Raw genomic sequence first — 56,202 nt, 5'->3', positions numbered from 1 at the left:
GCCTCCATCATGTCGGAGGCGCTGTGCAGGGTCTCCTCCACGTCCGGGTGGTCGTGGACAGCCCCCATGGCCTCCTTGAAGTACTCACCCGGGGTCAGCCCCGCCGCGGCGCACCGCGCGATGTAGTGGCCCTGCACGGTGCCGAATCCGTAGACGAACTGGAAGACCGCGGCGATGGCCCCGGCCTGCTTCTCCACCGGCAGGCCGGTCTGGCGCACCACTTCCTGCACGGTCAGGGCGAACTTGAGCCAGTTCGGGCCGATGTTGAGGTAGTTGCCGACGAGCGGTGACACCCAGGCGTGCCGGACCAGCAACCCCCGGTACTCCTCGGCCAGTTCGCGCAGCGTCTCGCGCCACCGGTCGGGCGTGACCGAACCCTGGTCCGGCATGACCATCTCCCCGGCGGCCGCGTCCAGGGCCAGTTCGAGGAGGTCGTCCTTGGTGTCGACGTACCAGTACACGGACATCGCCGTGACGTTCAGGTCCGCCGCGAGGCGGCGCATGGAGAACTTGGCGAGGCCCTCCTCGTCCAGGAGGCGGACCGTGGCCTCGGTGATGCGGTCCCGGTCGAGGCCCGACGGCTGATCACTCCTGCGGCCCGCGCCGTTCCGGGGGGCTCTGCCCTCCAGCCAGACGCTGGTCCGCGCGGGGCGCTTCGCGCTGTCGGCTGCCTTCGCCATGGCGCACCTTCCTGGTCCTGAGTTCTTGTACTGGTACTGGTGGTCCCGGGGTGGGCGACAGACCGGAATCGGCCAGTCCGTCGCCCACCCGTCGATGCTATGCAGACACTGCGGCCTGGTCCGCCTTGGCAGAGTCTGCCCTCTCCGCGCGCTTCAGCAACGCGGCCGCCAGCAAGCCTCCGAGGAGCACGGCGACCGCGCCCACCAGCTGACTGGTCTCCAGGCCCGAGGAGAACGCGTCGGCGATTTTCGTACGTTCGCCGTCCGACTCCGCGGCCGCGAGCGCGGCGGGCAGCGACACCGCGGAGACGGTGACGAGTGAGGCGAAGCGTGAGTTCAGGACAGCACCGAGCACGGCCACGCCGAGACCGTTGCCGAACTCCGCGAGCGTGCCGTTGACGCCCGCGCCCACGCCCGCCTTCTCCGGCGGGATCGCACTCATGATCGCGTTGGCCATGGCGGGCATGGCGAGTGCGATGCCCGCGCCCATCACGACGAGCCCTGTCAGCATCCCGGTGTAGTTGTCGCCGCCGAACAGGGCGATCCCGGCGAGCCCCCCGGAGAGCAGGGTCATGCCGATGGCGATCGTCGCGGGAGTGCTCGTCCGCTTCAGGAGGCGGGCGCCGAGGCCGGTGAGGTTGAGGACGACGACGGTGACCGCCATCGGCGCCGTGCGCAGGCCCGCCTCCAACGGCTCGTACCCGAGGACGAACTGGAGGTGCTGGGTCAGCAGGAACAGCGAGCCGCCCATGCCGAAGGCGACCAGGATGGCGCCCGCGACGGCGCCGATGAAGCGCTGGTTGCGGAAGAAGTGCATGTCCAGCATCGGGTACGGGATGCGCAGCTCCCACCAGACGAAGACGCCGAGTACGGCCACGCCCACCGCGGCCGCGGCGAGCACCTGCGTCGACGTCCAGCCGTGCTCGGGCCCGGAGATGATCGCGTACACGACCGAGGCCATGCCGATGGTGGAGAGCAGCGCGCCGAGCAGATCGGGGCGGTCGCCCTGCGGGTTCTTGGACTCGGGGACCAGCTTGATGACGGCGGCGAGCGCGAGGAGTACGACGGGGATGTTGATCAGGAAGATCGCGCCCCACCAGAAGTGGTTGAGCATGACCCCGCCCATCAGCGGGCCGAGCGCGAAGCCGAGGGAGTTGACGGTCGACCAGAGGCCGATCGCCTTCATCCGCTCCGTGTCGTCGAAGATCTGCACGACCACCGCGAGCGTGGTGGTGATCAGGAGCGCGCCGCCGATGCCCATTCCGGCCCGCGCGGCGATGAGCTGCGCGGAGGACTGGGCGAGGCCCGCGACCAGCGAACCGATGCCGAAGAGGGCGAGACCCGCGGTGAGCATCTTCTTGCGGCCGTAGCGGTCGGACGCGCTGCCCGCGGTGAGCAGGAGGCCGGACTGGACGAGCGAGTAGGCGTTGATCATCCACTGGATGTCGGCCGTGGACGCGTCCAGTTCCTTGGTGAGGGAGGGGATGGCGACGTTCAGGACGGTGTTGTCCAGGAGGACGGTGAGCTGGGCGAGGCAGATGACGCCGAGGATCAGCCAGCGCTGGGGGTGCCCTTGTGAGGCTATGGGGGACTCGGCGGTCGTCGGTGCCGTCATGCCCTCTCCTTCTGCTTATACGGTGTATGGGTTGTCAGCGGTGTACACCGTAAGGCATCTCTCGTACGGCGTACAAGAGGGTTTTCCGGCGGGTACGACGGCGGGGCATGACGACGAGGTACGACGGCGGGGCACGACGACGAGGTACGACGGCGGGGCACGACGACGAGGCATGACGACGGGGCCGGCCGCAGGTAGCGGCCGGCCCCGATGTGCGCGAACTGTCAGCTCTTCGGCTGGGTCGGGTCTTCGGCTGAATCAGCTCTTCTGCTGGGTCAGGTCTTCGGCTGGGTCAGGTCGTAGAAGGTCGCGCTGCCGACCGTGACCTTCTTGTACGTGTCCTCCACCCAGGAGGTGATCTTGGAGGAGGTGCCGCTGTCGCCGCCCATGCCGCCTCCCATGCCGCCGCCCGAGATGAAGTAGTGGATCTTCCCGTCCTCGACGTACTGCTTGAACTGCGCGAGGGTCGGTGACGGGTCGCTGCCGTTGAAGCCGCCGATGGCCATCACCGGGTCGCCGGTGGAGAGCTGATAGCTCGCCGCGTTCTGCGAACCGATGGCCGCCGCCGCCCAGGTGTAGTCCTCGGCGTTCGCCTCCAGGAGCTTCTTCGCCTTGGTGCTGACCTGGGCGCCGTCGAGGAGGCCGCCCATGCCGCCGCCTCCGCCCATGCCGCCGCGCTCGCCGGTACCGCCACCGGGGAAGCCGCCCTGCTGCTTGCCCTGCTGGCCCTGCTTGCCCTGCTGGCCCTGGGAGTTACCGCCCTGCTTGCCGTTCTGGCCGGGGGGCTGGCCCATGCCGCCGCCGTTCTGGCCGCCTGTCGGGGGCTGCATGGCATTGTTGCCCTGCTTGCCGTTCTGGCCCTGCTGGCCGTTCTGGCCCTGCTGGCCGTTCTGGCCGTTCTGACCCTGCTGGCCGGGCGGCTGCATCCCGCCGCCACCGCCAGGACCGCCGCCACCGGGGCCGCCGCCCATCCGCCCCGCCGAAGCGGGACCCGCGGTCACGATCGACCCGGTGTGCGCGCTGTTCACCGTGGAGAGGGTGTACGCGACCGGCCCCGCCAAGGACGCGGCGAAGCTCAGCCCCACCGCCACGAGGGCGATTCGACGCCCGAGCCGGGCCGCGAGCAGCAGGCCGAGCGCGCCCACGAGGCCGCCGACGAGCACCGCCCAGCGCAGCCACGGCAGATAGTCCGGGGTCCGGCCGAGCAGGACGTACCCCCACCAGGCCGTGCCCGCGACACTCACGCCGAGCAGCGCGCCCGCCCACCACTTGGCGCGCTCCTCCCACAGGACCGTGGCGCCCATGCCGATCAGCGCCGCGATGTAGGGGGCGAGGGCGATCGTGTAGTACTGGTGGAAGATTCCCGCCATGAAGCTGAAGACGGCCGCCGTCATCAGGAGCGCGCTGCCCCACGCCACGAACGCCGAGCGCGCGGTGTCGGTCCTGCGGGCCTTCCAGGTCAGGACGATGCCGCCGACGAGCAGGATCAGCGCGGCCGGGATCAGCCAGGAGATCTGGCTGCCGACCTCGGAGCTGAACATCCGCCCGAGGCCGGTCTCGCCCCACTGGCCGCCACCGCCACCGCCGCCACCGGGGCCGCCGCCCCCGCCGACGCTGCCGGTCTCCTCGCCGTTGATGCGGCCGAGGCCGTTGTAGCCGAAGGTCAGTTCAAGGAAGGAGTTGTTCTGCGATCCGCCGATGTACGGGCGCGAGGAAGCGGGCCAGAGTTCGACGACGGCCACCCACCAGCCACCGGCCACGATCATCGCGAGCCCGGAGAGGGCGAGCTGACCGAAGCGCTTGCGCAGCCGCACGGGTGCGCACACCGCGTACAGGACCGCGAGCGGGGGCAGGATCAGGAACGCCTGCAACGTCTTGGCCAGGAAGGCGACGCCGACCGCGACACCCGCCCACACCAGCCACTTGGTGCGGCCGTTCTCCAGGGCGCGCAGGACGCAGTACACGGTGACGGTCATCAGGAGCGCGAGGATCGCGTCCGGGTTGTTGAACCGGAACATCAGCGCGGCGACGGGCGTGAGCGCGAGCACGGCGCCCGCGATGAGTCCGGCCGCCGGGCTGAAGCGGCGGCGCACGGCGGCGTACAGCACACCGACCGTCGCGACCCCCATCAGGACCTGCGGGGCGAGCACCGCCCAGGAGTTGAGCCCGAAGAGGCGCACGGAGAGCGCCATCGGCCAGAGCGCGGCCGGGGGCTTGTCGACGGTGATCGCGTTGCCCGCGTCCAGCGAGCCGAAGAACATCGCCTTCCAGCTCTGGCTGCCCGCCTGGACGGCCGCGGAGTAGAAGGAGTTGGCGTAGCCGGACGCGCTGAGGTTCCAGAGGTAGAGGACCGCGGTCGCGAGCAGCAGCCCCAGGAAGGCGGGGCGCGCCCAGCGCGGGTCGTCGGCGCGTCCGCGCCACACACGGGCGAGGAACCCGCCCGCTCCCGCGCGCCGGTGTGCGGCGCCTTCGTGGGGCGGTGCCGCCGGTGGCGGGGGTGCCGGTTGGGCCGAGTGATCGGGGTGGGTGGTCGTCATCGCGCGGTCCTCGGGTCGTGGGTGCCCGCGGCTGCGGTGACGCGGAGGTGCTGGTCGTCGTGGCGGAGCTGCTGGTCGTCGTGGGGGAGCTGCTCGTACCGGATCGTGGGAGCCGCCGCGGCCGCGGAAGTCGACACGGCGTCGCGGCGCTCCGGGAACACCCAGGCCCGCAGGAGCAGGAACCGCAGCACCGTCGCCGCGAGGTTGGCGGCTATAAGGACCGCCAGTTCCGTGCCGTGGGACGCGTTGCCCGACGCCGCGCCGAGAGCGGCGAGCGAGCCGCTGGTCAGGGCGAGGCCGATGGCGAAGACCACGAGGCCCTGTGCCTGGTGGCGCATCGCGCGGTCGCGGCCCCGCACCCCGAAGGTGAGGCGGCGGTTGGCTGCGGTGTTGGCGACCGCCGACACGAGCAGGGCGAGCGCGTTGGCCACCTGCGAGCCCGAGAACGTACGGAAGCCGGAGTACAGAAGCAGATAGAAGAGCGTGGAGAGCGCGCCGACCACGCAGAAGCCGACCAGCTGGCGGGCCAGGCCGCCCGGGACTCCGGCCAGCTGGCGGTCGCGCGGGTCGTCCCCGAAGGGGCGCGCGAGGCGGTCGAGCGGGAGCGCGCCGACCGTGAGGGCGCGCCCGACCCGCCACACTCCCTTGAGGTCGTCGGTGGCCGTCTTGACCAGGTGGACCGTGGAGTTCGGGTCGTCGACCCAGTCGACCGGCACCTCGTGGATGCGCAGGCCCGCGCGCTCGGCGAGCACCAGCATCTCCGTGTCGAAGAACCATCCCGTGTCCTCGACCAGCGGGAGCAGCACCCCCGCCACGTCGCCCCTGATCGCCTTGAACCCGCACTGGGCGTCGGAGAAGCGCGCGTGCAGGGAGCTGCGCAGGATGAGGTTGTAGCCGCGCGAGATGAACTCACGCTTGGGGCCGCGCACCACGCGCGAGCTGCGCGCGAGCCGGGAGCCGATCGCCAGGTCCGAGTGCCCGGAGATCAGCGGCGCCACCAGCGGGAGCAGCGCGTTGAGGTCGGTGGACAGGTCCACGTCCATGTAGGCGAGGACGGGGGCGTCCGAGGCGGACCACACGGCGCGCAGGGCCCGCCCGCGCCCCTTCTGCTCAAGGCGCGTGTACCGGACCTCTTCGCTCGACGCCGCGAGCCGCGCCGCCACCTCGGGGGTGCGGTCCGTGGACGCGTTGTCCGCGATGGTGATGCGGAAGGGATAGGGGAAGGTGCGTACGAGATGGTCGTGCAGGCGCCGCACACACGGCTGAAGGTCCTTCTCCTCGTTGTAGACGGGGATCACGATGTCCAGGACGGGCACATCGCGCCATCCGGCGGGGAGGTGGGCCCGCGCCGGCAGAGGGACCGAGCAAGCGCCGCCCGGAGAAGAGTCGGTTTGCATGACACCGACATTCGCCAAGTGGTCTGTCAGGCCTGTGTGGTGAGCCTGTGGCCCGCCTGTGAGTCCCATCCGGGGCCGCTGACCTGGCCCGATGACTGGCCCCACAGCTGGTCCGACATCTGGTCCGATACGGCGGGCAGCGTCACCGTGAACACCGTCCGTCCTGGCGCGCTCTCCACCGTCACGCCGCCTCCGTGCGCCTCCACGATCGCCTGTACGAGGGCGAGGCCGAGCCCCGTGGACCCGGCGTTGCGGGAGCGCGAGGCGTCGCCGCGGGCGAACCGTTCGAAGACGTGGGGGAGGAGGGCGGGGGCGATGCCGGGGCCGTTGTCCTCGACCTCCAGGCACACGCCGGGTCCGGCCCGCCGCACGCGTGCGGTGACCTTCGTGCCCGGTGGCGTGTGCGTACGCGCGTTGGCGAGGAGGTTGACGACGACCTGGTGGAGGCGGGCCGGGTCGGCGAGGACGAGCGCGGGCTCGTCCGGCAGTTCCAGGGCCCAGTAGTGCTCGGGGCCCGCGGCCCGCGCGTCGCTCACGGTGTCGACGACCAGCGGTGAGAGATCAGTGCTCTGATACGAGAGCGGCAGTCGGGCGCCGGGACCATTACCGCCGGTACTGCCGACGCTGCTGGTACTGCCGGTACTGCCGACGCTGCCGGTTCCGCCGTCACGCCCCTCGTCGAGGCGCGCGAGCAGCAGCAGGTCCTCCACGAGGCCCGTCATCCGCTGCGCCTCGGACTCGATCCGGCCGAGCGCGTGCCGCGTGTCGGGTCCGGTCGACTCCCGTCCCCTGCGCGTCAGTTCGGCATAGCCGCGGATCGAGGCCAGTGGCGTACGCAGCTCATGGCTGGCGTCCGCGACGAACTGCCGTACCCGCGTCTCGCTCTCCTGGCGCGCGTGCAGCGCGGAGTGCACATGGTCGAGCATCCGGTTGAGCGCCGCGCCGACCTGTCCGACCTCCGTGTTCGGCTCCGTGTCGGGGACGCGCTCGTACAGCGTCACCTCGCCGCTGTGCAGCGGGAGTTCGGAGACCCGGGTCGCGGTCGCCGCGACCCGGCGCAGCGGGCGCAGTGCGACGCCGACCATGACGGCACCGGTGAGCGAGGCGGCGACCAGGCCCGCGGCCGTGACGCTGACCTCGACGATGATCAGCGTTTCGAGAGTGTTCTGCACCTTGGCCGTGGGGATGCCGACGAGGAAGTCGCCGGTGGGGCCATCCGCGTACTGCACGCGGTACCCGCCCAATCCGGGAATATCGACGTTGTGCGGGCGCCCGTCGCGGGACACGGAGGCGAGTGCGGCGGACTGCGCCGCGTCGAGCTGGTCGGTCTGCGGCTCGAAGGTTCCGCTGTCCGGCTCGTGGCTGACCAGCGCCTCACCGACCGAGCCGTCGTCCTCGACGACGGCTCCGATGGTGCCGATCTCCTGAGGCCCCTTGGAGACGAACCGCAGCGGATCGCCCTGATCCACGGAAGGCACGTCATGACCGTCGGCCCCCGGCTTGGGCATCGGCCCTTTCAAACGCATCGCGACCGTGTCGAGCGAGCCGTCCAGCTGGTCATACAGGTGCGAGCGCAGCGCGATGGTCGTCACCGTGCCGATCACCGCGCAGACGACGGCGATCAGCGCCACAGCCGAGACGACGAGCCGCGTCCGCAGCGACCGCGGCTGCCGTCTCCGCTTCATGAGGCGGCTGCCGCCTCGGTCGATGCCGCGGGCTTGATCAGGTACCCGGCACCGCGCCGAGTGTGGATCATCGGCTCACGACCGGCGTCGAGCTTCCTGCGCAGATACGAGATGTAGAGCTCGACGACGTTGGCCTGGCCCCCGAAGTCGTAGTTCCACACGCGGTCCAGGATCTGCGCCTTGCTGAGCACGCGCCGCGGATTGCGCATCAGGTACCGAAGGAGCTCGAACTCGGTGGCGGTGAGGTGGATGGAGTCCCCGCCCCGCGTGACCTCGTGGCTGTCCTCGTCGAGGGTGAGGTCCCCGACGGCGAGGACGGATTCGCTGCGCCGGTCGGAGGCCCCGGCCCGGCGGATGAGCCCGCGAAGGCGCGCGACGACCTCCTCCAGGCTGAACGGCTTGGTGACGTAGTCGTCGCCCCCGGCGGTGAGACCGGCGATGCGGTCCTCGACGGCGTCCTTGGCCGTCAGGAACAGCACGGGCACGTCGGGCAGCTCGCGCCGCAGCCGTCCGAGCACGGCGAGGCCGTCCATGTCGGGCAGCATCATGTCGAGCACCACGGCGTCGGGCCTGAAGGCACGTGCGGTGCGCACCGCACCGGCGCCGTCCCCCGCACTGCGGATCTGCCAGCCCTCGTACCGCAGGGCCATGGAGAGCAGCTCGGTCAGCGACACCTCGTCGTCGACGACGAGCACGCGAACGGGGCTCCCGTCCGCCCTGAGCAGTTCGGTACGCCCCTGGGGCGAGGTCGTAGTCATGTCAGACAGAGTGCGCGGCGGCCCTGAGAGAGCTCTTGCCAGAACCTGTGAATTCCCTGAGAAAGGGTCCGGGCCGATTTTCTAGGCCTCGCCGTCCCGCAGCCCGAAGAGCCGGGCCGCGTTCCCGTAACAGACCGCGCGCAGCCAGTCGTCCCCCAGGCCGAGCCGCTCAAGGGCGTGCAACTGATGGACGTACGCGTGCGGAATATTGGGGAAGTCCGACCCGAGGAGGATCCGGTCCCCCAGATCGACGAGGCGCGGCAGCGCCGCGCGCGGGAACGGCGAGAACCCCTCGGAGAAGTCGGTGAACGTCAGGGTCGTGTCCAGCCTGACCTCGCCGTACCGCTCGGCGAGGTCGAGGAAGTCGACGTACTCCGGCATCCCCATGTGCGCCACGACGAGCCGCAGCCGGGGGTGGCGCGCGAGCAGCCGCCCGATCGGCTCCGGCCCGGTGTGCTTGCCCGGCGCGGGCCCCGACCCGCAGTGCGTCACGACCGGGACACCGGCGTCGGCGAGCAGCCCCCAGACGGGGTCGAGTGCCACGTCATTGGGGTCGTAGGCCCCCACCTGCACATGGGACTTGAAGATCCGGGCCCCGGCGTCGACGGCGTCCCGCACGTACGTCTCCGCTCCCGGCTCGGGAAAGAAGGTCGCGGTGTGCAGGCAGTCGGGCGTCCGGCGGGCGAAGTCGACGGCCCAGCCGTTGAGCCACTCCGCCATACCGGCCTTGTGCGGGTAGATCATCGAGGTGAAGGACCGCACCCCGAACTCCCGCAGGATCGCCAGCCGTTGCTCTTCCTCATGCCGGTAGGCGATGGGCCACTTCACGCCGGTCAGCGGCCCGGCGGAATCGAAGTAGTCCCACACCTTGGACAGGACGCGCTCGGGCATGAAGTGCGTATGTACGTCGATGAGTCCGGGAAGGCCGAGCCGCTCCCAGAAATCGCGTACGGCCCTTCCTTCGCCGTCATCCCCGCTCAAGACCGTGCCTCGCCTCCGCTGCATGGCCCCGCTCGAAGCTGTAGCTCCGCTCCACCTTGGCGACATGGACGGCGTACTTCTCGTACCACTCGTCGCGCCCACGCTTCTGCGCCGTGCGGTGCTCGGCGTCGCCGCGCCACTGCTTGATCGCGTCCTCGTCCCGGAAGTACCCGACGGTGATGCCGAGCCCGCCGGGCGTCCGTGCGGACTCGATGCCCAGGAAGCCGGGGACTGCGGTGACGAGCTCTTCCAAACGGTCGGAGGTCTCGCCATAACCGCCGTCGGGGCCGTCAGGGCCGTCAGGGCCGTCTTCGGCCTCGGTTCTCAGCGAGGTGAACACGACGGCGTAGTAGGGCAGTTCGAAGGGCTGGACAGGCGCAACGGGTTGATCACTCATGTCCTGAGAATCGGCCACGCCCACCCGCCTGTCCACCCTCTCCGCGCCTTCATTGCCGTACGGGCAGACAGGCTTGACCAGCCGGTCAGCTCCAGCCGGTCAGCTGGGGCGGCACGAGACTCAGAAGAGACCGCCCTGAACCACGGGAACCTCCCGTACGGGAACAGTCGTACGCGCCTCTCCCCAAGCCCCTTCCCTGGCCTCTCCCTGAGCCCCTTCCCGAGCCACTCCCCGCGCCCCTTCCCGAGCGACTCCCCTCACCCCTCCCCGCACCCCTCCCCGAACCCCTTCAAGCCGCCACCCCCGCAACAGCCGACTGTCGAGGACGACAAGCCGCCCACCGTCGTCGAGATACAGATCGGGCCCGGCCACGGCGACGAGATCCCCCAGCACCACCCCACCGTCGACGAGTTCGGTGACGGCGAACCCACCGACGCCCGCGAGACGCTCCACCCCGAACACCGCGCCGTGGTCCACCACAGCGTGCTTCCCCAGGGGCATCCGTTCGAGCGACTCGGGCCACCCGTCGAGCGCGAGGGCGAAGCCATGCATCCGCTCCAGCTCGCGCCGCCGCTCGTCCGCCCCCGGCAAGGTGGCCCTGACGGCCCGCTTCCTGGCGTACGAGATCCGGTCCGGCACCCCGAGAGCGACCCGAAGCAGCTCCTCGGCCCGCCGCGCGGCCATCAAGGGCCCGCGCCCGAGCCAGCCGAAGGCAACGGCCCCCTGTTCGAGCAGCCGCGCCGACCCCCGCTCCTCACGGGTGATCCCGACCTTCACCATCCCGACGCCGAACCACGCGAGATAGACGCGGTAGGTCCGCGGATCGTCGGCGATGGTGTCGGCGGCCACCGAGTGCGCCCGGTCGAGCCGCGCACACTCGGCACACCGGGCCTGTGTCCCCCGCCCCGGCACGACAGCGGCGGTCGGGCAGGGGTTCCCCCGCGCCCCCACGCACCGCCGCAGCCCGAGAGCCCGGAACCCCACCCACCGCCCCACGACCAGCGGACTGACGTCCCCCCGCTCCCACACGAGCCCGGGCCGCTCCGGATCCGCCCAGCTCAACCCCGCACTGCGCCACTCCATGGGGACAGTCTTACGCCGTATCCGAGCAACTGTCTCAACAGCTCACGTGCCGACCGGGCGCGGCGTGCAGCACGCGTACGAAGTCCCGGTAGAGCCCGACCCGGTGCTTCACCTGCTCGGGCTTGCCTCCGTCGCACTCGGGCCCGTTGAGACTGCGGATGGTCTCGCCGAACCCCTTCTTCTCCACCATGGCCTCGTGCCCGGTCAGGGTGCCCATCCCGGTCTGGGTGTTCCAGTACCAAAGGGCGGTCATCCAGGCCACCTTCGGATCGCGCTCCACAAGACCCGGATCATTGAGCAGGTCGATCCCCAGCGCGTCCCCGGCCGCCTTGTAGTTGAAGTTCCAGCTCAGCATGATCGCGCCACGCCCGTAGTACGCGGACTCGCCCGCCGGACACCCGTAGGGCCGGGTCTTGTCGCAGAAGATCGGATACGTCGACTCGTCCTGAGCCACGACGTAGAACAACCCCCCGGTCTCATGACTGACGTTGGCCAGGAAGGCGGCGGCTTCCTGGCGCCGCACCGCCTTGCCGCCCGTCCGCGCGAACTCGGGGTAGGCACGGGTGGCCTCGACGAGACCGGCGTACGTGAAGAAGGAGTCCCGCTCGGGGAACATCCGCTCGAACTGGGCCTCACTGACGACAAACCGCGTCTTGCCCCGCCCCTCGGCGGCAGCGGTACCGGACCCCGCGACGGCACCGGCCCCGCTCGCTCCGGAGCTCACTCCCGGGCTCGCCCCCGAGCTCATCCCCGAACTCACCCCCGAGCTCACCCCCGAACTCGCCCCCGAACTCACCCCGGAGAGCACCGCAAGCCCGACCAGAACAGCAAGAGCTCGTCTTCTCCACACCGCGTCATCACTCTCCTCGGACATCACCCATCCCCGGCGGGATTGGTCCGGACCAGTCCGAACCATTGTGCCGTGCATGTCAATAAGGGAACCTCGACAAGAGCCCTCGCGCACAGCGGGAGTTAGGATCGCGGCCATGGCTCTGACCATGAACGACGTGGACCGGTTCGAGGCTTCAAGGCCCCGCCTGGAGGCCATCGCCTACCGCCTCCTCGGCTCCGCGAGCGACGCCGAGGACGCCGTACAGGACACGTTCCTGCGCTGGCAGGCCGCCGACGTCGACCGCGTCAAGGTCCCCGAGGCCTGGCTGACGAAGGTCCTCACCAACCTCTGCCTCAACCAGCTCACCTCGGCGCGCGCCCGGCGCGAGACCTATGTGGGCCAGTGGCTGCCCGAACCACTGCTCGCCGGGGACCCGATGCTCGGCCCCGCCGACACCGCGGAGCAGCGCGAATCGCTCTCGTACGCGGTCCTCACCCTCATGGAGCGCCTCTCACCGGACGAGCGGGTGGTGTACGTGCTGCGGGAGGCCTTCGGCTACCCGCACCGGGAGATCGCGGAGATCCTCGACATCACCGAGTCCGCGGGCCAGCAGATCTTCCACCGCGCCAAGAAGCACGTGGCGGAGGGCAGGACGCGCACCGAGATCGACGGGGCGGCCGCCCGGCGGATCGTCGAGGAGTTCCTCGCGGCCGCCACCAGCGGCCGGACCGAGCCGCTCGTACGGCTGCTCACCGAGGACGCCGTCGCGATCGGCGACGGCGGCGGGAAGATCCCGGCCCGCGCCAAGGCGTTCGAGGGCGCCGTCGCGGTCGCCAAGTTCATGCGGGGCCTGTTCAAGCCGAGCGGGGCCAAGCGCGCCTACGTCGGCGGCTCGCCAGAGGTCCACCTCACGGCCGCCAACGGCGCCCCCGCACTCGTGGCGGTCCTCGACGGCCGGGTCGTCGGCGTCATGTGCCTGGAGATCACAGCCGAGGGCATCACCGCGTTCCGCAACCAGGTGAACCCCGACAAGCTGGCCCGCGCGAGCCGGCAGTGGGCGGCAACGGACCACGGTGAGCCCTTGCTCGACGCGGCGTTCTGACCTCGATACCCCCTACGTCCCCCACATCCCCTCCATCTCCTCCATCCCCGGATCTACGGATCTACGGATCTGGCGCCGGTGTGAGGTGCTTCACATCTGGTTCCTGTCAGGAAACGGCGGGCTGCCCGGTTCAAGGGGCGAACCCGCTGAAGAGCTGATGAATGACAGGAGCCTGGAAATGCAGCACCGCATCGTCGTCATCGGAGCCGGATACACCGGAGCCATCGCCGCAGGGCGCCTTGCCAAGCGACTGCACCGCGAGGACGTAGCCATCACCCTCGTCAACGCCGAGCCCGACTTCGTCGAGCGGGTTCGGATGCACCAGCTGACCGTCGGCCAGCACCTCAAGCCCCGCCCCTTCGACGAGATGTTCGCGGGCACCGGCGTCGAACTGAGGCTCGCGAGGGTCACCGGCGTGGACGTGGACAGCAAGACGGTCACCGTCACCGCTGTCGGCCAGGGCGACGCGAACGCGGGGCCGAACGCGGAGCCGGTCGAGGAACTGGGCAAGGCGGTGGCCGAGGAACCGGGCAAGGCGGTGGCCGAGGAACTGGAGTACGACACCCTCTTCTACGCCCTCGGCAGCGGCTGGAACTCCCAAGGCGTCCCCGGCACCACCGAGCACGCCTACGAGATCGCGAGCCGCCCCGGAGCGCTCCGTCTGCGCGAGCGCCTGGCCGGCCTGGGCGCCGGAGAGACCGTGACCGTCGTCGGTGGCGGCCTCACCGGCCTGGAGGCCGCGACCGAGATCGCCGAGGCCCGCCCGGACCTCGACGTCGCCCTCGCCGCCCGCGGCGAATTCGGCGACTGGCTCTCGCCCAAGGGCCGCGGACACGCGCGGAAGGTCTTCGCCAAGCTCGGCATCACCGTGCACGAGCAGGCATCCGTCGCCGCCGTGCGGGCCGACCACGTGACCACCACGGACGGCAGGTCCATCCCGGCCGCGGTCACCGTGTGGACCACCGGCTTCGCGGTCCACCCGATCGCACAGGCCACCACCCTGGACGTCACCGACACCGGCCAGATCGTGGTCGACCGGACCATGCGCTCGGTGTCGCACCCGGACGTGTACGCCATCGGCGACGCGGCCATGGCGATGGGCCCGGGAGACAAGCCGCTGCGCATGTCGTGCGCCACGGGCACCCCCATGGCATGGCAGGCCGCCGAAGCCGTCACGGCACGCCTGACCGGCGGAAAGACCCCGAACACGCCGATGCGCTACTTCAACCAGTGCATCTCGCTCGGCCGCAAGGAGGGCCTGATCCAGTACGTCACCGCCGACGACCGCGCCGTACGGGCAGCCCTCACGGGACGACTCGCCGCCGTCTACAAGGAGTTGATCTGCAAGGGCGCGGCCTGGTCCGTGGCCAACCCGACGTTCGGGATGCCGTCCCGGCCCCGCCGTGTCGTACGGGAGCAGGCTCGGGCAGCGGCGTCGCCGGTCAAGACGTCGGCCTGACGGGGCGACCGGGGCGGGGCGGGGGCCGGGTCAGACCGGGGCGGGCCAGACCGGACCGATCCCGGCCCCGACCCTCTCCCCGGCCCCCGGCCCCGGCCCCGGGGAGAAAGACCAGCAACGCCGAGGAGAACAGCAACTACGAATCGCCAACCGTGTCCACCACGCTACCCTCTGTACATGGACGAGGCTTTCGTCTCCGGTGACGGCCACCGCGCGTGCGGCATCTGCCCTTCACGCCGCTTCCCGCTCGGTGAGTTCGATGTGGCCGAACGCCCCTCGCAGGACTTCCCGTTCGATCCGCGGGACGGCCACCGGTACACGCAGCGAGGCGTGCCCGTCTGCGTGCACCCGGAGAAGGTGGGGATACCGCCCGCGCCGTACAAGACGGACGGGGTGGCTCTACTGACAGGTGTCGCGCTGCCCGACGACGTGGCCGAACTCGACGTATACCTGCGTGATTTGGTTCACGGCGCAGCTCCCGGCGCGCTGGAGCGGCTGATCGACCTGGCGGACCGCGAGATCCGGCGGACCTTCCCGGAGGTCGACGCGACCTTGGCGCTGCGCCGTGCCTTCAACTGGCGCTCCTAGCTCGCTGTGGCGAACCCGGGAGCGAAACGGCGACCACCGTCGAAGATGCCGATCAGGCCGTACTTCGCGGTGACGACCGCCTTGCGCCTGGCGGTCTCGTCCTTGCCGAACCAGTAGCGCTCGTTCATCCGCCCCCACGCGGCCCGGTAGACCTGGTGGGTGTAGTCGCCGTGATCCCAAGCCCCGATGGCCTCACGGTCGGTGGCGTGCACGAACGTGACACCCGTGCGGCGCTGGATGCGGCAGAGCACGGTGAACTGAGCGGCGAGCGCGTGGATCATCTCGTCCACGGGGACCGCCACGGGGATCTCGGCGGCCTCTTCGTTCTGGTCGGTCATCTCGTAGACGGCCGACTTGATCGCCATGGCGCGCATGGCCTCGGGGAACAGGGGCTCGGTGTCCTTCGCGACGTCGAACCCGTCCACCAGGGCGTACCCCATGAAGCACTGCCAGTCCTCGTCGTACTTCGCGCACGCCGTGCGCAGCCGATCGAACTCGCGATCAGCCTCGACGACCGCGAGGATCTCGCGGGCTCGCCGCGCCACGACCTCCGGGACGGGCCGTACCAGCGTTGCGGACACTGCCGCACTCTCCTTCATCGTTCGGTCGGTGTATCAGTGCATCAGCGCATCGGTGGATGCGATCCACCCGCCAACCGCCATCACACAAGGGCAGTCCAGTCGGGCAGGGTCTACCGGCGTGCGCTATCGCCCCGGAGCCGCGATGATCAGGCACGGCTCGGCTCGGCGCAGCTCGCCAGGCGGGCAGCTGACCGGATCACGGCCGCTCGCCCGTACCGCGTTCACCGACCTCACGGCCCCTGGTGCTGAGCACGCCGTCGATGTCCTGCCGGGCCTGGGCCGCTCTGTGCTGGGGGCACTGGCACGGCGGGTAGGTCATGGACCCCGGCGGCAACTCGTACCCATCCAGAGCACCGCCCCTGAGCACGCCATCGCCCAGTACGTCATCTGTCAGTACGCCATCCGCGCTCTGTTCCTCGGTCGTCCGGACAAGAACTGCCCGTGCTTCGCTAGTCATCTCAGTCCCTCGGGGGATGTGTGTGGCGAGCGGTTCGCCAACCCTTCGTGTGCTCTACGCAACCGCGCGACCACGCAGAGCGGTACCGTTGAAGCAGTTTCGGGACGCGAAAGGCTCAAAAGCACGCAAGAGCGCGGAGCCACCAAGAGCCACCACCAAAAACAAACCGGACGCGGCCCGCGACCACCGCCGCCCGAGATCCGTTGGACATACGACCAGTTCGCACGGGCCGTACCCCACTCGCCCGCCCCACCACACACACGGGAGCGGACCCACCCGCCGCGCTCGATCACTCCCCTGAACTCACGGGTACCGCGAAAAGGCTGATCGCTCCGCGACGGCAAAATATGACCCTGCCCCGACGCGGGGTCCTCGACGGGGTCGGCCCCTCAACCGCCTTACCGCTCCCCGGACGCTTCTTGGGCGTTCTCCGGACGATCTCGGGAGGATGAGCTACGCAAGAGGCCCCCGGAGTTCGGCGTGGTCGAGGACCACTCGCCGAACCACTGTTCGGCGCCGAACTCCTCGAACCGTTCCACCTCGGTGAACCCCAGCTTCTCCGCGAGGCGCATCGAGCGGTCGTTGGCAGACTGGGTGCAGAGCACCACCGGCTCGCCGGGGAATGCGTCAGCAAACCAGTCGAGTGCTGCTGCGCATGCCTCGGCGGCGTACCCGCGTCCCCACGCTTCCGGCAGGAACATGTAACCGAGCTCGGCCTCCCCGGCTTCCGGACGGAGGTGCCCCAACCGCTCTGCATCGCGCCGATCGAGCGTGATCGTGCCGATCATCGCTCCATTGAGATCGATCACGAAAAGGCCAGGGCGCCGCCCGGGTATCTCAGGCACGGCCCGTTCGAGCTCATCGCGTGATCGAGGGCCACCGAGGTGAGCGCGCACCTCTGGCGATGCAAACAGTTCGATGAAGGCCTCACGGTCGCGGGCCTCGGACTCACGGAGCACGAGCCTCTCGGTACCGATCTGGGCAGGTGGCCAGGCGACGGGTCCGAGTTCAGACATGGCGGGCAACCTATCGCACGCTCGTGAGAGTGATCCGAAAGAGAAGACCTAGTCGCACTCGCGTAGGCAGCCGACAACTCTGAGCCTTCTTTCTGATGACTTCCTGCCTCTGCCCGCCCTCGCCTCAAGGCCCTGCGGATGCGTCGCACCCAGCAAGCCGGGGAGCGCACTGCCGCCGGTGACGCTTGGCAGGACAATGGTGCGTTCGGCGCTCGACCAACTGTCCGGCGCGATGGACGCCACCGGTTAGGGCGGTCGCGCGGTTGCTGTACTTCGTCGCTGCTGTACTTCGCCGCTGTACGGACACGGACGGTGTCACCCTGCTGGCAGACGTGGCGCCACCCGATGACGTCGCCGAACTCGATGGGTACCTGCGTGAGCTGGTGCACGGCGCAGCGCCTGGCGCGCTGGAGCTGCTGATCGACCAGGCAGATCGTGAGATCCAGCGGACCTTCCCAGAGGTCGACGCGACCTTGGCCCTGCGCCGTGCCTTCAACTAGCGCTCCTAGATCCCCATGGGGAATCCGGGCGCGAAGCGGCGGCCACCGTCAAGGATGCCGATCGGGCCGTACTTCGCGGTGACGACCGCCTTGCGCCTGGCGGTCTCCTCCTTGCCGAACCAGTAGCGCTCGTTCATCCGCCCCCACGCGGCCCGGTAGACCTGGTGGGTGTAGTCGCCGTGATCCCACTCGCCGATGACCTCACGGTCAGTGGCGTGCACGAACTTGATGTTCGTACGGTCCTGGATACGGCAGAGGACGGTGAACTGTGCGGCAAGCGCGTGGATCATCTCGTCTACGGGCACCGCTACGGGGATCCCGGCGGCCTCCTCGTTCTGGTGCGTCATCTCGTAGACGGCCGCCTTAATCGCCATGGCACGCATGGCCTCGGGGAACAGAGGCTCGGTGTCCTTCGCGACGTCGAACCCGTCCACCAGGGCGTACCCCATGAAGCACTGCCAGCCCTCGTCGTACTTCGCACATGCCGTGCGCAGGCGGTCGAACTCGCGGTCAGCCTCGACGATCGCGAGGATGTCGCGGGCTCGCCGCGCCACGATCTCCGGGGCGGGCCGTTCTAGCGTTGCGGACACTGCTGCACTCTCCTTCGGTGGTTGGTGCATCGGTGGACCCGTCCGGCTGCCGACCGCCGTCAGCAACGGCTGTCGGACGGGCGCTACCGCCGTACAGGCGGCAGTACTCCCCTCCCTGGCCACCGTGGGGGAGCACTTCGGGTGACCAGGGAGGAGCTCATGAGGTGGTCGGACTTGCGGCAGTCACGCCAAGCACGAATCCGATCGATGCCGAGATGGTGATGATCAGGAGGGGTCCGGCGTAGCTCGTCACGCGGGCGGCTAACCGGCTCACTGCTGCTCGCCCGCACTACGTTCATTGGCCTCATGGACCTTGGCGCTAAGCACGTCGCTGGCGTCCTCTTGGGCCTGGGCCGCTCTGTGCTGTGGGCACTGACACGGTGGGTACTTCATGGACCCAGGCGGCAGCTCGTACCCGTCCAGGGCGTCGACCTTCAGCACGCCGTTCGTGCCCTGCTCCTTGGTCATTCGGGCAAGTTCTGCCCGCGCTTCGCTTCTCATGACTCAACCCCTCGGGGGATGTCTGCGGCGAGCGTTTCGCCGATCTTTCGTGTGCTCTACGCAACCGCGCGACCACGCACGGCGGTACCGTTGCAGCAGCCTCAGGACTTGAAAGCCTTGAAAGCACGCAAGAGCGTGGGGAGTTGAGAGTCATGGCGAAGCGCGAACCGAACGCAGCGCTCGGCCACCTGCTCGCCGAGAGCCGTTGGACATACCGCCAGTTCGCTCGGGCCGTGAACCGCATAGGCACGGAAACCGGCACTCCCTTGCGCTACGACGAGTCAGCCGTGAGCCACTGGCTTGGCGGCACCGTTCCGCGTGACGCCGTGCGGGGCTGCATCCTCGAAGCCTTCTCCCGTCGGCTGGGCCGCCCGGTCACGCGTGCCGAAGCGGGTCTGCCCGTTCCCTCTGATCACTCGCCCGTGTCCACGGATACCGTGGAAGGGCTGATCGATCTGGGGAGGCAAGATATGGACCCGTCCCGCCGCAGAGTGCTCGGTGCGGGCCTGTTCTCGGTCGCCTTGACGATCCCCGGATGGCCCGACGTCATCGGACGCGCTGAGGCCGTACAGTCCGGACGCGCGTCACGCATCGGCATGAACGAAGTAGACATGGTCATAGCGATGACCGAGCGCGTCTCAGAGCTGGACGACCAGTTCGGCGGACGTCACGCACGTCCCATGGCGGCCTCGTTCATGGTCAACACCGTCGCTTCGTACCTGCGTGCCGATGCTCCCGAGGATGTCCGGCAAGCGATGCAGTCCGCTGCATCGGACCTGCTGTATCTGACTGGCTACATGGCCGTGGATGAAGGACTTCACGGGCTCGCCCAGCGCTACTACGTCAAGGCTTTGGAGCTGGCTGGGGCGGCTGAGGACCACCTGACGTACTGCACGACCTTGCGTGGCATGAGCGTGCAAGCGGTCGACCTGCACCATGGGTCCAAGGCCATGGAGCTGGCGGACGCTGCTGCCGCAGCATCTCCGAAGGCTGGGCCTCGGATGCGGGCCTTCCTTGCGGGGCAGCAAGCGCACACGGCGGCACAGACAGGCGACCGTGCGAGTGCCTTGCGGTACATCCGGGAGGCAGAGGCCGCCATGGACCGTGCCGAGTCTCGGGGGAAGGCGTTCGGTTCGTACGATCCGTCGTCGCTGAACTACCACATCAGCCAAGTGCGCTACGAACTCGGTGACGTGCCCGGAGCCGTGGAAGCCATGCAGCAGTCGGACAAGGTCCGATTCAGCGTCTACCGGCGCGCACGGGTACGGCACCGTGCCACGCTCGCTGAACGGCAGCTAGAGATCGGTCACTTGGAAGCTGCCTGCGCCACATGGCACCAGGCGCTCGACGACTACCCCATGGTCCAATCCGGGCGGGCCGACGACCGTGTGAAAGCCATGTTCGGCCTCATCCGGCCGCATCTGAAGAACGCAGCAGCCCGCGATCTCTACGACCGCGCGCGGACGATCGCACCCCCCGCATTGGTCAACTGATCCGCTTCTGCCGGGCCCAATGAATGGCGCGCTGACCCACGTGGCCGGCACTCGCGGCTTTGGCCGGTGTCCTGCCCGGATTGGGGTCGGGCATGGTCAGGGGGCCGTACGCTTCCCGGCAACTCGGGCAGCCCTCACGCCAAGTCCCCGTCTGCGCTGCCGCAGACGGGGACTCCGCCCTGTGCGTCAGTTCCTCCGGCGGCGCCCCTGCGCATAGGGACCGTGGCGATCATGTTCCCGCCATTCCTCGTCATGGGGATCGCGGTCTTCGCCACCTGCGTTGTCTCCAGGAGCCGAAATGTGTTGCCCCTTGTCGACCTTGGCCAGCAGCGAGGCAAGGGGATCAGGAGGATCGTCGCTGAAACGATCGGAGCCGCGCTCGGGCGGTGGCCCCGGCTCTGTCCCGTCGTGTCGCGATCGTGATGTACCGCTCATGAGCAGCCCCCTCCGACTCACTGAGATGCACCCGAGATCTTTCACTGGAAGGTCGCGGGTAACCCGACTTCGACCTTGCCGGTGCTGTGCAATCTTGCCGTAAGCCGACCGCCATTGGACACACTTCAGACCTCAACAACCCTCCATATCTTGTGCGTTGGCTTCGCTGGCGAGGCTGGGAATGTGTGCCGTCAACGCCGGAAGACCTCGCGGCTCCGAGTGATCGCGCAGACGCAGCACCACCACGGTTGGAAAGCGTGTTGAGCGGTGTGTGCGAAGCCTTCGGCGTCATCCGCCCTCGCTCAACTCTCGGTTGGTCGTGCGGTCCGTCGCCGTCAGCCGAGGTACGGGCGCTCGCGGTGCTCCAGAAAGTGCCGGAGCCTGAGCCGCTGGGTGTGGTGCATCGGCAAGTCCTCAAGTTCCTTCGGGCGGACGAACCGGAGTTCCGTCGACTCGTTCGAGATCGCGAGCTGTCCGCCGACTGTCCGGGCGGTGAAGCAGATATTGAATTGTCGCCGGACCTCGCCGTCCGTGTACTCGATGATGTGCTTCGGGTCGGTGTACGTACCGACCAAGCCCGTGATCTCCACGTCCAGGCCGGTCTCTTCCTTGACCTCGCGGACCGCCGTGCCGGGTAGAGAATCGGTGAGGTCCATTCCGCCCCCGGGCAGCGCCCACAGGTCGTTGTCCCGACGGCGCTGGAGCAGGATGCGCCCCTGCTCGTCAGTGACGACCGCTGCCGCCGCGACGACCATGCTGTTCGGCTTGGGTGCGTTCGGGTCGTCGTAGTACTCGGTCCGCGCCACGGTCACTCCTCCTGCCGTACTGGTTCCGCTGCCCGCGAGACCAGGACCGAGGACTCTGATGACTTCCTGCCTCTGCCCGCTCCCCGCCTCAAGGCCCTGCGGATGCGTCGCACCCAGCAAGCCGGGGAGCGCACTGCCGCCGGTGACGCTTGGCAGGACAATGGTGCGTTCGGCGCTCGACCAACTGTCCGGCGCGATGGACGCCACCGGTTAGGGCGGTCGCGCGGTTGCTGTACTTCGTCGCTGCTGTACTTCGCCGCTGTACGGACAACGCAAGAGGCCCCCGGATCATCTCCGGGGGCCTCTCATCTGTGTGCACTCGGCAGGATTCGAACCTGCAACCTTCTGATCCGTAGTCAGATGCTCTATCCGTTAAGCTACGAGTGCTTGATTCTTCTGTTGTGCTGCTCTTCCTTCCGGGGTTTTTCGCCCCGGTCGGCGTTGCGAGAACAACATTACATGACCTGCGCCGTGAGGCGAAATCCGTTTCCCCCGACCCGTCTGAGCTGGGGAAACAGCCGCAAACGGGCCTCGAGCGAGCCGTTGGCGATCCGTACTCACGACCGAAGCCCCGGTCCAGTGGACCGGGGCTTCGGGATCTTGCAGCGGAGGCGGAGGGATTTGAACCCTCGATGGGATTTAAGTCCCAAACCGCATTAGCAGTGCGGCGCCATAGACCGGACTAGGCGACGCCTCCAGCTTGCACACCTGCGCGAACGCGAGGGGTGCGTGCAGATGATGACACAGCCAGGCGGCGTGTCACCAATCGCGGATTCCAAGGTACTAGTCGGGCGGCCCGCAGAGCAAAGCGTCTTCCGCCGCCCGCAACGTCGCGGCGTCAACGGCGTTAGACGCGATAGAGCCCGTACGTGTTCGCGTACCCGGTATCCCGCACCCAGTGGAGCCCCGTCATGCTGCGCCGTCTCGTCCTCACCGCCGCCGCGGCCGCCGCCGCGCTGTCCGCCGCGCCCGCCGTCGCCCACGCCGACATGGGCCCCCTCCACCTGCCGACGCCGTTGACCAAGTCGACCCCCGACCGGCTCACGGTGGAGGTCACCGAGGCCGGGGACGGGCGGGACGGGACGTACGAGCTGGAATGTCACCCGACGGGCGGCACGCACCCGCACGCGCAGGACGCGTGCGGAAAGCTCGACCAGGGCAGGTGGGGCAGCGACACCTTCGCGCCCACGCCGGCCGACGCGAACTGCACCATGCAGTACGGCGGCCCCGCCACCGCGCACATCACCGGGACCTGGCACGGCCGGCCCGTCGACGCGACGTACAACCGCAGCAACGGATGCGAGATCTCCCGATGGGACAGGCTCGTCCCGGTGCTGCCCGAGGCCACCGCCTAGCTCCGGACCAGGTTCGAGGCGGGTCGGGAGCTGGTCCGAGGCGGGTCGGGAGCTGGTCCGGACCAGTTCTCGGCTAGCCGTTTTTGGCCACGGCCGGGGCCGCTTCTCTGCCCCGGTCGGAGCCGTCCTGCCACCACCTCGTCGTGACCAGGGGGTACGGAAGCCTCACATCTTCTGCGTGCGACCTCCCTCTCATCCGGCGTCACGCGCACAACCGCTCCCCGTAGACTCCCTCCCGTGACACGCCGCGGGCCGCGGGGCAAGATGGCCTGGACGAGTCGGCAAGCAGCAGTAACCAGGGAGGAAGCGTCGTCGTGAGCAGCAGGCCATCCCGAGGCGCTGCTCGCCTCGCAGCCATACTCGACGCGCTCCCGGACGCGCTGGTCCTCGTGAATGCCAACGGGACCGTCGTGAACGCGAACGCGATCGCGCTCGAGGCGTTCGAGACGCCGGGCACCGCCCTCGTGGGACGTGGGCTCCTCGATCTGTTGCCGGAGTTCGACTCCCGGCTCATTCCCGGATCGATGCGCAGGCCCGAATCCACCGACGAGCGCGGCCGGACCAAGCCGACGCGGATGATGGCGCGGCGCACGGACGGCAGCGAGTTCCCCGTCGAGGTCACCAGTTCGAACCTCGAGGACATCCGGGACGCGTACGACAATTACGGCTACACCGGCGACGAGCTGCTCATGCTCGTCGTACGCGACCTTTCGGGCGCCGTGGACACCGAGGCCGAACTCGCGCGCTCCCAGCGGCAGACCGAGATGATCCTGCGCGCCGCCGCGGAGGGTGTCGTCGGGACGGACACCGAGGGGCGGGTCGTTCTCGTCAACCCCGCCGCCGCACAGATACTGGGTTTCCGGGCCAGCGACCTCGGCGGGCAGGAGCTGCACCATCTGGTGCTCCACTCCCGCGCCGACGGCGAGCCCTTCCCCTACGAGGAGTCCCCGCTCGCGGACACGCTCCGCTCCGGGCGCAAGCACCGGGTACGCGGACAGGTCCTGTGGTCCAAGAGCGGTGACCGGGTCGCCGTCGACCTGACGACGGCGCCGGTGCGGGACGGGGACCAGCTCGTCGGCGCGGTCATGACGTTCACCGACCGGCGGCCCTACGACGCGCTGGCCGAGGAGCACGAGGCCGCGATCGCGCAGCACGCCGAGGAGATGCAGGCCGCGACCGACCGGCGCACGGAAGAGCTGCGGGCCGCCACCGAGCGGCACGCCGCCGAACTGGCCGCCGCCGCCGAGGAGCGTGCGGAGGAGATCGCCGCCGAGCAGGAGCGCTACGCGGCGCTCGCCGAGCGCGAGAAGGACCGGTTCGAGGAGCTGGCCGAGAGCGAGAAGGCGCGGTACGACGCTCTGGCCGCGCGGCACGAGCAGCTGCTCGCCGTGCTCGGTTCGTCCCTGCGCGGTCCGCTCGACGAGCTGCGGCGCGAGCTGTCGGCTCTCGCCGCCGATGACGCCGGGCAGTTGTGGCCCGAGGCGAATCAGGTCCTTCATCATCTTTCGGCCGGGTACGCGCGCATCACGACCCTGGTCGACAACGTCCTGGGCTTCCAGTTGCTCGACTCGGGCACGGAACAGCTCTCCCGCGTGAAGGTCATGCTCGACGCCGTCGTCGCCAGCGGTGTGGAGGGCGCGGTCGAGCTGATCGGGCCCGGACGCGCGCAGTTCGCGGTGCACGCGCCGCCGATCGAGGTCGAGGTCGACCCGGGGCGCCTTGCCACGGCTCTCGCCCACCTGGTCGCCGACGTGGCCGGCATCGACGCCACGGGCAACGCCCGCGCCGGTGTGAACCCCTCGGCCGTGCAGGCCGGTGGCTACGTGGACTCGACCGTGGTCGTCGCCGCCGCTCAGCGCGGTGAGGTCGTCCGTATCGAGGTGCGGGGGCCGTACGCCGGGGGAGACCCGGTGCACGAGCCGATCGTCCGGGGCATCGTGCGGGCGCACGGCGGCGTGCTGCAGACGCATGAGGTGCCGGGGATGAGCGGCAATGCGTACGTTCTTGAAGTACCGATCGGTACAGGGAGCGGGGCGACTGGCGGGGCGAGTGGCGGTGCGGCGGCCGGTGTGGCGTCCGCTGCTCCTGAGGTGACGGGCGAATCTGTTGGCTCTTCGGTCGTCGTGCCTGAGCAGGCTTCGCCTGCCACGGGCGGCGGGCGGCGGCGGGCCCGGCGGGCTGCTGGGCCCTCGGTGGACTCCTTCCTGGAGAGTGCGGGTGCGGATTCGGGTGCGGATTCGGGTTCGGGTTCGGGTTCGGGTTCGGGGGCAGGGTCGGATTCCCTGGGCGGTTCTTCAGGTGGGCCTTCCGGTGGGGCTTCGCCCAGCGGGACCGGGAGGCGTCGTGGGCGCCGTGCGGCTGAGGCTGCTGAGGCGCAGGCCGCCGCTGAGGTCACGGGCTCGGGCTCGGGCTCGGGTTCGGGCTCAGGCTCAGGCTCGGGTTCGGCCGATGTGCCGGTTGCTCCGGAGGCGCCCGCGCGGGGCGAGGGTTCGCAGGCTTCCAGTGGCACTGGGCGGCGTCGTGGTCGGCCCAGCGCCGCGGAGGGCTCTACGGGCTCTACGGGCTCCGTAGGTTCCTCTGTGGCCTCCATGGGTTCCGTGGGCTCCGTGGTGACCGCTGCCGAACACGCCGCCGGGTCGGCTGCTCTGGGGCAGACGGTGCCGCCGCAGGGCGTTCCGGTTCGCGCGGGGGCCGTGGCACCTGCCCCTTCCGGACAGCGGGCCCGTCGGAGCGATGAGCAGCTGGCGTTGCCGCCCGCGCTGCCTTCTGCCGCCGGTGGTTCCGGGGCCGGTAGTGGTTCCGGGACCGGTACTGCTGTGGCTGTCGCCGGTGACGCGGGCGAGGCCTCGCCCCGGCCGACGGGGCGGCGCCGCCGTGCGCTGGCCGCCGCCAAGGAGCGGGCCGCCGCCGAGGAGGCTCCCAGCGGGCGCGTCTTCGCTCTGCCGCCCGCGTCCGCGGACCAGGACGAGACGGGCCAGCAGCAACAGCACGAAGCCGCCCTGCGCCACCCCGACGACGACCACACCCCGCCGCAGCCTCACCCGGCCCAGGCACCGACGGGCCGCCGACGGTCCCACTCAGCGCCGGGGACACCGGGGGCACCGGGGGCTCCTGAGGCGCCCGCTGCTCCTGGTGCTCCTGGTGCTCCTGGTGCTCCTGGTGCTCTTGGTGCTCCTGCAGCTCCCGGTTCGGCGGGGGAGGCACAAGGGGCGCCGCCCGCCGGTGTTCCCTCGCAGGCCACCACGTACGCCGAAGGCACTCCCGCGCAGGGCGTCCACACGCCCAGCAGGGGCGTCGCACTTCCGCCCGAGCGCGGGACCGAGGCCCGGGCCGCGCAGCCGCTGCCCGCCGAGGCCGCGCCCGGCGACCCCAACTCGACGCAGGGGCGCGCGATCAGCGTGCGTACGCTCGGGCAGGGCGTGCCGTTCGGCCAGCAGATCGCCGAGCAGCAGCGTCGGCTCGGGCTGCAGCAGGGCGGCCAGGCCTCCGCCGGGGCGACACAGCCCCCGCAACCGCCACAGAATCCGCAGATCCCGCAGGCACCGCAGCCTCCGCTGCCCCCGCAGGCATCTCCGGCACAGCAGGCTCCTCAGGCCCAACAGGCCACCCAGTCCCAGCAGCCCCAGCGGCCCCAGCCTTCCGCGCCGACCCCGGATGCCCCGGAGCCCGCCGGAGGCCCGCTGCCGGAGCAGGCACCTGAGCAGGCACCGGCACAGCCCCCGGCCACAGGGCAGTCACAGTCGCAGTCCCACACCCTCGGCGGCTCCGTCAGCGGCTCCGGGCGCCGACGCAGGCTGTCCACTCCCCCGGATCCCGCGGGCGAGGACCGCCCCGAGACCGCAGCCCGCCCGCACCCCCAGGCACAAGCCCAGGCTCAAGCCCAGCCGCAGTCCCGGATCGGGTCCTCCACCGAGGGCACGGGCCGCGCGTACGCGATCGGCGCACCGGACGAGGACGCCGACGAGGGGCCGGAGCCGCTGGACGGTCCCGGCGGCGCGGTCGAGGTCTCCAACCGGCCCCAGCCGCAGCCCATGGACGACGAACTGCCACCCGAGCCGCTGGACAACCCGCGCCGCCTCCTCGTCTGGCCCGCGCCCGACGTCACCACGCAGCAGGCGCTCAGCGACCGCGGCTACCGTCCCGTGATCGTGCACTCCCGCGAGGAGGTCGACGCCCAGATCGCGGCGTTCCCCGCGGCCCTCTTCGTGGACCCGCTGACCGGTCCGATCACGCGTACGGCCCTCCAGTCTCTGCGCCAGGCCGCCGTGGCCGCCGAGGTCCCCGTGCTCGTCACGGCGGGACTCGGGCAGGCGACGCGCGAGGCGGCGTACGGCGCCGACCCCGCCGTACTCCTGAAGGCCCTCGCGCCCCGCGACAGCGAGCAGCACCCGCCCCGCGTCCTGCTCATCGAGGAGCACGAGGAGATCGCGCTCGCCCTGACCGCGACGCTCGAACGGCGTGGCATGCAGGTCGCGCGGGCCGAGAGCGACGCGGACGCGGTGACGCTCGCGGCACAGATGCGGCCGAACCTCGTGGTGATGGACCTGATGCAGGTACGTCGCCGCAGGGCAGGAATCATCGACTGGCTGCGCGCGAACGGCCAGTTGAACCGCACCCCGCTCGTCGTCTACACCGCCGCCGTCGACCAGACGGAGCTGCCGCGGCTCGCGGCGGGGGAGACGGTGCTGTTCCTCGCGGAGCGCTCGACGAGCGACGAGGTGCAGGGCCGCATCGTGGATCTGCTGGCGAAGATCGGCACGAACTGACCGGCACGGGTTTCGCGAGCGGCGCGGGAGCCTCGGCCCTGGCCGGGAGCGCCTTCACCCACTGGGGCTGAGGCGGGGTGTGCGCCATCGCGACGACGGCGTGGCTGGCTCTCGGCTGGACCACGGCGATACGCCGCTCCGGCGAGGGAGCGGCGTAACGCCCGGGCTGCACCGGCAGGTAGCGCCCGGGCTTAACCGGAAGGCAGACAGACCCCTCAGAGCTTCGTGACGTCCAGCTCCCCGTCGGCGTACTGCTTGCGCAGCACCTTCTTGTCGAACTTCCCTACGCTCGTCTTGGGCACCGCAGGCACGATCGCCCAGCGCTCGGGCAGCTGCCACTTGGCGATGGTGCCCGCGAGGAAGTCGCGCAGGGCGGCGTAGTCGATGCTCGCGTCCTCCTTCAGCACGACCGTGGCGAGCGGGCGTTCGCCCCACTTGTCGTCGGGGACGGCGACGACCGCCGCCTCCGCGACATCCGGGTGGGACATGATCGCGTTCTCCAGCTCGACGCTGGAGATCCACTCGCCGCCCGACTTGATGACGTCCTTCGCACGGTCGGTGAGCGTCAGGAATCCATCGGAGGTGATCACGCCGACGTCGCCGGTCTTCAGCCAGCCGTCCGCGCTGAACTTGTCCTCGGGCTTGAGTGCCTCGCCGTCCGCGCCGCCGTAGTAGGCGCCCGCGATCCACGGCCCGCGCACCTCCAGCTCGCCCGCCGACTCGCCGTCCCACGGCAGGTGCTCGCCACCGGGCCCGACCAGGCGGGCCTCGACCCCGGTCGGGAAACGGCCCTGGGTGAGGCGGTAGGCGAACTCGTCGTCGGTGCCGATGGACTTGGCCGGCGGACGGGCGACCGTGCCGAGCGGGGAGGTCTCCGTCATGCCCCAGGCGTGGCAGACCCGCATGCCCAGCTTGTCGAACGCCTCCATCAGCGAGGGCGGACAGGCCGAGCCGCCGATGGTGACCTGTCCGAGCGTGCTGACGTCACGCGGCTTCGCAGTGAGTTCGGCGAGCAGGCCCTGCCAGATGGTGGGGACGGCGGCCGCGTGCGTGGGCCGCTCCGACTCGATCATCTCGGCGAGGGGGGCGGGCTGCAGGAAGCGGTCCGGCATCAGCATGTTCACGCCCGCCATCAGGGTCGCGTGCGGCAGGCCCCAGGCGTTGACGTGGAACTGCGGGACGACGACGAGCGTGGTGTCCGCGTCCGTCAGGCCCATGGACTCGCTCATGTTGACCTGCATGGAGTGCAGGTAGATGGAGCGGTGCGAGTAGACGACGCCCTTGGGGTCGCCGGTGGTGCCGGAGGTGTAGCACATGGCGGCGGCCGTGCGCTCGTCAAGATCGGGCCAGTCGTAGACCGTGGGCTTGGCGGCGATCAGGTCCTCGTACTCGTGCACCTGCGCCTGGACTCCGGCCAGCGGTGAGCGGTCGCCGGGGCCCGAGATCACCAGATGTTCGACGGTCGGCAGCCGCGGAAGGAGCGGCGCGAGGAGCGGGATGAGGGAGCCGTTGACGATGATGACGCGGTCGGCCGCGTGATTCACGATCCAGGTCAACTGGTCGGCAGGCAGCCGGAGGTTGAGGGTGTGCAGGACGGCGCCCATACAGGGCACTGCGAAATAGGCCTCGACGTGTTCAGCGTTGTTCCACATAAATGTGGCAACTCGCTCGTCGCCGTCGACCCCGAGGTCATCGCGCAGTGCGTGCGCGAGCTGGGCCGAGCGTTCGCCGATCTCACGGAAGCTGCGGCGGTGCGGAGCGGCCTCGCCGGTCCATGTGGTGACCTGCGACGACCCGTGCACGGTCGTCCCGTGCCGAAGGATGCGGGTGACGGTCAGTGGTACGTCCTGCATCGTGCTCAGCACGGCGTCCTCCCGGTGGGCGCGCGGCATTCATCCGGGGCGGCTCCCGAATGACCTACCTGGCAGTAGGGCTCGCCAGATTGTTGCCGCATACCGCACGGTATGTCACTAGGGCGGGAGAAGAAAGGTCCGCGGAGCCGCGGTGCTCACGGGACAGGAAGCGCCACGATCACCGGCAAGAAGCACGGCGGTCACCGACAAGAAGCGCGGCGGTCGCTGGACAGAAGTCGAGGGGATCACCCGCGCGGAATCGCGGCGGTCGCTGGACAGGAGTCGCGGCGATCACCCGCGCGGAATCGCGGCATCACCGGACCGGAATCACGGCGATCACCGGACCGGAATCATGGCAATCACCGGACCGGCGTGAGCTCCGGGTCCTCGCGCAGCTTGCCGAGAGCACGCGACACCGCGCTCTTGACGGTGCCGATGGACACCCCGAGCACCTCGGCCGTCTGCGCCTCGCTGAGGTCCTCGTAGTACCGCAGGACGACCATCGCCCGCTGCCGCGCGGGCAGCTTCATGATCGCGCGCCACATCGCGTCCCTGAGCACCTGCTGCTCGGCCGGATCCGCGACCGGCGTCACCTCGGGCTCGGGCAGCTCGTCGCACGCGAACTCGTCGACCTTGCGCTTGCGCCACTGCGAGGTCCGGGTGTTCAGGAGAGCCCGGCGCACATAGCCGTCGAGCGCCCGGTGGTCCTCGATCCGGTCCCACGCGACGTAGGTCTTGGTGAGGGCGGTCTGCAGCAGATCCTCGGCATCGCTCGGATTCGCTGTCAGCGAGCGCGCGGTGCGCAGCAACACGGGCTGCCGTGCCCGTACGTACGACGCGAACGACGGATACGCCGAAGGACTCGCTGTCCGCGTCGCGGCCTTCGATGCGCTGGTGCACATGGACACCATGGATACGGTCATGGCTCCACGCTAGAAGCGACCCCTACTTCAGCGGATCGGCCGCAGGTCCCGAAGCGGTGTCCGCCTCAGGTTGTACGCGGGGTGGTAGCCCCACCTCCTGAAGGTGGAGGAGGTGGAGCACGCCTCTGAGGGTTCGCCCCTGAGAAACCGCGCTCCCGCCGCGCCTCCGCCCCGCTTCTTCCCTACTCCTGAACCGCTTCTGCCTTGCTCCTGCCCCGCTTCCGCCGCGCTTCCGCCGCGTTTTCGCCCTAGCCGATCCGGGCCACCGGGGCGTGCACGAGGTTCCGGTCGATCACCAGTTTGCGCCCGCCGTGCTTCTCCTTCACGTTCCCCGCGTACTGGTGAATGCGCCGCTCAGGGCGCCACGCGTTCTTCGCGAGCACGGGCTCGCGGTACAGGTGCGGACGCGTGTGCCAGCGCGCGAACCACATCGCCGCCGGCAGATCCCGCACCCCTGCCCGCCGCGCCGTCTCCATGTGCCGTACGCCCGAGTCCGCACTGCTGTAGAACCCCGGTACGTACCCGAGCCTGCGCACCTCACGGTCCCAGGCTCGCACGAAGGCCAGAGTGGTGTTGCCGCACTTGGCCTTCCGGTAGGTGTACGCCTCCATGTCGAGATAGAGCGCGCTCTGCCGCTGCATCCCGAGCGCCTTCGCCTTCTGTACCGCGTCACGCCCTTCCCGCGTCCCCTGTCGCCAGGGATGCCGCCCGATGCGTACGCCCTTCTTGTGCTTCGCGGTGACACAGGGCGACTGCGAACCGACGTACACCGGAAGGACCTTCCATCCCAGCCCCCGCACCGAGCGCATCCAGCTGTGGGAAAGCTGCGGCTGGCGCTGGCACGCCCGGCCCCGGCCCGCGTAATAGACGCCCACCGCCTGGTAGTCGGAGGACTCCCAGCGGCGCATCGTGTCGACGGACGGGGCGAGGCAGGTGTCGAAGGCCCAGCCATGGAAGGTCGTGACCCCCGCCGCCCACGAAGCACTGGCCGCACGCCCCTCGGTCGCGGTCGCGCGCCCCTCATCCACGGCCGCACTCCCCTCAGAGACGGTCGCGCGCCCCTCGGCCACGGCCGCACGCCCGTCGGCCCCGGGTCTGTTCACGGCACCGACCGGTGGCGCGCCCACCGCCGGAGCGGTCAGGGCGACGGAGAGGACAAGGCCCATCATCAGCTTTTTGCAGCGCATAAGCCGAGTGAAGGGCCCTGAGCCCGTGTCCCGGCCGGGACACGCTCCGCGTTCAGCCGTCCGCCGCCAGAATCAACCCCGACGTGGGCACACCGGTGCCCGCGGTGACGAGCGTCCGCGCGGCCCCCGGTATCTGGTTCACGGACGTACCGCGCACCTGTCGGACCGCTTCCGCTATGCCGTTCATCCCGTGCAGGTACGCCTCCCCGAGCTGCCCCCCGTGCGTGTTCAGCGGCAGCGTCTCCTCGGCCACGAAGTCCGCCGCCTCACCCGGCCCGCAGAAGCCGAACTCCTCCAGCTGCATCAGCACGAACGGAGTGAAGTGGTCGTAGAGAATGCCCACGTCGATATCGGTGGGCGCGAGACCCGAATTCCGCCACAACTGCCGCGCCACCACGCTCATTTCCGGAAGCCCGCTCAGGTCGTCGCGGTAGAAGCTGGTCATCTGCTCCTGCGCCCGGCCCGCGCCCTGGGCCGCTGCCGTGATGACGGCGGGCGGGTTCGGCAGATCCCGGGCCCGCTCCACGCTCGTCACGACGATCGCCTGCCCGCCATCCGTCTCCTGGCAGCAGTCGAGGAGCCGCAGCGGCTCGACGATCCAGCGCGACGCGGCGTGATCGGCGAGCGTGATCGGCTTCCCGTGGAAGTAGGCGGCGGGGTTGGTCGCCGCGTACTTCCGGTCGGTGACCGCCACATGGCCGAAGACGTCGGGGGTGAGGCCATAGGTGTGGAGATAGCGCTGGGCCGCCATCGCCACCCAGGAGGCCGGGGTCAGCAACCCGAACGGCAGGGACCAGCCGAGCGCCGCGCCCTCCGCCGACGGCTCCCGGTGCTGCACGCCCGAACCGAAACGCCGTCCCGAACGCTCGTTGAACGCGCGGTAGCAGACGACGACTTCGGCCACCCCGGTCGCCACCGCGAGCGCCGCCTGCTGGACGGTCGCGCAAGCCGCGCCTCCGCCGTAGTGGACGCGTGAGAAGAACGAGAGCTCCCCGATCCCGGCCGCCTGCGCGACGGTGATCTCCGGGTTCGTGTCCATCGTGAACGTGACCATGCCGTCGACGTCGGCGGGCCCGAGCCCGGCGTCGTCGAGCGCCAGGCCCACCGCCTCCACGGCGAGTCTGAGCTCGCTGCGCCCCGAGTCCTTGGAGAACTCGGTGGCCCCGATCCCGACGACGGCGGCCTTCCCGCCGAGGTGGTCGCCCCTGCGTACGCTCATGCCACGCTCCCTGCCGAGGCTTCGTCGCCCGAGGTCCCGGCCGAGGTCCCGGCCGAGGAAGCCCCGCCCGGGACAGTGACAGTGACAGTGACCGTGACGGTGCCGGTGACGTGCTTGCCGATGCTGTTGGCCCCGGTCACCTTGACCGTGGCCGTGTCGCCGTCGACCTGCTCCACGGAACCGGTGAGCACCATCGTGTCGCCCGGATAGTTGGGCGCCCCGAGGCGGATCGCCACCTTGCGGAGGGTCGCCCCGGAACCGAAGTGGTCGGTGATGTACCGGCCGACCAGGCCGTTCGTGGTCAGGATGTTCATGAAGATGTCGGGGGAGCCCTTCTCCTGGGCCGCCACCGCGTCGTGGTGCACGTCCTGGTAGTCCCGCGACGCGATCGCACCGGAGACGATGAGCGTCCGGGTGACCGGAATGGTGAGCTCCGGCAGCTCGTCACCGACCCTCATGCTGTCTCCTCCTGCGCGAACTGAGTGCTCGGGCTGTTCGGGCTGGCCGGGCTGGCCGGGCTGGCCGGGCTGCTCGGGTTGGCCGAGCTACTCGGGTTGCCCGGGCTGTTCGGGCCGCTCAGGCCGCTCGGACTGCCCGGGTTGCTCGGACTGCCCGAGCCACTCGGGCTGCTCAGGTCGGCCCGCACAATCAAATCGCCCATCTCTTGCAGAACTTCACTCCCGCCACCCAGGTACGCGTCCAACTGCCGCCCCCATAGAAAATGCCGGTGTACGGGATGGTCGAGGTCGGCCCCCATGCCCCCGTGCAGATGCTGGCCCGCGTGCACGACCCGCTTGCCCGCCTCCGACGCCCACCACGCGGCGGTCAGCGCATGCGTGCCGTACGGCAGCCCGGCGTCACGCCGCCAGGCCGCCTCGTACGCCGTGACCCGTATCGCCTCGGTGTCCATATGCGCGTCCGCCGCCCGGAGCTGGACCCCCTGCTTGGCGGCGAGCGGCCGTCCGAACTGTTCCCGCTCGTTCGTGTGCGCGACCGCGCGGGCCAATGACCCCGCGCACACCCCGGCCTGCAGCCCGGCGAAGGCCGTACGCGCGGTCGCGAGGACGTCCTCGTACGCTCCTTGCCCTCCGATCCGCTCCCCAGGGGTGCCGTCGAGGACCAGCCGCCCCGCGGCCCAGGGCGCGGTCAACTCCACGGGTCCGGTGCCCGCGTCGGCCACCCGCACCCTCCACAGGCTGTGGCCGCCCCGCGGCGCCGGGTCGCGCACCGCCACCAGGACCTCCGTGGCATCCCGCAGCCACGGCACCCAGGGCACCACCCCGGTCAACGCTCCGGGCGATCCGCCGTCCGACGCCGAAGCCGAAGCCGACACCGATACCGACGCCGCCCCCACCCCCGCCCTCGCCCCCTCCACGGAGGCCACCACGCCACCCCGCGCCGGGAACGCCCCCGTCGCGACCGCCGTACCGTCCCGCAGCCCCGGAAGCAGCCGCCCCCGCTGCTCCTGTGTGCCGTGCGCCGCCACCGCGAGCAGCCCATAGACGCAGCTCGCCGCGAACGGCACCTGCGCGGTCACCCGCCCCTGTTCCTCAAGGAGCAGCACGAGCCCCAGCAACCCGACATCCTCCACCGCACCCGGCAGGCCCGCCGCGCACAGCGCCTTCCACAGCTCGGCGTCCGACCCTGTCCCCGCCGCCGCGAGCCGCTCGGGCGTGGACAGGTCCCCGAAGATCTCTCCGGCGAGGTCCCGTGCGGCGGCCTGCTCCTCCGTAGGTGTGAAGTCCATGTCAGACCCCACCCCCTGTCATGCCTTCGACCGCCCTGAACACCGGAAGTTCCAACTCTGCGTCCACCCGCTGGAATTCGAGCCGCACCGGCTGCCCGATCCGCACCTTGTCGCTCGGCACGCCGACCACGTTGCTGACCATGCGCACGCCCTCCGCCAGGTCGATGAGCGCGACGGCGTACGGCGGGTCGAAGGCGGGGAAGGGCGGATGGTGCATGACGACGTACGAGTAGACCGTGCCCTCGCCGCTCGCCTCGACCGTGTCCCAGACGAGCGACCCGCAGGCATTGCAACCCGGCAGCCAGGGGAAGCGCAGTGTCCGGCAGCCGCCGCAGCGCTGGATCAGGAGCTGGTGGCGGGCCACGCCCTCCCAGAACCCGGCGTTGTCGCGATTGATCACGGGGCGGGGCCGCTCGCCCTGTGATGTGCCCTGAGGTTCGCTCCGGGATTTGCCCTGAGGTGCACTCTGGGATTTGCCCTGAGGCGCGCTCTGGGATTCGCCCTCAGTCCTCCGCCGCTGCGCGGGCGCGTACTTGAGGATCCGGAAGCGGTGGGTCCCCGCCGGTTCGCCGCCCGCTCTGACGTCCATCCGGGTCGTGACGAAGTGGCCCGTCCCCAGCTTCGTCGTCTTGCGCTCCGACACCGACTCGATGACCGCGTCGAAGGTGATCTCGTCCCCCGGCCGAAGCGCCCGCTGATACTCCTGCTCGCAGTCCGTGGCGACGACCGAGATGTACCCCGCGCCGTCCAGGAGCGCGAACAGTTCTTCGTACGCCGCCGAGCGCCCCTGATGCCCCGAGAGACCGCCCATCGTCCAGGCCTGGAGCATGGTCGGCGGCGCGATCGGGTCCGCCCCCGCGTAGAGCGGATTGGTGTCCCCCATGGCCTCGCACCAGTGCCGGATCATCGGTTCGTTGACCGGATCCTTGCCCACGCCCGACGTGGCGGCCGCCCGCCCCTCGAACGCCTTCAGCGTCTCGTACGGAAGATACGAAGGAAGCGAAGGAAGCGAAAGATCAGTCATCGCCGCCCCCTCCGCATCCCGAGGCGCATCGTCGCCACGATCTCCCGCTGCACCTCGCTCACCCCGCCCCCGAACGTATTGATCTGGGCCGCCCTGTTCATCCGCTCCAACTCCCCCTCACCACCGGCGCCGAGCGCCAGGGACCCGGGTGAACCGGCCCGCACCAGACCCGCGTCGCCCGTCACTTCCTGGCATATCCGGTACACCTCCACGGCCGATTCGGTCCCCACGAACTTCACGCCGCTCGCGTCTCCCGGCGCCAGGACGCCCGCCCCGACATCTCCCACCAGGCGCCAGTTGAGCAGGCGCGTCGCCGCGAGGCGTGCCTGCGCTTCGGCCAGTCTCGACCGGACCCACGGGGCATCGATCCGGCGTTCACCCGTCACCGGGTCGGGCGTACGGGCGAAGGCGAGGGCCGCGTCGTAGAAGTCCTCGGCCTGCATGCCGATCGCGGCGAGCGCCACCCGCTCGTGGTTGAGCTGGTTGGTGATGAGCCCCCAGCCGCCGTTCTCCTCGCCGACGAGGTTCGTGGCGGGCACGCGGATACCGTCGTAGTACGTCGCTGTCGTCGTCAGGCCGCCCACGGTCTCGATCGGAGTCCACGAGAACCCGGGCGCGTCGGTCGGCACGAGGATGATCGAGATGCCTCGGTGCTTGGGAGCTTCGGGGTCGGTGCGGCAGGCAAGCCAGATCCAGTCGGCGTTGTGGGCGTTCGACGTGAAGATCTTCTGCCCGTCGATGACCCACGCGCCGCCGGGTGTCTCGGTGTCGCGCACCGCCCGTGTCCGCAGCGAGGCCAGATCCGTTCCCGCCGAAGGCTCGCTGTACCCGATCGCGAAGACGAGGTCGCCGCTCAGGATGCGCGGCAGGAAAGCGGCCTTCTGCTCCTCGGTGCCGTACTTCATGAGGGTCGGCCCGACGGTGTTCAGGGTGACCATCGATACGGGCGCGCCCGCACGGTAGGCCTCGTCGAAGAAGACGAACTGCTCGTCGGGGCCGCGCCCCTGCCCGCCGTACTCGACCGGCCAGCCGAGGCCGAGCATGCCGTCGGCCCCGATGCGCCGCAGCAGTCGGCGCTGTCCCTCCAGGTCGCCCCCTTCGGGCGGCCCTCCCGGCATCAGGTCGCGGAAGTAGGCGCGCAGTTCGGCGCGCAGCTGCTGTTGGCGTTCGGTGGGGGCGAGGTGCACGGCGGCGGCCTCTCCTTCGCGTACGGGCGCGTACGGGCGTCGCACCGACGGTGATTTCTGACTGTCCGTCAGAAACTGTTCCGGTGTCAAGAGATCACCCGCAAGCGAGGTCGGATCACCTCACGCGCGAGAGCGCCCCGAGACTGCCTGGGTCACGCGCGAGAGCGCCCCCGAGGCTGCCTGCGTCACGCACGAGAACACCCCCGAGGCTGCCTGCGTCACGCACGAGAACACCCCGAACGCGCCTGCGCGGCGGTGCAGATGCACCGCCGCGCAGATCGCCACCCACCCCATCGAGCGGACTCCAGGAGCTGGCCCCCCGTCCCGGAGCGCCCTCACTTCACCAGAGGTTGGTGAAGTTGACGGCGAGGTTCTCGTTCGACTGGTCGATCGCCGTGAAGGCCGAGCCGTTCACCTGCGCGGTGTTGTTCTGGTTCGAGGCGCCGGAGCCCACCGCCTGCTGCTGCGTCGTCGACGAGTTGCCGCTGTTGTTGCCCCCGACACCACTGCCGTTGACCGACGCCACGCCCGCATTCGATCCGTCGTTCGCGAAGGAGCCGTTGTCGGCTGTCGCGATACCCGTGAACAGTGCGGCGGCCAGGGGCAGGGCCGCGGCGGCAGCGATGACGCGGGCGGTACGGATGCTTGCCATGTCAATTCCTCCAGAACGGGGACACGCACCGGCGATGTTGCCGGGCGCACCTCAAGTGCGTTGTTTTCCAGGGCAGTTGGCCAACCGCCCCGAGGGGGTTCTGCACGACGTCGCGACTCCAGAGTTGCCCACCGAATCCCCGGCGAACCACCCCGGAAGCCCCAATTCCCCCGCAAGCGTGAGTACAAGGCGATAAACACGCCCCGCGCCCCCAAAGCCCCAGCTCAACCCCTAAGGCCCCGTCCAAACCCAAGCGCCGCACGGGCTGAAGCGTTCTGCCGCCTCTTGAAGATCTGCGGTCGCACCCGCGTGTCGCCCGTGCGCGGCGCACGCCCCTCTTCCTTTCTTCGAACACTCGTACGAAAATGAAGTCATGGCCACCATCGACCGCCATGCCACGGCGCTCGCTCTCGCCCACGCCCTGTCCGCCGCCGAGCGCGGCCTCGCCGTCATCCCGCTCTCCCGCACCAAGCTGCCGGCGCTCCGCTCCCCCCACCACGGCCAGCCAGAACCTGCCTCCTGCCACGGCGAATGCGGCCGCCCGGGACATGGCGTGTACGACGCGTCGACCGATCCGCGCCGCATCCGCGCACTCTTCGCCACCGCCCCCTGGGCCACCGGCTACGGCATCGCGTGCGGACTGCCCCCGCACCATCTGATCGGCATCGACCTGGACACCAAGTCCGGTACGGACGCTCCGGCATCCCTGCGGGAGCTCGCGCTGCGCCACCTGTTCACGATCCCGGCCACGGTCGTCGTGGCCACCCCGAGCGGCGGCCGCCACATCTGGCTCACGGGCCCGCCCGACGCCGTCGTCCCCAACTCCGCGGGCCGTCTCGCCCCCGGCATCGACATCCGGGGCGCGGGCGGCTACCTCGTCGGCCCCGGGTCGCGCACCGAGCACGGCGTCTACAGCACCGTGGCCGGCACCGCCCATCTCCCACCCGCGAGCTGCCCGCCCGCACTGCTGCGCCTGCTCACACCCCCGCCCCCTCTCCGTACTCAGCGCCCCGCCCTTCCCCTGGCATCGGTCCCGCGGGGCCACGGCCTGGTCCAGTTCGTGCTCGCCGCACACGAGGGCCAGCGCAACACCCGCCTCTTCTGGGCCGCATGCCGTGCCTACGAGAACGGCATCGGCGAGTCCCTGGCCGAGGAACTCGTCGACGCCGCGCTCCAGGTCGGCCTCACGGAACGCGAGGCCCGCTCGACGATCGCGTCGGCGGAGCGGCTCACGGGGCACGCGTGAGGGAGACCCGGCGAGGACGCGGTAAGGGACGCCCGCAATAGCGGACGCCCCTTACCGCACACATCCCCAGCCACGCGCGTCCCCAGCTGAGCGCATCCCTGGCCGAGCACATCCCTAACCGATCGCACCCCTAGCAGAGCATCGAGCGCACAGCCGCACGGTCGATGTTCGTCAGAGCGCGGACCAGCTTCGGGGTCAGGAAGACGATGACGAGGCCGACCAGGGACGCACCGGCGATCTGCGCCGGCGACTCCAGGTAGAACGCGTGGCGTTCGCCGCCGGAGGTGTAGTCGAACACCCGGTAGCCGGGCCAGCCGACGTAACGCGGGAAGACCCAGGTGTACGCCGGGAGGAGCGCGACCACCCAGCCGGTGACCAGGAAGGTCACGCTGAGGACGAAGGACACGATCCGCGTCGGGAACGTCACGACCTGGAAGAGCAGCGCCCGCCAGCCCGCCCCGTCCGCGAGCCGTGCCCGCATCCCCGCCCACGCACCCGCGTCCCGCGGCTTCTTCACAGGGCCGGGACCGGCGACCTCGAACCCCAACTGCGTCCGCGCCCGCCCCCGCTCGGCGGCCCCGAGCCCCCGCGCCCCGGCCAGCGCGGCAGCAAGCACCGGCAGCCCGAGCACGGTGACGAACAGGCCCACGCCGAGCGAGAACATCGTCACGGCGAAGGTGAATCCCACGATGGCGATGGGCAGCGACGCGACGGTGTAGCAGATCTCCCGGTACGTGGCGGCGGCGAACGGCGCCCGCCAGAAGCCCGGGGAACTCGCGGGGCGCACGGGGGAGGGAGCGGCTGCGTACCGCAGTGCACTGGTGCTCATGACGGGCCTCGAATCTTCGCGGTGGGGACGTACCGGGGACGCGCCCTGGTGATGTCCTCCAGGTTCGCGAATCCGAGCGGCCCGCGACATCCGGTGCCCCGGTCTCTCCGGGGTGTTGCTGGCACCACCCCGCCGCCGCCACCCGCGTCGCCACCACCCCCCGTCGCCGCCACCCCCTCTGCCATTCACCCCTGTGCCACCCACCCCGGAGCAAGGCAAAGGGTGCCTCTCAGTGAGAGGCACCCTTTTGGCCGACAGCACGTCGGCTTCCCTCGGTGAGCACGCGGCCCGCCGAAAGGCCGGGCGGACGAGAGAAACCGTCAGCCGTTGTAGCCGTCGAAGCCGTCGAAGGCCCCGTCGAGGGCGGTGCCGTTCCGGTACCCGCCGTCCGCCTGACCGGCGGTGGTGATCCCGTAGGGGCCACCCATGTTGGTGAAGCTCTGGCCGGCGTGGCGGCCCTCGCTGAAGGTGGTGCTGTGGTCGTCATCGGCGACGGCCGGGCCCGCGGCCAGGAATCCGGCGACGGTGGCGACGGCGAGGGCAGATGCGATGCGCTTCAACACGAGTTTCTCCTCTGAGACGAATCCAGTGATCCCCCGCAGAGAACGAGACCGCACTCGGCCTGCGCCTCCTCCTAGGCACGCCGGGCAACGGCCACGTGGAGTACTACGTTCATCCTTTCATCCAACGCGACTTGACCAGCTCCCAAGCCGCGCGCCACCGGCCAGCGCCGGCGAGCCACCTGAAAAAGCGAGAGCCTCCGACCGATTCAGCTGGTCAGAGGCTCTTCACTGCTGCGGTGGGTGTGGGATTTGAACCCACGGTGACTCTCGCCACGACGGTTTTCAAGACCGTTCCCTTAGGCCGCTCGGGCAACCCACCCCGCACCGCCCACCAGGGGCGAAGCGGCTACAGCGTACCCGCATGGGGCTATTGGCAAAGACCGTGGGCCACAGGGCGGCCACGGGACAGCTGTACCAGGGTTCTCATCGTCCGCGAAGAGAAGGGCAAAAGCGGTGTCCGGCGAACCGCTGAAGAGTAGTGTCCCGGACACGAAGGGTGATCTTCTTTCGTGGGCCGGTCCGTCCGTGCGGCACTCGGCCCGCTTCGGCAAACCGGGGGACGAGGATGAGCAGGGAAGAGAAGATCACCCGCACTCTCGTGGAGCTCGCCGACACCATGGCGGACGACTTCGACGTCATCGACTTCGTGGAGCTGCTGACCTTCCGCTGCCGCGACATCCTTGACATCGCGGACGCCGCTGTCCTGCTGGCATCCCCGGAATCGGACCTGTACAACCCGGCAGCCTGCGGCGCCGATCCCGCAAGGGCCGCGGTACTCGATATGGCCGTACGCGAAGGCCCCGCCGTCCACGCCCACCGCACTGCCGCCGCCGTCACCCCCAGGTACCTCGGCAGTGCTCCCGCCGTCTGGCGCGACTTCACCTTCCAGGCCCGCGCCGCCGGCTACACCTATGCCGGTGCCGTGCCCCTGCGGTTACGCCAGGAGCCCCTCGGCAGCCTGCTGCTTCTGCGCACCGGCCATGCTCCTTTGCCGGCCGCCGACCTCTCTCTGGCACAGGCGTTCGCCGACGCGGCCGCCATCGGCCTGCTCCACGCCCGTGTCCTCCAGCAGGCCGACACCCTCACCGAACAGCTCCGTACCGCGCTGCACAGCCGCATCCTCATCGAACAGGCCAAGGGCTTCCTCGCCGCCCGCCGCGGTATCTCCCCCACCGAGGCCTTCGAGACCTTGCGCCGCCACGCTCGCCATCACCGCACACGACTGGCCACCGTCGCCCAAGAGGTCATCGCCATACGGGATCTCCCCCACGCACTGCCTGCCGTCGGCGATCCAAGCCAGGACGCGTCGGGCACATGAGAGTCGGGCACATGAGTAGGGATGCGCTCAGGGACCTGTCGCACGCCCCGTCGCTCGGCCCGTCGCACGGCAACTGCTGAGGAGGCATGATGCCCAACTCGGTCGACACCTTGGAAAGCGCCAACTCCTTCGAGCGTTGCGAGCATCTGTGCCGCATGGCCCGGGATGCGTTCGGCAGGGCCCACCAAATGCGGTCCGACGCGGTGGAGATGCGACTGCGGGCCGTGCAAACCCGCGCGGACCGACAGCAGCGGCTCTCTTCGCTCCGACGCGAGGACGGTACGACTGAGTCCGCTCCGCCCAGCGCACCCCTGCCCGCCAGCACAGCGCCGACCGTACAGCTCACCGCTCTGGCCGCCTTCGTGCACGCCCGCCTGGACGAGGAGGCGGCTTCCGCCGACCTGTTCCACGAAACCGACTGCTCGGCGGCCGAAGTGCCCGGCAGCCACGGACCGCCCGGGTGCGGCTGCCGCACCCCGCACCACATGCACCAGAAGATCGCTGCCCGCCGGAGCATCGCCCACATCAGTGAGACCGCCGTCCGCGAAGCCGACCACACCGCCCCAGGCTGGCCCCGCAACGAGATGGACGCCCTGCTGGATCTGCAGATACTCGCCGTGAACTACGAGCTGCACTCGCTGTGGCAGGAGGAATGGCGGCCATGACTTCCACAGTCCGCGAGCCGCAAGCCCTGGCAGATACCCGGCTGGCCACTTCGCGGTGAGTCGACGCGTCGGCCTCAAGGGCCGTCCTCCCCGCGCCGCCGCTCAGAGCGGTGCGGGGAGGGGACAGGAGCAGCTGCAGGTCAGCTCTCGCCCTTGCGCTGGCCCAGGACCACGTCGACCTTGTGCTCCTTGCCGTCGCGCTTGTACGTGATCTCGACGGTGTCGCCCGGCTTGTGGGTCCAGATCTGACCGATCAAGGTCGGGCCGCTGTCGATGACCGTGTCGTCCAGCTTCGTGATGACGTCGCCGGGCTTGAGTCCCGCCTTGGCCGCGGGGCCGTTCGGAGTGACCGCCTGCGAGTCGCTCGCGCCCTTCTGGGAGATCGTGGCGCCGCCCGAGCCCTCCTCGAGGGAGACCGACGCACCGATCACGGGGTAGACGGCCTGACCGTTCTTGATGAGCTGCTCGGCGACGTACTTGGTCTGGTTGACCGGGATCGCGAAGCCGAGGCCGATGGAACCGGACTGGCCGCCGCCACCGCCGAGGCCGCCGCCGCTCTCCGCGGGCTTGATCGCGGAGTTGATGCCGATGACCGCGCCGCCCGCGTCGAGCAGCGGGCCGCCGGAGTTGCCGGGGTTGATGGAGGCGTCGGTCTGCAGGGCGCTCATGTACGAGCTCTTGTTGCTCGCGCCGTCGCTGGAGGTCACCGGGCGGTCCTTGGCGCTGACGATGCCGGTGGTGACCGTGTTCGAGAGGCCGAAGGGGGCGCCGATGGCGATCGTCGAGTCGCCGACGGCCACCTTGTCGGAGTTGCCGAGGGGGAGCGGCTTCAGATTCGACGGCGGGTTCTTGAGCTTGATGACCGCCACGTCATAGCCCTCGGCGCGGCCGACCACCTCGGCCTCGTACTTCTTGCCGTCCGAGAACGTCGCCGCGAGCTTGCCGCCTTCGGCCGCGGAGGCCACGACGTGGTTGTTCGTGAGGATGTGGCCCTGCTTGTCGTAGACGAAGCCGGTGCCCGTGCCGCCCTCGCCGTTGCCGCCCTGGGCCTCGATGGTGACGACGCTGGGCAGTGCCTTGCCTGCGATGTCGGCGACCGTACCGGGGTCGCGCTTGAGGTCGGCCGGGGTGTTCGACGCGGAGACCGTCGTCGAGCCCGTGCTGTTGTCGTTGCGCTCGGCGGCCCAGAAGCCGATGCCACCACCGACACCGCCGGCGACCAGCGCGGCCACGAGCACCGCGGCGATCAGTCCACCGCGTCGGCCCGCGGGCTTGGGCTCCTCCGGGTGCTGCGCCGCGTACGACGCGCCCCATCCGGCTCCCGAGCCGCCGTCCTGGGCGTACAAAGGAACCGCGGGCGGCGGCGGAGGCGGCCAGGCTCCGGTCCCGGCCCCGGAGGCGTGCGGGGGCGCGCCGACGGGGGCACCGGCGTGCGCGGGAGCCTGGTGTCCCGCCGGGTCCTGGGCGTGCCCCGCGGAAGACGGCGCCACGGAAGACGGCACCGCGGGATCGGGCGCGGCGGAAGCGGGCGTCGCGGGCTCGGCGGAAGCTGCGGGGGTTTCCACCGGCACAGGAGGCGCTGACGGGGCCGGGGGTACCTCGTTGCCCTCGTTCTCGGTGCTCACAGCTCTTCTCCTCGGTCCACGCTGTCGTTCTCGGTCACGGCCTGGCTGTGCCAACTGTGCATGTGTCTGCAGTCAGCTTTTCCCATGGGCTGTCAGGGCACCATAAGCCGATCCTGTGGATCCGGCTCTGTGTGCGCCACCCCTTGGGCACGCTGCGGGTACCCCGTGATGGCACCATGACGCGGTGACCCTCGCACGACAGCACCAGATCCAGGTCGTCGCCCACCGCGGAGCCTCCGAAGACGCACCCGAGCACACGCTGGCCGCGTACAAGAGGGCGGTCGAGGACGGTGCCGACGCTCTCGAATGCGATGTACGCCTCACCGCGGACGGGCACCTCGTCTGCGTCCACGACCGTCGCGTGAACCGTACGTCGAACGGCCGAGGAGCCGTGTCGGCCCTGGAGCTCGCCGACCTCGCCGGTCTCGACTTCGGCTCCTGGAAGAACGACCACGGTGAGGCCGACGAAGGCCCCGACTGGGAGGACACCTCTGTCCTCACCCTGGAGCGGCTGCTCGATCTTGTGGCCGAAAGCAACGCATCGGGGCGCAACGTCCAGCTGGCCATCGAGACCAAGCACCCCACTCGCTGGGCGGGCCAGGTCGAGGAAAGGCTGCTCCTTCTACTGAAGCGCTTCGGTCTGGATTCCCCACCGGCCGACGGCCCCTCTCCCGTGCGCGTCATGAGCTTCTCCGCGCGCTCCCTGCACCGGGTGCGGGCCGCTTCCCCCACCCTGCCGACCGTCTATCTGATGCAGTTCATCTCGCCGCGCCACCGCGACGGCCGCCTCCCCGAGGGCGTTCGGATCGCCGGTCCTGGCATGCGGATCATCCGCAATCACCCCGCCTACGTGGCCAAACTCAAACGCGCGGGGCACCAGGTGCACGTGTGGACCGTGAACGAGCCCGAGGACGTCGAGCTCTGCGCCGAACTCGGCGTCGACGCCATCATCACCAATCGCCCCAAACAGGTGCTGTCCCAGCTGGGCCGCCGCTAACCGCAACCTCGTCGATTACGGGGTGTGCACCGGCGCGTTCGTTCCGTATTCGATCGTCACGAGTGCGTCACCGCACAAGGATTGGCCGGTTTCCGGTCCAGTCCATTGGGGCATTCACACCGTGGCGTGGGGCGAAGGAGGTCTCGGGGGTGGCGTTGGTGGTGGCACGGGAGGTGCCCGCGTCGTCGAGTATGGCCGTACCTCATGGCCCGTCGGGCGTGGGGGAAGCAAGGCACCGGATGCGCGATCAGCTGCGTATGAACGGGATGCCTGAATCGGTCGTCGACGATGCCGTACTTGTCCTTTCGGAATTGCTCAGCAATGCCTGTCGGCACGGCAGGCCGCTGGGCGAAGGAATGGTGGGCGACGGTGACGTCCGGGCCGCCTGGCACATGGACACGACGGGACGGCTGACGGTCGAGGTGACGGACGGCGGTGGCCCGACCCGCCCCGTCCCCGCCACGCCCTCGGTCACCGCGCACGGCGGTCGCGGGCTCAACATCATCACGGCACTCGCCGACGCGTGGGGCGTGCGCGACGACACCCACGGCGAGGTCACGGTGTGGGTCGTCGTCCATGCGGGGCACCGCCACGAGGACTTCGCTACGCGCGTCGCGCCCCCGTCGCGCGCCGCGATACCGGACCTCGCGTACGCGGACCCCTTCGACGACCGCGATTGATCGACGGCTGCGGCTGGTCGACGGCTGCGACTGATCGACGACCGCGGCTGATCGACGACTGCGGCTGACGGCCTCGGCACAGATCCCGACCCACGGCCCCTACCCACGACCTCGACTTGGCTCAGGCCGACGCGGGCCGACTCAGGCCGATTCCCGGCCCCCTGTGGGTGAGCGACTAGGCTCGCGCCCGTACGCCCAAGACGTACGAAGAGCCACGCTGGAAAGCCGCATCCGGGAGACACCCAAGATGGCCAAGAAGCGCCCTCAGACCAAGGGCAAGCAGCCGCAACTGACGGACGGGCAGGTCCCTGTCGTCGGTGCCCGCGAACCCTGCCCCTGCGGTTCGGGCCGCCGTTACAAGGCCTGTCACGGCCGGGCCGCCGCGCACGCGGTGACCGAACTGGTGCAGCGCCCCTTCGAAGGCCTGCCCGGCGAGGGCGACTGGGTGGCTCTGCGCGAGCTCGTCCCGGCGGCGACCGTCGAACTGCCCCTCAAGGACGGGCTGCCCGACGGCGTGCCCTCCGTGTCCCTGGCGACCGTCCTTCCGATGGCCTGGCCCGCGCTGCGCCGCGACGACGGCTCGGTCCTGCTCGGCCTGCAGAACGACACCGCGTCCGGCGACATCAGCCGCGACCTCGCCGACACCCTCCAGCGCGCCCTGACCGCCGAGCCCGGCTCTCCGGTCCAGGCCCGCCGCGCCCCCGCCGACGGACCGCGCCTGCAGGACGTCCTCGACCCCGACGGCGTATTCCAGCCGATCGTGCACGCGGGCTTCGAGTTCTGGGTGCCGGACTCGGAGAACGCGTCCACGGAGGTCTCCGCGTCCCTGGAGCGGGCGAACGCCGCCGCGATCCCGACCGTGAAGCTCTCCGGCGTGGACTCCGCGTACTGGTGCGAGACCCCGGAGAAGAACCACCTGCGCTGGGTCATGCCGCACCCCGAGGAGCAGCTCCTCGACGCGCTCGCCCGGCTGCACGCGGCGGGTAAGTCGAGTCTCGGCGAAGGCACCCGTCTGGTCGGCTCCTTCCGTGCGCACGGCCTGACGGTGCCGGTGTGGGACCTGCCGACCGGAATGAGCGCCGAGGACATCGAGAAGCCCGCCGCCGAGTTCGCCGAGCGGCTCGCGACAGCGCTGGAGAGCGATGCCCCGCTCACGCCGGAGGAGCGCCGGGCGCGCGGCGGTCTCACCAACCGCCAGGTGACGCTGAGCTGACCCACCAGTCAGTCGGTCGGGGCGCGTGACCCCTGTCACAACTCCCCGTCGTCGCAGGTAAATCCCTGTCTGGATATCCGAGATCGAATTTGCCCAGAGCAGATCTCTTGTTACCGTTCAGATAGCCCGGTTGCTGGTGCATCCCCCGTCGCCAGCAACCGGGCGCTTGCATGTCCGGCCCTCCGCCCGGCCTGACCTGCGGTATCAACTGGCGTTCGGCCGCCCGGAGTTGCTTCCGGAGCGCAGGAGCAACGGTCCGCCACTCCCGTCGGCGAACTCCACCACCGCCGAATACGCCTCCGCATTCCCCGTCGTACGCTCCCGCGGCGTCTCGCACGCCCCCGGCTCGTCCGCCGCACCCACCGCGCAGTGCATCTGCACGGTGCGTCCGCCAGGACCCATGAGGGTCAGTACGGCGTCCAGGTCGTCGCCGGTCGTGTTGCGGTAGTACGTGCGTCCCCAGGTGTCGTGCCCCTGGGTCAGGACACAGGTCTGGGCTTCGATGCCCTTGGGCGAGGTGAGTTCGGGGCCGCATTGGGCGGCGCTGTCGAGGCCGAGTCCCGCGAGGAGCGACGCGCCCTCCGTAGCGGACCGTTTCGAAGTCGGCTTCTCCGTAGAGGGCCGTTTCGAAGTCGACCGCTCCGTAGAGGGCTGTTTCGCGTCGGGGTCCGGCGCCGCCCCCGGCGCCGTGTCCGTCTGCCGCTCCAGCGGCTTGGCTTCGGCGTCGCCGTCGCCCACGGGCCCCGCGAACGCGCCGGCGAGCGGCAGGAGAACCGTAATGGCCACGACGCCCATGAGCGCGATCAGGCGGGGGTTCATGGGCCCTGACACTAACGACGTTTGATGGACGTCCGGCGCGCCGCACGCCCATTTCCCCTACAACTCGGGCGCGCTCACACCCGTACGAGTGAGGGCGTCGACCACCGCGTCCACCACGGCCTCGACATCGGGCACCCACGGCGCCGCGGATCCGGGCAGCGGAGCCCGCTCCCAGGTCACAGGACCCTGGCCCGTCTCGGAGGGGGGCAGGGCGAGATATCCGCCCTCTCCGTGGAAGCGCAGAGAACCGGGGACGTAGTCCTTGGCGTACAGCAGTTCGCCCAACTGCTCCATGGAGTACGGCGCGACGAGCAGGAAGAGGCGGGCGGGGGTCGCCACGACCGGGCCGAGCCTGATGCCCATCTGGTCGAGCGCGGCCAGGGCGCGCGCACCCGCGATCGCGGGCAGGCTGACGGCGCACGGAGCGCTGCCGCCGGTCGCGAGCACGATGGGCGCGTCCGGGCGGTTCGTCCACCACCAGCGCACCATGCGCTCGTCGGTCGTCGCGGCCAGCAGGCCGGGATCGAGAGGATGCGCTCCTGGCACTGTGCAGTCGGGGTCGGGGCAGGTGCAGTGGGTACTGTCTCGCCGGTCGAGCCCGACGCCCGGCACCACGGACCACTTCCATGCCGTCGTGAAGGTCAAAGCCGCGCCGAGCAGACCGGGACTCTGGTCAGACTTCCTGCCGGTGAGCCTGGACAGGAGCCTGCGTCGCCTTCCGAGGATCTCGCGCATGAGCGCTCGTTCCTTTCCGTTTACACGCCGAGGAACACGGCGGGCCACATCACACCATGTGTGGATCACTTCGCTGTGCGTAGAACTGGCGCATCACACCCCAGCCTGCGGCATGGGGAACCCCTAGGGGGCCGAGCGTTAGCGTGGCGTGGGGTGGCGGTGCCTGGCGTTTGCTGTCCCGCGTACTTTTCGCCGCCTCCCCCACGGGAGGATGGGGCACGGTCGTCGTGAGTTAAGACGCCCGGTTCCTTCACCAGGTTCCGGGCGGATCTCAACTGCCCCTGGTCATCACCGAGTACGTACCCATCACGGCCGCTGTGACGCGCCTCCCGAGCCTGAGGGCTTGAGAGGTACCCCCTTGTTGAACAATCTCAGTCGATCGCAATAGACCGCCGCCTCGGTCGCTTTTGAGCCAAGTTAACAAGATCGCTGATATGCCCCAGAAATCCCACGGACACCACGAATCCCAGCTGGACAATGCTGGACATCCCCTAACCAGTGCGTGTAGATGTGGAGAACATTGCTAGCGGCGCAGAACGACATGGGGGTTTGCGATGCTATTGAGCAATACGCACCGGCCGGAAAGCCGTCAGCCATGAACCCTCCGCATCTTCCGAAAGTGGCCGGAATCGATTCAACTGTTCCGTCACCAGCCCACACTGTCGCGCCCGCACCACAGGTCCAGGCCGCACCCACCCTCATGATCCAGGACCGGCTCGCGGGCTGGATCTCCGATCTGACCACCCTGCAGGAGCTCACCGAGCGCCTGGCCCGGACGGTCACCCTCGACGAAGCCCTGCACGAGCTCCTGCACGCCGGAGCCGCCCTGGTCGGCGCCCGCCGCGGCCTGCTCGTCCTGGAGCCCGGCGACCGGCTCGGCCCCGACACCACCATCGGCCTCGGCCTCACCCGTGCCGACCTCGGCCACATCGAGACGGTGCCCCGCGCCGCCACCGCCTTCGGGCGGCTCCTCGACGCACCGTCCGCGCCGCCCGGCGCCGAGACCGAGATCGTCAACGCCGATCTGCTCGCCGACAGCACCCTCGACCCCCGCCACCGCGAGGTCGCCACCCGCCTCGGCTACGCCGCGAGCTACGCGCTGCCCCTGTCCTCCGAGGCCACGGGCCGGATCGGCGCCGCCGTCTGGCTGTACGACGAGCCCGCGGAGCCCGGCGAGCGCCAGCGCCACCTCGTCGGCCTCTACGCGCGCCAGGCCGCCGAGCACCTGGCGCGGCTGATCGAACTGGACCGCGCCCGCACGACCGAGTCCACCCTGCGCGAAGAGCTGCTGCCCTCACGCCTGCCGCGGGTCGCCGGGGTGCAGCTCGCCGCCCGGCACCGCACCTGCGCGCGCGGAGGCGGCGACTGGTTCGACGCGCTGCCGCTGCCCGACGCCGCGCTCGGCCTCGCGGTCGGCTCCGTCACCGGGTCGGGACCGAGCGCCGTCGCCGCGATGGGGCGCCTGCGGGCCTCCTTGCGCGCGTACGCCGTGATGGAGGGCGAGGACCCCGTCGCCGTACTGTCCGATCTGGAGCTGCTCCTGCGGCTCACCGAGCCCGCGCGGTCGGCGACCGCCCTCTTCGCCTACTGCGAACCGGCGCAGCGCAAGATCGTCCTGGCGGGAGCGGGGCACAGCCCGCCTCTGGTGATCGGCGAACGGCGCACGGAGTTCGTGGAGACCTCGCTCTCGGCGCCGCTCGGGATGCTCGCCTGCTGGGAAGCGCCGAGCGTGGAGTTCAAGACCGAGCCTGGAGAAACGGTGCTTCTCTACACGGACGGCCTGCTGCACCGCACCGGCGACCCGATGGACCGGGCCTTCGCGCGGCTGCACGCGGCGGCGGCGAGCGTGCCGAAATCGGTGCGCGACGACCCGGACGCGCTCGCCGATCACGTCCTGCGGACGATGCTGCCGGACGGGCTCGACACGGCCGACAGCGACGAGGACGTGGTTCTGCTCGCGGCCCGCTTCGAGTGACGTCCGCGATACGGCATGTAATGGGCCTTCCAGCTCTGGGCCCCCTTCCGTACGCCCGTACGATGGAGGGGGTCCAGTGTCGTACATAGGAGGCAGATCGTGTCGGAGGAGCTCATTCGGGAAAACCCGGAGAACCCGGAAGGCCTGGAGATCGAGTCCGAAGAAGAGCCGATCAAGCAGCGCAAGAACGGGCTGTACCCGGGCGTCTCCGACGAGCTCGCCGAGAACATGAAGTCCGGATGGGCCGACACCGAGCTGCATGACCTGCAGCCGATCGCCCAGGCCGAACACACCGCCGCACGCCGCGCGGCGCTCTCCGCGCGCTTCCCCGGCGAGCGTCTGGTGATCCCGGCGGGCAATCTCAAGACCCGCTCGAACGACACCGAGTACGCCTTCCGCTCCTCCGTCGAGTACGCGTACCTGACCGGCAACCAGACCGAGGACGGCGTCCTGGTCCTGGAGCCGACTGACTTCGCCGACGGCACGAGCGGCCACGAGGCCACCATCTATCTGCTGCCGCGCTCCGACCGCGAGAACGGCGAGTTCTGGCTGGACGGCCAGGGCGAGCTGTGGGTCGGCCGCAGGCACTCCCTCACCGAGGCCGAGACGCTGTACGGCATCCCGGCGTCCGACGTGCGCGAGCTGCCCGCACAGCTGCGCGAGGCGACCGGTTCCGTCCGGGCCGTCCGCGGCTACGACGCCGGTATCGAGGCCGCTCTGACCGACAAGGTCACCGCCGAGCGCGACGAGGAGCTGCGCGTCTTCCTCTCCGAGGCCCGGCTGGTCAAGGACGAGTTCGAGGTCGGCGAGCTGCAGAAGGCGTGCGACTCGACGGCCCGCGGCTTCGAGGACGTCGTACGCGTCCTGGACAAGGCCGAGGCGACCAGCGAGCGCTACATCGAGGGCACGTTCTTCCTGCGCGCCCGCGTCGACGGCAACGACATCGGCTACGGCTCGATCTGCGCCGCGGGCCCGCACGCCACGACGCTGCACTGGGTGCGCAACGACGGCGCCGTGCGCTCCGGGGAGCTGCTGCTGCTCGACGCCGGTGTGGAGACGCACACGTACTACACCGCCGACGTGACGCGGACGCTGCCGATCAACGGCCGCTTCGACGAGCTGCAGCGGAAGATCTACGACGCCGTGTACGAGGCCCAGGAGGCCGGCATCGCGGCGGTGCAGCCGGGCGCCAAGTACCGCGACTTCCACGACGCCGCACAGCGCGTGCTCGCCGAGAGGCTCGTGGAGTGGGGGCTCGTCGAGGGCCCGGTCGAGCGCGTCCTGGAGCTGGGTCTCCAGCGCCGCTGGACCCTGCACGGCACCGGTCACATGCTCGGCATGGACGTCCACGACTGCGCGGCCGCGCGCCGTGAGACGTACGCCGACGGTGTCCTGGAGCCCGGCATGTGCCTGACGGTCGAGCCCGGCCTGTACTTCCAGGCGGACGACCTGACGGTGCCGCAGGAGTACCGCGGTATCGGCGTGCGGATCGAGGACGACATCCTCGTGACGGCCGACGGCAACAAGAACCTGTCGGCCGCGCTGCCGCGGCGTGCCGATGACGTCGAGGCGTGGATGGCTGAGCTCAAGGGCTGAGCATCCTGCCGGACCAGGCCGCTTCTTTAACCGGACCGGGCCTCTTCTTTAAGAAGGGGCCCGGTTTCGCGTTCCGGGGGGCCAGGGCCTAGCGCTCATCCTCGCCCGCCACTTTGGCGGTGCTCAGGGCGATGCGGTTCCAGGTGTTGATGGTGAAGATCAGGGCCAGGACGTGGCCGAGCTCCGTCTCGTCGAAGTGCGCCGCCGCGCGGGCGTAGACGTCATCCGGGACTCCGCCCTGGTGGACGAGCGTGACGGCCTCGGTCAGGTCGAGCGCCGCCTGCTCCTTCTCCGTGAAGAATTTCCTGGCCTCGCGCCAGACGCCGACCATGTGCAGCCGCACCTCGTCCTCGCCCGCCTTGCGCGCGTCGGAGGTGTGCATGTGCAGGCAGTAGGCGCAGCCGTTGAGGAGCGACGCGCGGATCTGGATCAGCTCGACCAGGGTCGGGTCGAGGCCCTCGCGGGCGGCGGCGTCGAGTCCGATCACGGCCTTGAAGGCCTTGGGGGCGGCCTTGGCGAAGTTGAGACGGGGGGTGTGGGCGTGGGTGTGGGTGTGGGGCAGCGCGGAGGTCTGGGTGGCGGTCCGTGCGGAGGCCTGTGCGGAGGGCTGCGTGGCGGTCTGTGCGGCGGTCTGTGCGGCGGTCTGTGTGGTGTTCTCGTTGTTCGTCATGACCATGAATCTACGGGCCGGAAAGACCTCGGCTAGGGTGCACTTTCATGGCGGAATCATGGGTCAATTTGGCCGAGCGCATCGGGAGTGACCTGCACCTGGAGCTCTCCGGGGCGGGAGGCCGCCGCGCCGTGCTCATCCGCGCGCTGCGCGACGCCGTGCGCGAGGGGCGGCTCGCTCCGGGGACGCGGCTTCCGCCCTACCGCTCCCTCGCCGCCGATCTGGGCATCGCCCGCAACACCGTCGCCGACGCCTACGCCGAGCTGGTCGCCGAGGGCTGGCTGACCGCGCGGCAGGGGTCAGGCACGCGGGTGGCCGAACGGGCGGCGCCTCCCGCGCGCGGCCGCCTCCCCAAGCGGGCGCCCGCCCGACCGACGACGCCCGCGGCGCCCACGTACGACCTGCGCCAGGGCCAGCCGGACGCCGCCTCCTTCCCGCGCACCGCCTGGCTCGCCTCGGCCCGGCGCGCCCTCAACTCCGCGCCGAACGAGGCCTTCGGACCAGGTGACCCGCAGGGGCGCGTCGAGCTGCGCCGGGCGCTCGCGGGCTACCTGGGGCGCGCTCGCGGGGTGCGTACCGACCCGGAGCGGATCGTGGTGTGCTCCGGGTTCGCGCACGCCCTGCGGCTGCTGTTCGGGAGCGGGGGAGGCGGGGTGTTGCGCGGTCCTTCCCCCAGCTCTCGGCTTCGCTCGGGCAGGGGACACCCCATCGCGGTGGAGTCGTACGGGCTCGGCTTTCATCGGTCGATCCTCGACACCGCGGGCGTACGGACGGTTCCGCTCGGCCTCGACGAAAAGGGCGCCAGGATCGAGGAGTTGACCGAGAGTCAGCGAGTCCGGAGCGTGCTGCTCACGCCCGCACACCAGTTCCCTACCGGTGGCCCCCTGCACCCGTCCCGGCGCGCGGCGGTGATCGACTGGGCACGTACCCGCGACGGCCTCGTCCTGGAGGACGACTACGACGGCGAGTTCCGCTACGACCGGGAGCCCGTGGGCGCCGTACAGGGGCTGGATCCCGAACGCGTCGTCTACATGGGCTCGGTGAGCAAGAGCCTCTCCCCGGGGGTGCGCCTGGGATGGCTCGTTCTGCCCGAACACCTCATCGAAGGAGTACTCGCGGCGAAGGGCGAACGGGAGGCGTGGGTCAGTGTCATCGACCAGCTCACGCTCGCCGACCTCATCGAGTCGGGCCACTACGACCGGCACATCCGCCGCATGCGTCAGCGCTACCGCCACCGCCGCGATCAGCTCGTCACCGCCCTCGCCACGCACGCCCCGCACATCAGCCCGACCGGTGTCGCAGCGGGCCTGCACGCCGTCCTGCGGCTGCCGCCCGGCACCGAACAGTCCACGGCGAAGGCGGCCGCCTGGCAGGGCCTCGCGCTGGAGGGCCTCGCCGAATTCCGCCACCCTGAGGCCACGATGCCCGCGCCCGACGGTCTGGTCGTCGGCTACTCCACGCCGCCGGAGCACGCCTACGGAGCGGCGCTCGAAGCCTTGTGCAGGGCGCTGCCACCCGGCTGAGCGGCGGGAACCTTCAAGCGCCCTCAGGCCGTGACGAGCGGCGTGTCCTCACGCCACTTGAGGATCTTGTCGAAGCTGATCACCGCGCCGCCCCTGCCCCCCGGCCTGTTGCCGAAGTGCACATGATCGGCGAGCTCCTGGATGAGATAGAGACCCCGGCCGTGTTCGGCGGTGTCGGATGCGCGCTGCGCGACGGGAACGAATCCTGGACCGGAATCAGCCACTTCGATGCGGCACTTCTCGCCGTCGAGGTACGCCGTCACCCGATAGGCACCGGCCGCCCCCTCGGAGACCGTCGCCCCGCCGTGCTCCACCGCGTTGGCACAGGCCTCGCTGAGAGCCACCGACAGGTCGTACGAGACGTCGGGATCCACCCCCGCGGTCTCCATCGTGCCGATCAGGAGCCGACGGGCCAGCGGGACGCTCGCAGCTTCGCGCCGCAAATGGAGAGACCACCACATGCTCATGCTCCAGCCTCCTGGCCGCGGCTCGACATACCGATACGTATTGCCGCAAGCGCCGGTGTATAAGCGCGCAGTTGACGTGATGCCGCCCATACGGCCGACGCGCGGACGACTCGGGACGGTGTAGACACGTCCCCCACAAGGCACTTCGGAGCCCCGAGGAGAAATCCGCAAAGACACCCATTCGGTGCTGATGGTTATTGATCAGCACCCATCGGCATCCACTAGCGCTCATCGGCATGCCTCGTCGTGTATCGGCACGGATCGATACGCATCGGCGCGTATCGGCACGCACGGGAGCTTGCGGACCTGCCGTATGCGGCGGGTAAGCCCAGTGCAATGATGTTCCGGCCATGACTGCCCCCCACCAGCGCGAGGTGCGCGCCGGATTCGATCTCCGGCTGCTGAGAGCCGCGGTGTTCGCCGTGCTCTGCGTCGTGCTGTCCGCCGGGGGCCATGTGCTCGCTTCCTGCGCCGCCGTCCCGCTGTGGACACTCGGCGTCGGCTTCATCGCCGTCCTCGCCGTCGCGGCACCGCTCGCCGGGCGTGAGCGGTCACTGCCGGGCATCGCCGCCCTGCTCGCCGCCGGCCAGGTGGGCCTGCACGCGCTCTTCGGGGCCGGCCAGCACGGCGGCTCCGCGGTGGCGACCACCGACACCTCCCTGGTGGAGCGTGCCGCGCGTCTGGTGTGCGGGGCGGGTGCGGCCAACCTCAGCCCCGCCCAGGCACACCGGATCCTGACGACGTCGGGCCTGGAGCCGGGCGGCGGGGCCGCGGGCCACGCCATGCACCAGCACAGCGCCCCGGCCGCGGCGACGGCGGCGGACACCGCGATGGACTCGATGTCGCTGCTCCCGTCGCTTCCGATGCTCCTGGGGCACGTACTCGCCGCCGTCGCCGCCGGATGGCTGCTGCGCCGCGGCGACATCGCGCTCCTTCGACTCGTGCGGCTCTCGGCCCACGGGGCGTACGGAGTCGCCGAAGGGGCGCTCGTACGTTCCCTGCGCGGGGCGCTCGCACTCGTACGCGCCCTGCGAGCCGGCCTCCCCGGAGCGCCCGGCGTGGAGGCCCGGACTCCGCGCGCCACCTTCCTCGTACCACCGAAGCCGCACACCACCGCGCTCCAGCACACGGTGACCAGGCGGGGTCCGCCGGCCGCCGCCGCACTCGCACTCGCTGCCTGACGCGACGCACTCCTGCCGCAGCACTACGGAGAGGTGCGTCACGCCTTGCGGCGTCCACGCGCGCGTGCCGCTCGGTTCGTCGCCGCGCCCTCTCCCCTGATCACCACTGCTGACCCGGTCAGCACTGCTGGTCACCACCGCTGAAAGTGGAGTGTTCCGCCATGTCTGCTCTGTCTGCTCTGTCTTCTCTGTCCGGCCTGTCCTCCGTGAAGGGCATGAAGGCCTCCCGCGTCTCCGTCGTCGGTGGCGTCGCCGCCACCGCCGTCCTGCTGCTCTCCGTCCCCGCCTTCGCGCACGTCAGCGTCACGGCCGAGGGCGAGGCCGCCAAGGGCGGCTACGCCACGGTCAACTTCAAGGTGCCGAACGAGATGGACGACGCCGCGACCAACAAGGTCGAGGTGTCCTTCCCCGAGGACCACCCGCTCGCCTCCGTCATGACGCAGCCCGTACCCGGCTGGACCGTGAAGGTCACCAAGGCGAAGCTCGACAAGCCGCTGGAGATGCACGGCGAGAAGATCGACGAGGCCGTCTCCAAGGTCACCTGGACCGCCGACGGCAAGGGTGTCCAGCCGGGCTCCTTCCAGAAGTTCCCGCTGTCCATCGGCGCGCTCCCCGAGGACGCCGACGAGCTGGTCTTCAAGGCCGTACAGACGTACGACAACAAGGACGTCGTCCGCTGGATCGAGCCGCAGCA

Annotated in this window: 50 protein-coding genes and 3 tRNA genes (2 of these 53 running past the window's edge); 18 read left to right on the top strand and 35 right to left on the bottom strand. The window is 70.2% G+C overall.

What is annotated here, in order from left to right; genetic code table 11:
• From ACZ5CR_RS21960 to ACZ5CR_RS21915, 10 genes are all read right to left on the bottom strand, one after another.
• Nucleotides 1-680, bottom strand: the 5' portion of a protein-coding gene (locus ACZ5CR_RS21960) for a TetR/AcrR family transcriptional regulator (protein WP_468859846.1). Its footprint begins 103 nt before the window's first position; 680 of the gene's 783 nt are visible here — the first part of the coding sequence; it begins with the start codon at nucleotides 678-680; its stop codon lies beyond the left edge, outside the window.
• Nucleotides 681-777: 97 nt separating this feature from the next.
• Nucleotides 778-2,295, bottom strand: a complete 1,518-nt coding sequence (locus tag ACZ5CR_RS21955; protein WP_468859844.1) for an MFS transporter — start codon at nucleotides 2,293-2,295, stop codon at nucleotides 778-780.
• A 275-nt stretch (nucleotides 2,296-2,570) separates the two neighbouring features.
• Nucleotides 2,571-4,832, bottom strand: coding sequence for an ArnT family glycosyltransferase (locus tag ACZ5CR_RS21950; protein WP_468859842.1), 2,262 nt, complete (start codon nucleotides 4,830-4,832; stop codon nucleotides 2,571-2,573).
• Nucleotides 4,829-6,229: a bifunctional glycosyltransferase family 2/GtrA family protein gene (locus ACZ5CR_RS21945; RefSeq protein WP_468859840.1), complete on the bottom strand. Its 1,401-nt coding sequence runs from the start codon at nucleotides 6,227-6,229 to the stop codon at nucleotides 4,829-4,831. Before ACZ5CR_RS21945 ends, ACZ5CR_RS21950 begins: the two co-directional genes overlap by 4 nt.
• A gap of 26 nt (nucleotides 6,230-6,255) precedes the next feature.
• Complete coding sequence (locus tag ACZ5CR_RS21940) at nucleotides 6,256-7,914, bottom strand: sensor histidine kinase (protein WP_468859838.1); 1,659 nt, start codon at nucleotides 7,912-7,914, stop codon at nucleotides 6,256-6,258.
• The gene (locus ACZ5CR_RS21935; protein WP_468859836.1) at nucleotides 7,911-8,672 is read right to left on the bottom strand and encodes a response regulator transcription factor; all 762 of its coding nucleotides are present in this window, start codon (nucleotides 8,670-8,672) and stop codon (nucleotides 7,911-7,913) included. The genes ACZ5CR_RS21940 and ACZ5CR_RS21935 overlap by 4 nt, the downstream gene beginning before the upstream one ends.
• 81 nt (nucleotides 8,673-8,753) lie before the next feature.
• Nucleotides 8,754-9,677: an amidohydrolase family protein gene (locus ACZ5CR_RS21930; protein ID WP_468859835.1), complete on the bottom strand. Its 924-nt coding sequence runs from the start codon at nucleotides 9,675-9,677 to the stop codon at nucleotides 8,754-8,756.
• Nucleotides 9,640-10,050, bottom strand: coding sequence for an antibiotic biosynthesis monooxygenase family protein (locus tag ACZ5CR_RS21925; RefSeq protein ID WP_468859833.1), 411 nt, complete (start codon nucleotides 10,048-10,050; stop codon nucleotides 9,640-9,642). The genes ACZ5CR_RS21930 and ACZ5CR_RS21925 overlap by 38 nt, the downstream gene beginning before the upstream one ends.
• Nucleotides 10,051-10,170: 120 nt before the next feature.
• Nucleotides 10,171-11,133, bottom strand: a complete 963-nt coding sequence (locus tag ACZ5CR_RS21920) for a DUF2797 domain-containing protein (protein ID WP_468859831.1) — start codon at nucleotides 11,131-11,133, stop codon at nucleotides 10,171-10,173.
• Between the two features lie 34 nt (nucleotides 11,134-11,167).
• Nucleotides 11,168-11,881 carry a chitinase gene (locus tag ACZ5CR_RS21915; protein WP_468859971.1) on the bottom strand — a complete coding sequence of 238 codons (714 nt, stop codon included), beginning with the start codon at nucleotides 11,879-11,881 and terminating at the stop codon, nucleotides 11,168-11,170.
• Nucleotides 11,882-12,119: 238 nt separating this feature from the next.
• Between ACZ5CR_RS21915 and sigJ the strand changes: the two genes are divergently transcribed.
• From sigJ to ACZ5CR_RS21900, 3 genes are all read left to right on the top strand, one after another.
• Entirely contained in the window at nucleotides 12,120-13,067 is a 948-nt protein-coding gene (gene sigJ, locus ACZ5CR_RS21910; protein ID WP_468859829.1) for an RNA polymerase sigma factor SigJ, read from the top strand.
• A 178-nt stretch (nucleotides 13,068-13,245) separates the two neighbouring features.
• Nucleotides 13,246-14,526 (top strand): NAD(P)/FAD-dependent oxidoreductase, encoded by a 1,281-nt coding sequence (locus ACZ5CR_RS21905; RefSeq protein WP_468859827.1) that lies wholly within the window; start codon nucleotides 13,246-13,248, stop codon nucleotides 14,524-14,526.
• Between the two features lie 177 nt (nucleotides 14,527-14,703).
• Nucleotides 14,704-15,114 (top strand): hypothetical protein, encoded by a 411-nt coding sequence (locus ACZ5CR_RS21900; protein WP_468859825.1) that lies wholly within the window; start codon nucleotides 14,704-14,706, stop codon nucleotides 15,112-15,114.
• On the opposite strand, the gene ACZ5CR_RS21895 is transcribed toward ACZ5CR_RS21900, so the two are convergent.
• The 3 genes from ACZ5CR_RS21895 to ACZ5CR_RS21885 form a co-directional block, all read right to left on the bottom strand.
• A complete protein-coding gene (locus ACZ5CR_RS21895; protein WP_468859823.1) occupies nucleotides 15,111-15,695 on the bottom strand; it encodes a hypothetical protein in 585 nt (194 codons plus the stop codon). The two genes, ACZ5CR_RS21900 and ACZ5CR_RS21895, sit on opposite strands and share 4 nt — an antisense overlap.
• 196 nt (nucleotides 15,696-15,891) lie before the next feature.
• Complete coding sequence (locus tag ACZ5CR_RS21890) at nucleotides 15,892-16,152, bottom strand: hypothetical protein (protein WP_468859821.1); 261 nt, start codon at nucleotides 16,150-16,152, stop codon at nucleotides 15,892-15,894.
• Nucleotides 16,153-16,550: 398 nt separating this feature from the next.
• Nucleotides 16,551-17,168, bottom strand: coding sequence for a GNAT family N-acetyltransferase (locus tag ACZ5CR_RS21885; protein ID WP_468859819.1), 618 nt, complete (start codon nucleotides 17,166-17,168; stop codon nucleotides 16,551-16,553).
• A gap of 332 nt (nucleotides 17,169-17,500) precedes the next feature.
• On the opposite strand from ACZ5CR_RS21885, the gene ACZ5CR_RS21880 reads away from it, so the two are divergent.
• On the top strand, nucleotides 17,501-17,668 hold the full coding sequence (locus ACZ5CR_RS21880; protein WP_468859817.1) for a hypothetical protein: 168 nt from the start codon (nucleotides 17,501-17,503) through the stop codon (nucleotides 17,666-17,668).
• Nucleotides 17,669-17,673: 5 nt separating this feature from the next.
• On the opposite strand, the gene ACZ5CR_RS21875 is transcribed toward ACZ5CR_RS21880, so the two are convergent.
• A complete protein-coding gene (locus tag ACZ5CR_RS21875) occupies nucleotides 17,674-18,258 on the bottom strand; it encodes a hypothetical protein (RefSeq protein ID WP_468859815.1) in 585 nt (194 codons plus the stop codon).
• A gap of 270 nt (nucleotides 18,259-18,528) precedes the next feature.
• On the bottom strand, nucleotides 18,529-18,726 hold the full coding sequence (locus tag ACZ5CR_RS21870; protein ID WP_468859813.1) for a hypothetical protein: 198 nt from the start codon (nucleotides 18,724-18,726) through the stop codon (nucleotides 18,529-18,531).
• A gap of 185 nt (nucleotides 18,727-18,911) precedes the next feature.
• On the opposite strand from ACZ5CR_RS21870, the gene ACZ5CR_RS21865 reads away from it, so the two are divergent.
• Nucleotides 18,912-20,252, top strand: coding sequence for a tetratricopeptide repeat protein (locus ACZ5CR_RS21865; protein WP_468859811.1), 1,341 nt, complete (start codon nucleotides 18,912-18,914; stop codon nucleotides 20,250-20,252).
• 770 nt (nucleotides 20,253-21,022) lie between these two features.
• Here the strand turns inward: ACZ5CR_RS21865 and ACZ5CR_RS21860 are convergent.
• From ACZ5CR_RS21860 to ACZ5CR_RS21850, 3 genes are all read right to left on the bottom strand, one after another.
• Nucleotides 21,023-21,493 carry an NUDIX domain-containing protein gene (locus ACZ5CR_RS21860; protein ID WP_468859809.1) on the bottom strand — a complete coding sequence of 157 codons (471 nt, stop codon included), beginning with the start codon at nucleotides 21,491-21,493 and terminating at the stop codon, nucleotides 21,023-21,025.
• A gap of 314 nt (nucleotides 21,494-21,807) precedes the next feature.
• Nucleotides 21,808-21,880: transfer RNA gene (locus tag ACZ5CR_RS21855), tRNA-Arg, on the bottom strand.
• 219 nt (nucleotides 21,881-22,099) lie between these two features.
• Nucleotides 22,100-22,190 (bottom strand) — tRNA-Ser (locus ACZ5CR_RS21850).
• Nucleotides 22,191-22,404: 214 nt separating this feature from the next.
• Here ACZ5CR_RS21850 and ACZ5CR_RS21845 point away from each other — a divergent pair.
• Both ACZ5CR_RS21845 and ACZ5CR_RS21840 read left to right on the top strand, forming a co-directional pair.
• The gene (locus ACZ5CR_RS21845; RefSeq protein WP_468859807.1) at nucleotides 22,405-22,848 is read left to right on the top strand and encodes an SSI family serine proteinase inhibitor; all 444 of its coding nucleotides are present in this window, start codon (nucleotides 22,405-22,407) and stop codon (nucleotides 22,846-22,848) included.
• Nucleotides 22,849-23,162: 314 nt separating this feature from the next.
• Nucleotides 23,163-27,614, top strand: a complete 4,452-nt coding sequence (locus tag ACZ5CR_RS21840) for a hybrid sensor histidine kinase/response regulator (protein ID WP_468859805.1) — start codon at nucleotides 23,163-23,165, stop codon at nucleotides 27,612-27,614.
• Between the two features lie 215 nt (nucleotides 27,615-27,829).
• On the opposite strand, the gene ACZ5CR_RS21835 is transcribed toward ACZ5CR_RS21840, so the two are convergent.
• From ACZ5CR_RS21835 to ACZ5CR_RS21795, 9 genes are all read right to left on the bottom strand, one after another.
• Nucleotides 27,830-29,479, bottom strand: a complete 1,650-nt coding sequence (locus tag ACZ5CR_RS21835; protein WP_468859803.1) for a long-chain fatty acid--CoA ligase — start codon at nucleotides 29,477-29,479, stop codon at nucleotides 27,830-27,832.
• A 347-nt stretch (nucleotides 29,480-29,826) separates the two neighbouring features.
• The gene (locus ACZ5CR_RS21830; RefSeq protein ID WP_468859802.1) at nucleotides 29,827-30,390 is read right to left on the bottom strand and encodes a SigE family RNA polymerase sigma factor; all 564 of its coding nucleotides are present in this window, start codon (nucleotides 30,388-30,390) and stop codon (nucleotides 29,827-29,829) included.
• 248 nt (nucleotides 30,391-30,638) lie between these two features.
• Nucleotides 30,639-31,577 carry a glycoside hydrolase domain-containing protein gene (locus ACZ5CR_RS21825; protein WP_468859800.1) on the bottom strand — a complete coding sequence of 313 codons (939 nt, stop codon included), beginning with the start codon at nucleotides 31,575-31,577 and terminating at the stop codon, nucleotides 30,639-30,641.
• Nucleotides 31,578-31,629: 52 nt separating this feature from the next.
• A complete protein-coding gene (locus tag ACZ5CR_RS21820) occupies nucleotides 31,630-32,796 on the bottom strand; it encodes a lipid-transfer protein (RefSeq protein WP_468859798.1) in 1,167 nt (388 codons plus the stop codon).
• On the bottom strand, nucleotides 32,793-33,254 hold the full coding sequence (locus tag ACZ5CR_RS21815) for a MaoC family dehydratase (RefSeq protein WP_468859796.1): 462 nt from the start codon (nucleotides 33,252-33,254) through the stop codon (nucleotides 32,793-32,795). Before ACZ5CR_RS21815 ends, ACZ5CR_RS21820 begins: the two co-directional genes overlap by 4 nt.
• The gene (locus ACZ5CR_RS21810) at nucleotides 33,251-34,543 is read right to left on the bottom strand and encodes an acyl-CoA dehydrogenase family protein (RefSeq protein WP_468859794.1); all 1,293 of its coding nucleotides are present in this window, start codon (nucleotides 34,541-34,543) and stop codon (nucleotides 33,251-33,253) included. Before ACZ5CR_RS21810 ends, ACZ5CR_RS21815 begins: the two co-directional genes overlap by 4 nt.
• A gap of 1 nt (nucleotide 34,544) precedes the next feature.
• The gene (locus ACZ5CR_RS21805; protein ID WP_468859792.1) at nucleotides 34,545-35,567 is read right to left on the bottom strand and encodes a bifunctional MaoC family dehydratase N-terminal/OB-fold nucleic acid binding domain-containing protein; all 1,023 of its coding nucleotides are present in this window, start codon (nucleotides 35,565-35,567) and stop codon (nucleotides 34,545-34,547) included.
• On the bottom strand, nucleotides 35,564-36,754 hold the full coding sequence (locus ACZ5CR_RS21800; protein ID WP_468859969.1) for an acyl-CoA dehydrogenase family protein: 1,191 nt from the start codon (nucleotides 36,752-36,754) through the stop codon (nucleotides 35,564-35,566). The genes ACZ5CR_RS21805 and ACZ5CR_RS21800 overlap by 4 nt, the downstream gene beginning before the upstream one ends.
• A 340-nt stretch (nucleotides 36,755-37,094) precedes the next feature.
• Nucleotides 37,095-37,406 carry a hypothetical protein gene (locus ACZ5CR_RS21795; protein ID WP_389902912.1) on the bottom strand — a complete coding sequence of 104 codons (312 nt, stop codon included), beginning with the start codon at nucleotides 37,404-37,406 and terminating at the stop codon, nucleotides 37,095-37,097.
• A 373-nt stretch (nucleotides 37,407-37,779) separates the two neighbouring features.
• On the opposite strand from ACZ5CR_RS21795, the gene ACZ5CR_RS21790 reads away from it, so the two are divergent.
• Nucleotides 37,780-38,652 (top strand): bifunctional DNA primase/polymerase, encoded by an 873-nt coding sequence (locus tag ACZ5CR_RS21790; protein WP_468859790.1) that lies wholly within the window; start codon nucleotides 37,780-37,782, stop codon nucleotides 38,650-38,652.
• Between the two features lie 130 nt (nucleotides 38,653-38,782).
• Here the strand turns inward: ACZ5CR_RS21790 and ACZ5CR_RS21785 are convergent, their stop codons facing one another.
• The 3 genes from ACZ5CR_RS21785 to ACZ5CR_RS21775 all read right to left on the bottom strand — a co-directional run bounded on the left by ACZ5CR_RS21785 (nucleotide 38,783) and on the right by ACZ5CR_RS21775 (nucleotide 40,363).
• Nucleotides 38,783-39,481 (bottom strand): sensor domain-containing protein, encoded by a 699-nt coding sequence (locus ACZ5CR_RS21785; protein WP_468859788.1) that lies wholly within the window; start codon nucleotides 39,479-39,481, stop codon nucleotides 38,783-38,785.
• 320 nt (nucleotides 39,482-39,801) lie between these two features.
• On the bottom strand, nucleotides 39,802-40,044 hold the full coding sequence (locus ACZ5CR_RS21780; RefSeq protein ID WP_468859786.1) for a hypothetical protein: 243 nt from the start codon (nucleotides 40,042-40,044) through the stop codon (nucleotides 39,802-39,804).
• A 234-nt stretch (nucleotides 40,045-40,278) separates the two neighbouring features.
• Nucleotides 40,279-40,363: transfer RNA gene (locus ACZ5CR_RS21775), tRNA-Ser, on the bottom strand.
• Between the two features lie 246 nt (nucleotides 40,364-40,609).
• Between ACZ5CR_RS21775 and ACZ5CR_RS21770 the strand changes: the two genes are divergently transcribed.
• The gene (locus ACZ5CR_RS21770; RefSeq protein WP_468859784.1) at nucleotides 40,610-41,362 is read left to right on the top strand and encodes an ANTAR domain-containing protein; all 753 of its coding nucleotides are present in this window, start codon (nucleotides 40,610-40,612) and stop codon (nucleotides 41,360-41,362) included.
• Nucleotides 41,363-41,448: 86 nt separating this feature from the next.
• A complete protein-coding gene (locus ACZ5CR_RS21765) occupies nucleotides 41,449-42,027 on the top strand; it encodes a DUF6221 family protein (RefSeq protein WP_468859782.1) in 579 nt (192 codons plus the stop codon).
• Between the two features lie 140 nt (nucleotides 42,028-42,167).
• On the opposite strand, the gene ACZ5CR_RS21760 is transcribed toward ACZ5CR_RS21765, so the two are convergent.
• The gene (locus tag ACZ5CR_RS21760) at nucleotides 42,168-43,652 is read right to left on the bottom strand and encodes a S1C family serine protease (RefSeq protein WP_468859780.1); all 1,485 of its coding nucleotides are present in this window, start codon (nucleotides 43,650-43,652) and stop codon (nucleotides 42,168-42,170) included.
• Nucleotides 43,653-43,836: 184 nt separating this feature from the next.
• Between ACZ5CR_RS21760 and ACZ5CR_RS21755 the strand changes: the two genes are divergently transcribed.
• The 3 genes from ACZ5CR_RS21755 (at nucleotide 43,837) to ACZ5CR_RS21745 (ending at nucleotide 46,542) form a co-directional block, all read left to right on the top strand.
• Nucleotides 43,837-44,649 (top strand): glycerophosphodiester phosphodiesterase, encoded by an 813-nt coding sequence (locus ACZ5CR_RS21755; protein ID WP_468859778.1) that lies wholly within the window; start codon nucleotides 43,837-43,839, stop codon nucleotides 44,647-44,649.
• A gap of 62 nt (nucleotides 44,650-44,711) precedes the next feature.
• Entirely contained in the window at nucleotides 44,712-45,329 is a 618-nt protein-coding gene (locus tag ACZ5CR_RS21750; protein ID WP_468859776.1) for an ATP-binding protein, read from the top strand.
• Between the two features lie 247 nt (nucleotides 45,330-45,576).
• Nucleotides 45,577-46,542 (top strand): DUF5926 family protein, encoded by a 966-nt coding sequence (locus ACZ5CR_RS21745; protein WP_468859774.1) that lies wholly within the window; start codon nucleotides 45,577-45,579, stop codon nucleotides 46,540-46,542.
• A 204-nt stretch (nucleotides 46,543-46,746) separates the two neighbouring features.
• On the opposite strand, the gene ACZ5CR_RS21740 is transcribed toward ACZ5CR_RS21745, so the two are convergent.
• Together ACZ5CR_RS21740 and ACZ5CR_RS21735 are read right to left on the bottom strand one after the other, a co-directional pair.
• Nucleotides 46,747-47,361, bottom strand: coding sequence for a hypothetical protein (locus ACZ5CR_RS21740; protein WP_468859772.1), 615 nt, complete (start codon nucleotides 47,359-47,361; stop codon nucleotides 46,747-46,749).
• A gap of 57 nt (nucleotides 47,362-47,418) precedes the next feature.
• Nucleotides 47,419-48,096: a bifunctional DNA primase/polymerase gene (locus ACZ5CR_RS21735; protein ID WP_468859770.1), complete on the bottom strand. Its 678-nt coding sequence runs from the start codon at nucleotides 48,094-48,096 to the stop codon at nucleotides 47,419-47,421.
• Between the two features lie 541 nt (nucleotides 48,097-48,637).
• On the opposite strand from ACZ5CR_RS21735, the gene ACZ5CR_RS21730 reads away from it, so the two are divergent.
• Nucleotides 48,638-50,071 (top strand): PP2C family protein-serine/threonine phosphatase, encoded by a 1,434-nt coding sequence (locus ACZ5CR_RS21730; protein WP_468859768.1) that lies wholly within the window; start codon nucleotides 48,638-48,640, stop codon nucleotides 50,069-50,071.
• A 99-nt stretch (nucleotides 50,072-50,170) separates the two neighbouring features.
• Nucleotides 50,171-51,667 (top strand): aminopeptidase P family protein, encoded by a 1,497-nt coding sequence (locus ACZ5CR_RS21725; RefSeq protein WP_468859766.1) that lies wholly within the window; start codon nucleotides 50,171-50,173, stop codon nucleotides 51,665-51,667.
• 88 nt (nucleotides 51,668-51,755) lie between these two features.
• Here ACZ5CR_RS21725 and ACZ5CR_RS21720 read toward each other — a convergent pair whose 3' ends face one another.
• Nucleotides 51,756-52,343 carry a carboxymuconolactone decarboxylase family protein gene (locus ACZ5CR_RS21720; protein ID WP_468859764.1) on the bottom strand — a complete coding sequence of 196 codons (588 nt, stop codon included), beginning with the start codon at nucleotides 52,341-52,343 and terminating at the stop codon, nucleotides 51,756-51,758.
• Nucleotides 52,344-52,384: 41 nt separating this feature from the next.
• Between ACZ5CR_RS21720 and pdxR the strand changes: the two genes are divergently transcribed.
• Nucleotides 52,385-53,860, top strand: coding sequence for a MocR-like pyridoxine biosynthesis transcription factor PdxR (gene pdxR / locus ACZ5CR_RS21715; RefSeq protein WP_468859762.1), 1,476 nt, complete (start codon nucleotides 52,385-52,387; stop codon nucleotides 53,858-53,860).
• A 23-nt stretch (nucleotides 53,861-53,883) separates the two neighbouring features.
• Here pdxR and ACZ5CR_RS21710 read toward each other — a convergent pair whose 3' ends face one another.
• The gene (locus ACZ5CR_RS21710) at nucleotides 53,884-54,327 is read right to left on the bottom strand and encodes an ATP-binding protein (protein ID WP_389902870.1); all 444 of its coding nucleotides are present in this window, start codon (nucleotides 54,325-54,327) and stop codon (nucleotides 53,884-53,886) included.
• Nucleotides 54,328-54,677: 350 nt separating this feature from the next.
• On the opposite strand from ACZ5CR_RS21710, the gene ACZ5CR_RS21705 reads away from it, so the two are divergent.
• Together ACZ5CR_RS21705 and ACZ5CR_RS21700 are read left to right on the top strand one after the other, a co-directional pair.
• Complete coding sequence (locus ACZ5CR_RS21705) at nucleotides 54,678-55,508, top strand: hypothetical protein (protein ID WP_468859760.1); 831 nt, start codon at nucleotides 54,678-54,680, stop codon at nucleotides 55,506-55,508.
• A 215-nt stretch (nucleotides 55,509-55,723) separates the two neighbouring features.
• Nucleotides 55,724-56,202: the 5' portion of a YcnI family copper-binding membrane protein gene (locus tag ACZ5CR_RS21700; RefSeq protein WP_468859967.1), read on the top strand. The gene runs 253 nt beyond the window's last position; 479 of the gene's 732 nt are visible here — the first part of the coding sequence; it begins with the start codon at nucleotides 55,724-55,726; its stop codon lies off the right edge, out of view.

This window comes from Streptomyces sp. NPDC031274 (genome assembly GCF_055570235.1).
This window is presented reverse-complemented; position numbering and strand designations above follow the sequence as displayed.

Coding starts and splice junctions, on each gene's coding strand:
- ACZ5CR_RS21955 (WP_468859844.1), bottom strand. CDS start 2,295: ATGACGGCACCGACGACCGCCGAGTCCCCCATAGCCTCACAAGGGCAC.
- ACZ5CR_RS21950 (WP_468859842.1), bottom strand. CDS start 4,832: ATGACGACCACCCACCCCGATCACTCGGCCCAACCGGCACCCCCGCCA.
- ACZ5CR_RS21945 (WP_468859840.1), bottom strand. CDS start 6,229: ATGCAAACCGACTCTTCTCCGGGCGGCGCTTGCTCGGTCCCTCTGCCG.
- ACZ5CR_RS21940 (WP_468859838.1), bottom strand. CDS start 7,914: ATGAAGCGGAGACGGCAGCCGCGGTCGCTGCGGACGCGGCTCGTCGTC.
- ACZ5CR_RS21935 (WP_468859836.1), bottom strand. CDS start 8,672: ATGACTACGACCTCGCCCCAGGGGCGTACCGAACTGCTCAGGGCGGAC.
- ACZ5CR_RS21930 (WP_468859835.1), bottom strand. CDS start 9,677: ATGCAGCGGAGGCGAGGCACGGTCTTGAGCGGGGATGACGGCGAAGGA.
- ACZ5CR_RS21925 (WP_468859833.1), bottom strand. CDS start 10,050: ATGAGTGATCAACCCGTTGCGCCTGTCCAGCCCTTCGAACTGCCCTAC.
- ACZ5CR_RS21920 (WP_468859831.1), bottom strand. CDS start 11,133: ATGGAGTGGCGCAGTGCGGGGTTGAGCTGGGCGGATCCGGAGCGGCCC.
- ACZ5CR_RS21915 (WP_468859971.1), bottom strand. CDS start 11,881: ATGAGCTCGGGGGCGAGCCCGGGAGTGAGCTCCGGAGCGAGCGGGGCC.
- sigJ (WP_468859829.1), top strand. CDS start 12,120: ATGGCTCTGACCATGAACGACGTGGACCGGTTCGAGGCTTCAAGGCCC.
- ACZ5CR_RS21905 (WP_468859827.1), top strand. CDS start 13,246: ATGCAGCACCGCATCGTCGTCATCGGAGCCGGATACACCGGAGCCATC.
- ACZ5CR_RS21900 (WP_468859825.1), top strand. CDS start 14,704: ATGGACGAGGCTTTCGTCTCCGGTGACGGCCACCGCGCGTGCGGCATC.
- ACZ5CR_RS21890 (WP_468859821.1), bottom strand. CDS start 16,152: ATGACTAGCGAAGCACGGGCAGTTCTTGTCCGGACGACCGAGGAACAG.
- ACZ5CR_RS21885 (WP_468859819.1), bottom strand. CDS start 17,168: ATGTCTGAACTCGGACCCGTCGCCTGGCCACCTGCCCAGATCGGTACC.
- ACZ5CR_RS21870 (WP_468859813.1), bottom strand. CDS start 18,726: ATGACCAAGGAGCAGGGCACGAACGGCGTGCTGAAGGTCGACGCCCTG.
- ACZ5CR_RS21865 (WP_468859811.1), top strand. CDS start 18,912: ATGGCGAAGCGCGAACCGAACGCAGCGCTCGGCCACCTGCTCGCCGAG.
- ACZ5CR_RS21845 (WP_468859807.1), top strand. CDS start 22,405: ATGCTGCGCCGTCTCGTCCTCACCGCCGCCGCGGCCGCCGCCGCGCTG.
- ACZ5CR_RS21830 (WP_468859802.1), bottom strand. CDS start 30,390: ATGACCGTATCCATGGTGTCCATGTGCACCAGCGCATCGAAGGCCGCG.
- ACZ5CR_RS21825 (WP_468859800.1), bottom strand. CDS start 31,577: ATGCGCTGCAAAAAGCTGATGATGGGCCTTGTCCTCTCCGTCGCCCTG.
- ACZ5CR_RS21820 (WP_468859798.1), bottom strand. CDS start 32,796: ATGAGCGTACGCAGGGGCGACCACCTCGGCGGGAAGGCCGCCGTCGTC.
- ACZ5CR_RS21815 (WP_468859796.1), bottom strand. CDS start 33,254: ATGAGGGTCGGTGACGAGCTGCCGGAGCTCACCATTCCGGTCACCCGG.
- ACZ5CR_RS21810 (WP_468859794.1), bottom strand. CDS start 34,543: ATGGACTTCACACCTACGGAGGAGCAGGCCGCCGCACGGGACCTCGCC.
- ACZ5CR_RS21805 (WP_468859792.1), bottom strand. CDS start 35,567: ATGACTGATCTTTCGCTTCCTTCGCTTCCTTCGTATCTTCCGTACGAG.
- ACZ5CR_RS21795 (WP_389902912.1), bottom strand. CDS start 37,406: ATGGCAAGCATCCGTACCGCCCGCGTCATCGCTGCCGCCGCGGCCCTG.
- ACZ5CR_RS21790 (WP_468859790.1), top strand. CDS start 37,780: ATGGCCACCATCGACCGCCATGCCACGGCGCTCGCTCTCGCCCACGCC.
- ACZ5CR_RS21785 (WP_468859788.1), bottom strand. CDS start 39,481: ATGAGCACCAGTGCACTGCGGTACGCAGCCGCTCCCTCCCCCGTGCGC.
- ACZ5CR_RS21770 (WP_468859784.1), top strand. CDS start 40,610: ATGAGCAGGGAAGAGAAGATCACCCGCACTCTCGTGGAGCTCGCCGAC.
- ACZ5CR_RS21765 (WP_468859782.1), top strand. CDS start 41,449: ATGATGCCCAACTCGGTCGACACCTTGGAAAGCGCCAACTCCTTCGAG.
- ACZ5CR_RS21745 (WP_468859774.1), top strand. CDS start 45,577: ATGGCCAAGAAGCGCCCTCAGACCAAGGGCAAGCAGCCGCAACTGACG.
- ACZ5CR_RS21740 (WP_468859772.1), bottom strand. CDS start 47,361: ATGAACCCCCGCCTGATCGCGCTCATGGGCGTCGTGGCCATTACGGTT.
- ACZ5CR_RS21735 (WP_468859770.1), bottom strand. CDS start 48,096: ATGCGCGAGATCCTCGGAAGGCGACGCAGGCTCCTGTCCAGGCTCACC.
- ACZ5CR_RS21730 (WP_468859768.1), top strand. CDS start 48,638: ATGGGGGTTTGCGATGCTATTGAGCAATACGCACCGGCCGGAAAGCCG.
- ACZ5CR_RS21720 (WP_468859764.1), bottom strand. CDS start 52,343: ATGGTCATGACGAACAACGAGAACACCACACAGACCGCCGCACAGACC.
- pdxR (WP_468859762.1), top strand. CDS start 52,385: ATGGCGGAATCATGGGTCAATTTGGCCGAGCGCATCGGGAGTGACCTG.
- ACZ5CR_RS21710 (WP_389902870.1), bottom strand. CDS start 54,327: ATGAGCATGTGGTGGTCTCTCCATTTGCGGCGCGAAGCTGCGAGCGTC.
- ACZ5CR_RS21705 (WP_468859760.1), top strand. CDS start 54,678: ATGACTGCCCCCCACCAGCGCGAGGTGCGCGCCGGATTCGATCTCCGG.